The sequence below is a fragment of the Deltaproteobacteria bacterium genome, assembly GCA_016219225.1.
Lineage (GTDB): Bacteria > Desulfobacterota > RBG-13-43-22 > RBG-13-43-22 > RBG-13-43-22 > RBG-13-43-22.
This window is the reverse complement of the sequence record JACRBX010000099.1, coordinates 1-42052: the sequence shown is the minus strand read 5'-3', so window position 1 is coordinate 42052 and position 42052 is coordinate 1. Positions and strand designations below refer to the sequence as shown.

Below are 42052 nucleotides of genomic sequence, written 5' to 3'. Positions count from 1 at the left end.
CCCCGCCTCTTGCCCTCTGAAGAGGGTTGCTTTTTCTTTTCATTCCTGAAGAATGTAAACCCAACAGGACAAGAGGGACCTCATAAAAAAGGCCCATCCTGTTTAAGCAATGGGCCTTTTTATTTTCTGGCTTCCCGGGACGGACTCCCTTCACTATCGTTCAGGGCAAGCTCACCTTTTTATCAATTCCAATTTTTTTTGCCTTGTCCATCCTTTAATCTGCCGTTCCCTTAAAGCAGCCGAGTATTTATCTCCAAATACTTCACTATGTAAAAGTATGGCTTTGTGTTGTTTCATCCTATGGCTTAAATCGGTTGTTATCCCGGTATAGATCTGCCCATTTCTATCACAAAGATAGACAAACCAATTACTTAGCATCTTGCCTCATAATAAAAAAGGCCCGAATTTTTCAGGCCTCTTTAATGTCTGGCTCCCCGGGACGGACTCGAACCGCCGACCAAGTGGTTAACAGCCACCCGCTCTACCGACTGAGCTACCGGGGAATGATTACCAATGCGGATTTCGGATTTCGGATTGTGGAATTAATAAAAAAATAATCCCCAACCCATAATACAAAATATACCTTAAAATCTCTTCTTTTTCAACCTCTTCTTATTTTACTTCCGCTTTGATCTCCGGCTCCTGGGTACAGGCCTCTAATTTAAGCAGTTTTTCATATTCCGCGTCGACCCGCTTCTGGATGATCTGGATCAAATCCGGGGTCAGGTGGCTGAAGCGCCGCTGCGTTTTCAGATATTCTTCCACCGGTTTGGGCTTGGTGTTTTTACGAACGACATATCTTCCTTCCATGACTTCAAACAAGGGCATGATGTTGGTTTCGACCACCAGGCGGCTGACCACTATGGCCAGATCCGTTCCGTGGCGCCAGCCCGTAGGACAGGGCGAATAGATGTGGAGATAGGCCGGGCCTTTGATCAGGGCCGCTTTTTTGGCCTTGTTCATCAGGTCCAGTTGATAAGCCGGTGAGGCCGTGGCCACATAGGGAATATTATGGGCGGCCATAATGGCCGGGAGGTTCTTCTTCCAGGTCGTTTGCCCGGCCGTAATTTTCCCGGCCGGGGAAGTCGTGGTCATGGCCCCGAAGGGGGTGGAACTGGAACGCTGAATACCAGTATTCATGTAGGCTTCGTTATCCAGACAGACATAGACAAAATCATGGCCCCGTTCCAAGGCCCCGGAAAGGGACTGAAGACCGATATCGGCCGTCCCGCCGTCTCCGGCAAAGGCCACCACGGTAATCTTTTTCTCAGGGATCCGGCCTTTGGACATCAGGGTTTTCAACCCCGCCTCTACTCCGGAAGCTACGGCTGCGGCATTTTCAAAGGCCACATGGATCCAGGGCACGGCCCAGGCGGTTTGGGGATAGGGGGAGGAGATGATCTCCATACACCCGGTGGCGCTGACCACAACCATCGGACTGCCGATGGCTTTGGCCACCATACGCAAGGCTAAAACCTCTCCGCATCCCTGACAGGCCCGGTGTCCGGAAACCAATGGTTCTTCCTGGGGCAGGGTCTTGGGCATAAATTTTTTGAAATCCTTCAAGTCTTCGGCAATCATTTCTCTCTCACCCCGATCATTTCGTAAGGCATTTCTTTTTGCATTTGGGCATATCGGCCGGCCTTTTCCACCATTTCGGCAAAGACTTCGACGGTCAAATCCCGGCCTCCCAGACCGGCGACAAATCCGGCCACATAGGGCCGTTCCTTTTTCCCGAAAAGGGCGGACTTGATTTCCAGGCCTACCGGGCCGCCTGCCCCGCCGGGGACCAGGGCCCGGTCCACTATAGCCAACACTTTGGCCTCACGGATGGCTTGAAAAAATTCTTTAAAGGGAAAGGGCCTCCAGAGGCGGATATGAATCAGCCCGACCTTTTGTCCTTTTTCGCGCAGGCTGTCGACGGCCGTCATGGCCGTTTCGGTGATGCTGCCCATGGTCACCAGCAGGGTTTCAGCCCCTTTGACCTTATAGGATTCAATCGGTTTATAGGTCCGTCCGAAGAGGGTCCCGAAATCCTTCCAAACCTCGGTCGCTACTTTCCGGGAGCCGATCAAGGCTTCCTCGACCTGTTTTTTGACCTCCGTAAAGACGTCCGGACTTCCAAAGGCCCCGATGGAGATGGGCTCGTCCGGATGGAGTCGCAAGGTTGGTTTAAAGACCGGTAAAAAGCGGTCCACGGTTTCCTGATCGGGCATTTCCACCGGTTCAATGACATGGCTCAAAATAAAGCCGTCCAGGTTGACCGCCACCGGCAGCAAGACCCGGGGGTCTTCGGCAATCTTGAAGGCCTGAAGGGTCAGGTCCACAGCCTCCTGGCCGTTGATGGCAAACAGTTGGACCCAGCCGCAATCCCGTTCAGCCATAATATCGCTCAAGTCGTTCCAGATATTGATGGGAGCCGAGATGGCCCGGTTGACCACGGTCATGACCAGCGGTATCCGGATGCTGGAAGCAATGAACATGATCTCGTGCATCAGGGCCAGCCCCTGGGAACTGGTGGCCGTATAGGCCCGGGAACCGACGGCTGCGGCCCCTATGGCCGCACTCAAGGCCGAATGTTCCGATTCAACGGGGACAAAGGCCGCCTGGAGTTCTCCGTCGGCCACCAACTCGGAGAGATGCTCCACAATATGGGTCTGAGGGGTGATGGGATAGGCCGAGATGACATCCACATTGGCCAACTTAACCGCTTCACTGACGGCAATGGAAACTTCCATGCCTTTTCGATTGGCCATAGTTATTTTTCCTCCGCAATCATCTGGATGGCTTCTTTGGGACATTCCCGGGCGCATATTCCACAGCCCTTGCAGTAATCGCTGTTCCAGTCATAATAACCGTCTGCTCTCAGGCTATAAGCTATATCCGGGCAATAGATCCAACATTCCCCGCATTTAATACATTTTTCCCGATCGGTCACCGGCCGTTCCTTAGAACGCCAGTCTCCGGTCTTAAACCGCCGGGCATTGCCGGCTTCCTTTATAACGCACCCCAAGGGGACTTCTTTCCAGGGGTGAAGGGCATCGACTTTAGCCACGATAATTACTCCTTGATCTTTGTTTCGTCAAAGGCCCGTTGCATGGCCTTCTTGTTTCGTTCGGCGATCTTCCCAAAGCGGGCGGCCAGGGGATTGGTCATGGATTCCAATCGGGTGATTCCGGCTGCCCGGATCAAAGCCCCCAACATCGTCGTATTGGTAATCGGGACCTTCATCTCTTCCATGGCGATCTTACCGGCATCCACAATCGCCAACCGGCCTTTGAACCCATAATCTTTTTTGACCTGTTCCAAGGTCTTGGCCGTATTGATGACCAGGATCCCTTTGGGTTTCAGCCCGGCGGAAACATCCACGATATCCAAAAGGGTTGGATCGAGTACTACTACAATATCCGGGTGATAGACCTTGGATCGGATGCGGATAGGCTCTTGGCTGACCCGGAGAAAGGCCACTACTGGAGCCCCTCGGCGTTCCGGTCCAAAACTGGGAAAGGCCTGGGCATACTGCCCTTCATCGATAGCCGCCAGGGCTATTAATTCGGCTGAGGTTACGGCTCCCTGCCCGCCCCGACCATGAAATCTAACTTCAATCATCTTTTTTTCCTTAACTTCTACCGGTGATTAGAAACAAAATACATTTTTTGACATAATTCACAGATCTTTGTCAAGTATTTTTAATAAGGAGACGTCAAAAAATAGAAAAGATAATGAAAAATCTAACCGGCTTACCGTACAAAGGCTTTCCTGCCGGCATAGACGGCGGCTTCCCCCAATTCTTCCTCGATGCGCAAGAGTTGATTGTATTTTTCCACCCGTTCTCCCCGGCAGGGGGCCCCGGTCTTGAGATGTCCGGTGCCCATAGCCACGGTAAAATCAGCAATAAAGCTGTCGATGGTCTCGCCGCTGCGGTGGGAAACCATGGCCCCCCAGCCGGCCTTCCGGGCCATTTCAATGGCTGAGACGGTCTCGCTTAAGGTGCCTATTTGATTGAGTTTGATAAGAACGGCATTGGCCGCCTTTTCGGCAATACCCCGTTCGATCCGCTTAACATTGGTCACAAACAGGTCGTCCCCGATCAATTCGATTTGCTGTCCCAGGGTTTGGTTGAGCAGTTTCCAACCTTCCCAATCATCCTCGGCCAGGCCGTCTTCTATGGAAACGATAGGATATTTTTTAACCCAATCGGCATAGAGCTCAACCATCTGGGCCGCCGGGACCTTGCGTTTTTCGGTGCGCAGATTGTAAAATCCGTCTTCATAAATACTGCTGGAGGCCGGGTCGAGGGAAAGACCGATCTGCTCTCCGGGCCGGTAGCCGGCCTTTTCAACGGCCTGTAAAATGACCTCGATGGCTTCGGCATTGGTTTTCAAGGCCGGAGCAAAACCGCCTTCATCCCCGACGCCGGTGGAATAGCCCTTGTTCTTGAGTACCCCTTTCAGGGCCTGATAAATCTCGCTTCCCCAGCGCAGGGCCTCCCGGAAATTGGGCGCCCCCACGGGGGCGATCATAAATTCCTGAAGATCGGTCCCCTGCCAATTGGCGTGGGCGCCGCCATTTAAAATATTAAAGCAGGGGACCGGCAACGTCCTGGCCGAAACGCCCCCCAGGTAGCGATAGAGAGGAAGACCGACGGCCTCGGCAGCCGCCCGGGCCGCCGCCAGACTGACGCCTAACAGGGCATTGGCCCCCAACTTGCTCTTGTTCGGCGTGCCGTCCAGATCGAGCATCCTTTGATCCAGGCCGGATTGATCCAGGACATCCCAACCCATGAGGCGTTCGGCAATCTCCTGATTGACGTGATCAACAGCCCGAAGAACCCCTTTGGCACCATAACGCGATTTATCGCCATCCCGCAGTTCGATGGCCTCATGGATACCGGTAGAAGCCCCGGAGGGCACCGCAGCCCGGCCCCAGGCACCACATTCTAAAAAAATATCCACTTCCACGGTAGGATTGCCTCTGGAATCTAAAATCTCCCGGGCCCAAATTTTTACAATGGATGTTTCCATGTCTTGACCTCCTCAATTTTTCCGCTTTTGGTTTTTTCAGTTTTTATCATAAACAACAACGGGGTCAAAGGCAATAGGCATACACTCAATAATCCTTAAGCCCTAAGCCCTGAGCCTTGAGCCTTTTTATATGGCCACCAATTCCATTTCCCCCCAAACCCCGATCTGCTTACCGACAATGATTAAAACCCCTTGCACCTCCGGAATCTTTTGCACCCATTCCAGGGCCGGTTGAATATCGTCTTTGGTCCGGACCCGGTTACCCACCGCCGTAGCCAAGGCATCGGCCAGGATTGCCGATGGGGAGAAGATGGTAACGGCATCGGCCCGACCGAAACTTAAGGAATGCCCTACCGTCCCCGACGAAGTACAGAGTCCCACCGGGTTTGGGGAAGGAGCCAAACGGATCCCGAGGCGTTGGCTCATAGGAGAATCCCCGGCATAGATCCCGATCGTCAAGGGTTCGGTGCTGGCGATAAATAAATCCCCCCCGTTTTCAATGATAAGATCAGGAGAAAAGGCCAACAGATCCTGCCCGACAAACGCCGCCATGGCCCCGGCCACGGAAGCCATAGGGCCGACCCCGGCCGCCCGCCCGGCTTGGAGCATGGCCTGGACAATGGGCGGGGCTAAGGGATCCAGGGCCAGGGGCTGGAGGGTCTCTTTGAATTCAGGGTGCTGGCGGATATAGGTTTCCAGCACATGGCGGTATCGATAGACCCGGTCATATCCTTCGGTGGAAAGGTCTTTCCTGGCCCGTATCCAGAGATCGGTTTCCTTGACCTGAACGGTGAAAGAGACCCAATCCGGAGTATGAATTTTGCTGCGGTAAAACCGTTCCTGATATGGAATCATAAAGAAAGGTCCAAGGTCCAAGGAAAACATAAAGGTCCAAAGAAAACCGTATAATCTTACACCTTGGACCTTTCTTTATCCATACACCACTTCCAAGACCGGGTGGCAGGAGAGTCCTTTTATTTCTCTTCTTAGTCTGGCCGAGGGCCGGATATTTTCGGTTTCCGGAAGATTCAGCAGGACCTGGCTGTTATCGGGAAGACAGGCCCAAATCTGGACCGGGCAGGTGCCGGCATGCCCTTTTAAAAAATCACGCAACTCCAGGATTTGATCCCGGGTCAGACCGTCTACCGGAATCTTGAGAAGGGCTTGCTGGGCCATTTTTTCTTCGGCCTCGGCCAGGGGGAGTATGTCATTGCCAATGATTTTAATCCCTTTTTCATCCCTGGTCGTGATACCGGTGACCCATAAAGGCCCTTCTTCTTTTAACACCTGGGAACATTTTCGAAAAATATCCGAGAAAATGATGACTTCACAAGAGCCGGTCAGGTCCTCAATCGTGGCAAAGGCCATCCGCTCCCCTTTTTTACTGTTGATCTCTTTTAAAGCCGCTACCATGCCGGCCAGTCGCACGGTTTCTTTATCTTCTAATTCGGACAGGGATTGAATGTCCACGGTTTTCAGGTCCTGGAGGCTTTCCGTATAGCGGGTCAAAGGATGACCGGTAATATAGAAACCCAAAATTTCCTTTTCAAAAGAGAGTTTTTGGCTCTCCCGCCATTCCTCGACTAAAGGGGGATCGATATCGGGCCGGGTTAATCCCGAATTTCCTCCCATGGAAAAAAGACTGAACTGGTTTTCAGACTCTTCTTTTTGTCGTTGTTGTCCGATGTCCAGGGCTTCGGGCAAAAAGGCCATCAGACGGGAACGGGCCACCCCCAGGGAATCAAAGGCCCCGCACTTAATCAGACTCTCGGCCACCCTTCGGTTCACCCGGCGCAGATCCACCCGACGGCAAAAATCGATCAGAGAGGTAAATTCCCCCCCTTTGTTCCTGGCCTCCAGGATGGACTCGATGGCCCCGGCCCCGACATTTTTTACCGCCGCCAGCCCGAAACGGATTTTGTCTTCCACCACCGTAAAATCCAGGTGACTCTTGTTCACATCCGGCGGCAGGACGACGATCCCCTTTTCCCGGCATTCAGCGATACACTTGGTTACTTCCGCCGAATTACCCATTTTGCTGGTCATCAGGGCGACCATAAAATCCAGTGGATAATGGGCCTTCAGATAAGCGGTCTGGTAGGTGATCAGGGCATAGGCGGCACTGTGAGACTTATTGAACCCGTAACCGCCGAAGGTTTCCATTTTGTCGAAAATGTCATCGGCCTTTTTCTGATCGATCCGTTTCTTTTTGGTCCCTTCCAGAAAGCGGGACCGTTGCTGGGCCATGACCTCGGGATTTTTTTTGCCCATGGCCTTGCGTAAGGTATCGGCCTCTCCCATGGAATAGTCGGCCAGTAAAGCACCGATCTGCATGACCTGTTCCTGGTAAACGATGATCCCCATGGTTTCTTTCAAGACCCCTTCCAATAGGGGATGGGGATACTCCACCGGCACTTCCCCGTGTTTTCTCCTGACATAATCATCGACCATGCCGCTTTTCAAAGGCCCTGGCCGGTAAAGGGCATTGAGGGCAATGAGGTCCTCAAAATTTCGGGGCTTCATCCTGACCAACAGGTCTTTCATGCCCGAGCTTTCCAACTGAAAGACACCGGTGGTATCCCCCCGGGCCAGAAGTTCATAAGTAGCCTGATCATCGAGAGGGATCCGGGTCAGATCAATCAATTGGCCATGGGTCCGTTCGATGGTTTTTAAGGCATACTGGATGATGGTCAGGTTGTTCAGGCCCAGGAGGTCAAACTTGATTAATCCCATTTCCTGGACCGATTTCATTTCATACTGGGTCAGGGTTTCTCCCTTGGGCCCTTTATATAAGGGTACGGATTCGGTTATCGGATGAGGGGAAATAATCACCCCGGCGGCATGGGTGGAGGCATGACGGGGCAGGCCTTCCAGAGCTTCGGCGATAGTCAGTAATTCTTTGATGGTCGGATCGGACTCTTTAAGTTCCTTGAGCCGGGGTTCCATTTCCAGGGCCTCGCTCAAGGTAATGTTCAATACGGTCGGGATCAGTTTGGCGATCTTATCCACTTCGCCGTAAGGGATATTCAAGGCCCGGCCCACGTCCCGGATGACGGCCCGGGCCTGCATCTTCCCAAAGGTGATGATCTGGGCCACATATTCCTGGCCGTATTTTTCGGCGATATATTTTAGAACCTCGTCCCGGCGTTCCACACAAAAATCAACATCGATATCGGGCAGTTCTTTCCGTTCCACGTTCAGGAACCGCTCAAAGATCAACCCATAATCCAGAGGATCGATATCCGTAATCTTTAAGGCGTAGGCCACCAGACTCCCGGCCCCGGAACCCCGGCCCGGCCCGACCGGGATCCCTTTTTCTTTGGCAAAACGCACATAATCGGAAACGACCAGGAAATAGCCGGAAAACCCGGTCGAGGTGATGACCGTCAGTTCTTTTTCCAGGCGGTCCCGGTAGTCTTTATAACGGGAAGGCGGGAAGGAAGGATCCAGTTGTTCCCTGACGGCCAGCCGCTCTTCGAGACCGGCCCGCGCCTCATTTTTGAGACGGCTGTCCATAGTCTCTTCCGGCGGCAGGGCATAACGGGGGAGATGGGAATGGCCGAAGGTCAATTCGAGATTGCACCGATCGGCGATGTGCAAGGTATTTTCTAAGGCCTCCGGCAGATCGGCAAAGAGCCCGGCCATCTCTTCCGGGGACTTGAAATAAAGTTGATTCGTGGAAAAGCGCAACCGGTTGGGATCGTCTACCGTCTTTCCGGTCTGGATACAAAGCAAAACATCGTGGGCCTTGGCCTCTTCCTGAGTCAGATAATGGCAATCATTAGTGGCTACGATAGGGATGCCCAATTGACGGTGGATTTCCAACAAACCCTTGTTGACGACCTCCTGTTCCGGGATGTCGTTTTTTTGCAGTTCCAGAAAAAAACGGTCCTGATCAAAGATTTCGGCCATTTCACGGGTGATCTTCAGAGCCCGGTCATAGTCCTTGTTGAGTAAAGCGTAGGGGATCTCTCCATGCAGACAGGCCGACAGGGCGATTAACCCCTTATGATGCTCCTTCAGAAGCTCCCGGTCGATCCTGGGTTTATAATAAAAACCCTCAAAATAGGCCTGGGTGACCAGTTTGACCAGGTTGCGATAGCCTTTTTCGTTCTTGCAAAGCAGGACCAGGTGGAAGGCATTTTCCTTATGGAGTTGGGGGTCCTTATCCCAACGGCTCCCCGGGGCGATATAGACCTCGCAGCCGATGATGGGTTTTAGCCCATGTTTTTGGGCCTGTTTATAAAACTCCACCATACCGAAGAGGTTGCCATGATCGGTCATGGTAATGGCCGGCAGTTTGAAGGCCTGGGCCTTTTCAAATAAGGCCTTGAGCCGGATCTCCCCGTCCAGCAGGCTGTACTGGGTATGGAGATGAAGGTGTACAAAAGGGGCGTGGGGCATAAGAACCGTTAAAAGTTACAAGTTAAAAGTCCAAGTTAAGCAAGTCTGCTCTTAAGTGTTCGACTATTTTAGTTCGGAGTTTAGAGTTCGGAGCACTGGGTTTTACTCCGAACTAAATACTCCGAACTCCGAACTATGGCTATCATTCCCACTCAATCGTACTGGGGGGCTTGGAAGAGATATCAAAGACGACCCGGTTGACCCCCTTGACCTCATTGATGATCCGGTTGGATATATGGCCTAATAGGGCGTAGGGGACCCGGCTCCAGTCCGCCGTCATGGCATCCAGACTGTCGACGATCCTGAGGGCGATGACATGTTCATAGGTCCGCTCGTCCCCCATAACGCCGACGGTTTTGATCGGCAGCAGAACGGCGAAAGACTGCCAGACCCTGGTATACAAATCCGCCTTCCTCATCTCTTCCCAGACAATGGTATCGGCCTGGCGGAGGATAGCCAAACGATCCTCGGACACCTCCCCTAAGATACGGATGGCCAGCCCCGGACCGGGGAAAGGTTGCCGGCTGACAATCTCCTCGGGCAGCCCCAGGTTACGGCCCACTTCACGGACTTCATCCTTAAATAATTCCCGCAGGGGTTCGATCAATTTTAATTTCATGCGGGCTGGAAGGCCGCCTACATTATGGTGGGTCTTGATCGTAGCTGAAGGGCCTTTAAAAGAAACCGACTCAATCACATCCGGATAGAGAGTACCCTGGGCCAGGAAGCGTACCGGCCCGATCTTTTTGGCTTCGGCCTCGAAGATGCGAATAAAAGCATGGCCGATAATGGTTCGTTTCTTCTCCGGGTCGATGATCCCTTTTAAGCGGTTCAGAAAATGGGCTGAGGCATCTACATAAACCAGAGGGATATGATAATGACCCCGGAAAATTTTTACCACTTTTTCGGCTTCCTGGCTGCGCAACACCCCGTTATTAACAAAGATACAGGTCAATTGCTTTCCAATGGCCTGATGCAACAGGATGGCCACGACCGAGGAATCCACCCCGCCGGACAGGGCACAGAGGACCTTCTCTTTTCCCACCTGTTCTTGTATGGCCGCCAGGGTATGTCTGATAAAAGAACTGGGGGTCCACAGGGGTTTCAGACGGCAGATTTTAAAAAGGAAGTTCTCTATAATACGATGCCCGGCCGGGGTATGAACCACTTCAGGGTGGAACTGGACCCCGAAGACGGTCCGGTCCTGGTTACCCATGGCCGCTACCGGAGCATTTGTGCTTTGGGCCAGGGAGGTAAAATTTTTGGGCAGCCGCTCAATCCGGTCTCCATGACTCATCCAGACGATCTGCTCTTCTTTGTTTCCTTCCTTGTCGAGTCCATGGAAGAGGTCCTGAAAATCCAGAAAGGTAAGTTCCACCCGGCCGTATTCTCTTTTGGCCGATCGGCCCACCCGGCCTTTCAGTTGATGGGTGAGCCATTGCATACCATAACAGATCCCTAATACCGGGATGCCTAAATCCAGAATTTTCGGGTCTGCCAAGGGTGCCTGGGGATCATAAACGCTGGCCGGGCTTCCTGAAAGGATAATTCCCTTGGGGGCAAAAGCCTTGATTTCTTTAAGGGGCCAGTTAAAGGGATGGATCTCGCAATAGACCTTGGCTTCCCGAACCCGGCGGGCAATGAGCTGGGTCGTCTGGGAGCCAAAATCCAGGATCAGAACTTTTTGACTGTGAATGTCCATGGGTACCTCATTGAACGTTCGTCGTTAAGCGTTCGGCGTTCGGCGAATTCAGTTTTGAGTTCGGAGTTCGGAGCAATCTTTCCGCCTTCGGACGGATTTAGTTCAGAGTAAAACCCTTTTCGAAAATAATTCTTGTTCGGAGTTTTTATTTGATGGATTTTATCAACCCATTTAACATCTTTGAAAGTTCCAAGCAATATTTTCTGGATCTATTTTTTTCTTCCTGAGTAATATATTGTTGCCGAAAGGAAACTTCCGTGATGGCAATGCATTCTCTTGCTGACCTTCTGGCAATCTTGAGAAAATGTTTAAATTCCAATTTGCTTCCACCACTACCTTCAGCGATATTGAAACATATGGAAGATGAGGCTCGGCGGAATTGATCCGTTAAAGAAAAAATTTCTATTTTAGGAAATCGTTTCGTGATCGCATAAATAAAATCATAATATTCCAATGATTTCTGGTAAACGATCAAGCTCTCAAAATCAAACTTCTCCTCGTCCATCTCTCAATTCCTCGCTCCGAACTCCGAACTAATCACTCCGAACTATTTCCTGATCCATCTCTCCACTTCCTGCTCCGAACACCGAACGCTGAACGACGAACGCCTTTTTTATTCCAGCCGGTAATTCGGCGCCTCCTTGGTAATGATGACATCATGGACATGGGATTCCCTGAGTCCGGCCGGGGTGATGCGGATAAAACGGGCCTTGGTTTTGAGTTCCTTGAGGGTCCGACAGCCGGCATAACCCATCCCTGATTTCAAGCCGCCCACCAATTGATAAATCGTGTCCGCCAGGGGGCCCCGATAAGGGACCCGGCCCACAATGCCCTCGGGGACCAGTTTGGAATCGGTTTCATAATCGTCCTGGCCATAACGATCGCTGCTCCCCTGTTTCATGGCCTCGATGGAGCCCATTCCACGATAAACTTTATAGGTCCGGCCCTGATACAGGATGGTTTCTCCGGGGCTTTCTTCCGTACCGGCAAAGAGACCGCCGATCATGACCGAATCGGCTCCGGCTGCCAGGGCCTTGGTGATATCCCCGGAGAACTTGATCCCGCCATCGGCAATAAGGGGGATCTTGTATTTCCTGGCCACCCGGGCACAGTCTGTAATGGCCGTAATCTGTGGGACCCCTACGCCGGCCACAATCCGGGTGGTGCAGATGGAACCCGGCCCTATGCCGATTTTAATCCCGTCAGCTCCGGCCTTGATCAGGGCCTCGGCCCCTTCAGCCGTACCCACATTGCCGGCGATGACCTGAAGTTCCGGATACTTCTTTTTGGTTTCCTGAACGGCTTCGATCACGTTTTTGGAGTGGCCATGGGCCACATCAAAAACAATAACGTCCACTTCCGCCCGCAGTAAGGCCTCGATCTGCTCCCAGCGATTCGGCCCGACTCCGACCGCGGCTCCGACCCTCAAACGGCCCAGATTGTCCTTGGAAGCCAGAGGAAATTTTTTAATTTTTTCAATATCTTTGATGGTGATCAGTCCTTTCAGATTGCCCTGATGATCGACTACCAATAATTTCTCAATCCTGTTTTTATGCAGCAGGGCTTTGGATTCTTCCAGGGTAATACCCACCTTGGCCGTAACCAGGTTGTCCTTGGTCATGACTTCGGAAACCTTTTTTTTGAGGTTGGTTTCAAAACGCAAGTCCCGGTTGGTGACGATCCCGATCAATTTTTGGCCTTCTACGATGGGTACCCCGGAGATGCGGTATTTTTCCATGACCGTCAGTACATCGTGGACCCTTTTGTCCGGTCCCATAGTCACCGGATCGACAATCATCCCGCTTTCCGATTTTTTGACCTTTTCAACTTCCGTGGCCTGGTTTTTGATCCCCATATTTTTATGGATAATGCCGATCCCACCCTCGCGGGCCATACTGATGGCGGTCTGGGATTCGGTGACCGTGTCCATAGCTGCACTGACAATGGGCATATTCAACTGAATGGACTGGGTCAGTCTGGTCTGGACGCTGACCTCCCTGGGCAGTACCATGGAATAAGCCGGTTCAAGCAAAAGATCATCGAAAGTCAACCCGTCCCGGATGGGATTTGCCGCTGTGGTCATTTGTACTCCTTTCAAAGAAAATCAGAGGCTAAGGGGCCGGTTTGGGGTTCGGAGTAATTAGTTCGGAGTGAAAACCTGTTTTCCCGGCCCCGAACTCCGAACTCTTAACTCCGAACTGTATTTTAAAGGATCAGCCCTTCCAACAACCCCGCATCGCTGACCAGAAGGGCTTCCCTTGAAAAATGATCCATGATTTCCAGGACTAATAAAAGCCCGGCGATAATGATATCAGCCCTTCCCGGTTCCAAACCGATCCATTTAACTCTTTGGTCAATAGACAGGGGCGCAATATCTTCGGATAAGGACTTAAGACCCTGCCTGGTCAGTACCGTCCCGTTGATCCGATCCGGATCATACGTCTCGAGTTTGGTCATCATGGCGGTCAGCGTGGTCACCGTTCCCGCCGTTCCGATTAAAGTGTTTATGTTATCATTTTTTTTTAGATTTTTCTTTAAAATATTTCGACAGTGGCCTTTCAGGGATTGTATTTCTTGTTGGCCTGGGGGATCAGACCGGAGGAATTGTTCCGTCAAGAGCACCACCCCCAAAGGCAGACTGATCCTTTCGGTCAATTGTCCATCGTCCATAAAGACAAATTCGGTACTTCCTCCGCCGGAATCGAAAATTATGGTTTTCCCGGGCCGTGATGGAAAAACGGAAAGGACCCCCCGGGCCATAATGCGGGCCTCTTCGATCCCGGAGATAATCCGCAGCGGCAGCCCGGTTTCCTCTTCAATCCTTTTTAAAAAAAAGGAAATATTTTCCGCTTCCCGCAATACCCCTGTACCGACGGCCAGGATTTCGGTTACACCTTCCGCATCGACCTTATTCTTAAAACGTTTTAAAACAGTTACGGCATCTTCCATGGCCTGGGAAGAAAGAAGCCGGTGCTGATAAAAATGCCTTCCCAACCGGACAATCTCCCGCTCCCGGTACAGGGGACGAAATCCCACCCCGCTTTCCCATGCGATCAAAAGGCGTAAGGTATTGGAACCAATGTCAATGGAGGCAATTTTTTTCAAGGGGCTGTCTGATACGGATGATAAGTTTTCGGTTGATGAATCTTTATCAGAACCCTTTCCCGACTTCAAGGCCTAAATTTTTTTCTGACAGGATTAACAAGTCTAAAAAGTTTTTAAATTTTACTCCTTCTTCATCCGTTCGACAATCATTTCAGCGGCTTTTTTTCCGGAAAGGAGCATGCCCCCGAAGATGGGGCCCATACGCGGTCCGCCGTAAGCATTATTGGCCGCCATACCGGTGACAAATAATCCGGGATAAACCTCATTGGTATTGGCCACGGTGAAGGACTCGCCTTCCTGGGCCCAAAGCGGAAGCTCTCCGATGACCTGGCCGGTGCTGTTATTCAGGCGGACCCCCATTTTTCTGGTAATCAGCGAAGTAATTTCTGCCGGATGGCCTGTCCCGTCTACCACATAAGAGGCCTGAATGCTCAGGGGATCAACATGCAGATCAAGACTTTTTACCGGTGACCAGTTGATCACCAGACCGCAAATGCGTTTGATTCCGTTCACCTCCTTGAAACTGACATCTTCAACCTTTACACAATTCATGATCACGCTGCCGGCCTGAATGCACCGGTAACTCAGGCAGGAAGCCGCCTCCACGCTGTCAAAGGTGAAGTAGCCGTTCCCTCGGGCCTTCAGTCTGATCCCCATTTCCTGGGCTATGGGAAGGGCGTCATCCTGGAGTACGGCTTCATTGAACATCATGCCCCCGCCCCACATACCGCCGCCAGGTGCCAGTTTGGATTCAAATAGAACTGCTTTATACCCGGCTTTGCCGAGATAATACCCGGCAGTCATATTAGCCGGTCCTGCTCCGACCATGGCCACATCCACCTCTAACAGCGAAAGCAATTTCTCATGATAGGATTGAACAATAAGCCGGGAAATAGTCACTTCATCGAGTTTCATATCAAAAACCTCCTTTTATTATGGGATTTAACAATCCCGAGTCAACCACTGCCACAATTAAAAAAGCCGCTATCCCGGGCAGAGATAGCGGCTTAAATTTGGAGACCTTATCTTGAGCCACATCCCTCCGCCGGTATTGTCCGGATCAGGTTTTAAGGGTCTTTCTTCTCAGCCGATCTCCCGGCACCCCTTGCAGCCTTAACTCTAATTTTTCATAACCTTAGTAAAAAGCCGTTTAAAAGTCAAGCCCCATGGCTTCCTCCTTTTTATACGCTCTCTCCAATGGATTCAATTTTGCCTCCCAGCGGGTCCCAGCGGGTTCAATTTTGCAAATTGAACCCGTATTTTTAGACAGATTTGAAACCTGCTTCCTCCAAGGTTGATGAACATGTAAAAAGTCGCCAAACACGCATTACGTCATTCCCGCGCAGGCGGGAATCCAGTGTTTATAACCTGTTACGTCTGACATGGGTTTCCACCTGCGCGGGAATGACGACTTTTTGTGAGTTTGTCAAGGTTCCAACCTGCTCCTGCCAAAAAATTGGAAGAAGAGCAGGGATAATAAATGTTGACAATTGCCTTTGGATATGATTTTTTTCTTATATTTTACATCGTTAAGTTCTTGCATCCAATTTTCTTATTGAGCCCGCTCCTGCAGATTCAATTTTGCCCTGCGGGTTCAATTTTGCAAATTGAACCCATTGAACCCATTCCTTTGGGTCTTGAACCCGTAATTTTGGACAGGTCCGAACCCTGTCCGGCAATATTGGGAGCAGGTTGCAAACCTGCTCCGGCAGAAAGGCAAATAATACAAGCAATAGTGGAAATAGCGGAAGCAAGTTCAGGAGGCGGGAGCAGGTTTGAAACCTGCTCCTGCTCCCACTTCCCCACAGGCAGTAAACTTATCTCCCATGGAGAAACCATTTTTTATGCCCTCTCCTGAAACTTTTATAGCCTTCTGCAGTCTTATCCTTGGGACCGTCAAATTTTCAGAGGAAAGCTGGGAGGAGGATGCCCGGCTGGTAAGCCTGCTGAAAAAAGGAGAGCGGGAAGCATTCGCCCAATTAGTCACAAAATATCAACAAGATATTTACAAGCTGGCCTACTTCAAATTATGGAATCAGGCCGAGGCCGAAGACGCCGCCCAGGAGGCCTTTGTCCGGTCCCTTGCGGCAATTAGAAGTTTGCGGGACGGTAAAAAATATTTCGGATTCCTTAAAACCATTGCCCTCAATTGTTGTAATGACATGATTACACACAAGATCAGAGAAGGAGATCCGCTCCCGGAGTACGAATCGAACGAGACCACCCCAATCAACATATTTAATCCCGGTTCCCCGGAAGAGATCGCAGGGCAAAAAGAAATCATTGATCAGGTAAAAAAAGCCTTGGACAAACTCGATGAAGCCGAAAAAGAAATCGTGATTCTAAAACATTACCAGGAATTAACCTTTCAGCAAATTGCCGTCAGGTTGGGAATTCCTGAAAACACAGCCAAGACCAATTTTTACCGGACCCTGGAAAAATTAGCCCGGACCTTACAATCCTTAAGGGGGGAACACTGAGATGGATTGTAACGAGGTAAAAAATCTGCTTTATGATTTGGTTACCGGTAAGGTGAAAGGGGACACTATGACTTCTGTCGAAAGGCACCTTCAGGAATGTCAAAACTGCCGGCAGGCCAGGGAAAGAATAGTGCACACCATAATGGCTTTGAATGCTGTCCAGCCCCCTCCCCTTTCTCCCGGTTTCCAAACAGAGGTGCTTAAGAGAGCCCAACGTATCCCTTTACCGTCAAAACCTTTATGGCCGCGTCTTAGGGAATGGTTTCAGGTTCCCTATATCAAATAGCCTCTCGAAGGATTAGCGGCTACAGCCGTCATTCTCATCGCCCTAACCGTATATAAAGACATAACCTTGACAAAACCTTCAAAAACAGAAATGACTCCTAAAAGTTTTCAAATGGAATTTTCTGAGACTACAGCCAAACACCCGATCATTATCCCGACCAGGGATTTAGATAAGACGCTGTCAACCCTTGAAAATCTCATAAAAAAATACGATGGCCGAATAATCCGAAGCCTCTCCCAAGACCGGGAAATCCAGGTAACTTTGACCTTGAAAAAGGAAAACGAGGCGGCCTTTTTGACCCAACTTAAAAAATCAAGGGTACAGATGGAACGAGATGGGTTTCGGGATGACGATGGGAATATGGTTGTGATATTAAAGGAAATAAAATAAACTAAATTCCGTAAGGGATCAATTGTATGAAGATATACTTAGACCTCAGTGTTTTAAATCGCCCTTTTGATGATCAAATTCAACCCAGAATTTGGCTGGAAACTATGGCCTTCACAATCATATTGCAGTTGATTGAGACCAAAAAAATCTCTCTTGTCACTTCTTCTGTCGTTGCATTTGAAAATAGTAAGAATCCTTTTCCAGAGCGTCGAGATTGGGTTACAGGTTGTATGGCCTTATCCCGTAAAAATATTTTTCTAAATTCGGATATAAGGAAGAAGGCTCAAGAATTAGAGAACCAGGGATTTAAACCTATTGATTCTTTACACTTGGCTTGTGCTGAATCAGGCATGGTAAATTTCTTCTTGACGTGTGATGATCTGATCCTGAAACGATACAAAGCGGAAAAAATGGTGGTAATTAATCCGATTGAATTTATTTTCAAGATAACAAGGGGGTAGTAAGATGAATATAGGGATTACCAGTGAGCAAAAAATATTACAAGAAGGCGAAGCGGTATTAAGGAAACACCTGGGCACTTCGAAGACTGCTCGTTTTCTAAGTGCCTGGCGCCAAGGGGCAGGTGATTATCTAAAGATTAAGGAAGAATTATTTGAATCAGAAACAGTGGATTCCTTATATAAAAAAATAAAAAGATTCGAAAAGCCCGGCAGATAAACCTGCCACGGTTCAAACTGGACCGTCAAAATCAAAATCGTCTCATGTGTTTTTGGTGGGTTTCTTTGGGTTTCACATACCCACCATGCTGTACCTATTTATTTTATTGGTGGGTTACACTTCGTTCCACTACTTGCTACTAAAAACCAAATTGACGGGATTTTTATACCACTCCCGTTATATTATTAGCCCCGTTCGGGCCAGCCGTATAACAATGTCACATTTGGCAAAAATGGACCATCGTGAAAATGAAAAATAAATTTTGTTATTGCAAAAACCATGCTATGCGAAATAAAATAAATTATCTTATTATTTTATATGGTTAGGTATGATGAAGCGAGAAGGAAGAATGAATATTTGCACAAAAGCTTGTGACCTTTGCACAAATATTTGGTTATGGATGGAATGGTGGGTTGCGTTTCACTCCACCCACCCTACAAAGCTACAAAGCCTTAAATAAAACAAAGTGTTTTTAAACTGGGGGGCCTTCTTTCTCTTTTACCCCGCCTTCGGGATTGGGATGGAGAAATGCTAAGGGTTCTTTAAAACTTCATCATGATTTCCAATAACTCTTAGAGTTATGACGTCCCTCTTGATGGTTAAGGAAAACCGGTAGCGATAATCAACCCTGGCTTCCCAGATGTCCTTAACCCCTCCAATCTTTTTCAAATGCAATGAGGGATGAAACATATTCTGCATCAATAGCGTTATCGCCTTTTCAGTCTTTTTCTGTATGTGTGCTGGAAGTTTTAAAAATAGGGCATCAAATGTCTTGGCTCGGTTTATTTTTTTCATCTATTGGACTTTTTTCTTTGCCTTTTTGAGATCCGAAAAAAAATCATCCATCTCACTTGCCGAATAGGTTTTAGAAACTCTTCCCGCACATAGGTCTGCTTCAGCTTCTTTCTCCAGCCTTTGCCATTTGGGGGTAAAAAAGTAGAGTTGAGTGGGGTCTATCCGGTCTAATGCTTCTTTATGTTTAATAAAGCAAAGAAATTCCAATACCTGCTTAGCCTTTTCGGCGGAAATGTCGCTTAATTCTTTAAGGATCTCATCTTTATAATTGATTTTTATTTGGGGCATAATACCTCCCGACTAAAGACAAAAAGGATTTGTTTTTACTTTCTTAATTGCCAAGGCTATTTATAAAAATTCTTCAAATGGCCAATCGTTATTTTTATTTTGCCCATGCTATTAAAATTCTTTAATGAAGTCAATAGCTTTATTATACAGCCACCTGACTCTCTTTTCTACATTGCTGTACCTGTTTATTTTATTGGTGGGTTGCACTGCGTTCCACCCACCCTACACGCTTTTAAGTTTGATTGCATTTATGATTTCTTCAAATACGGGTACGGGCTAACTGCTCGTCGGTCCTTTTCTGAGCTTCTCTAAGTTCTTTGAGGCCCTCAAAGAATTGTTCTATCCTCTTATCAATACTATCTATTTTGGTTTCTTCTTTTTTCATCCTCTAATTTTCTTCCAACAAGAAACGTCTGTCAAGTTTTTTATGCGGCAAACCACTTCATGCCGTCCTTGGACATTCCAGAAGTAAAGCCTGGCTTCCGAGTCACCCGGCCAACAGTATCCCCTGGAGACTTTGGGCCACGTAGGTTTCAAAAAAGGCCCCTTTAAGGGATCTGATTTAAGGTGTTCAATGCCGCCAAAAAAACAGGCCAATCCCGAATCAGAACAAGCCCCGGCCCGGGGACGTTTATTCTTTCATTAATTCTTCCAGATCGTTCCGGGTCTTTTCCAGGAAGGTCTTAATCCCCTCGACTTTTTCTTTTTTCAGGACACCCGTTTCCTTCAAATAGCCCTTAAGCCCTTGCCAGCGGCCCTCCGTTGCGGCCAACAGGGATAGGATTTCTTCGGCCTCCGGGATCAACTCCAAAGCCTTCTTCCTGGGCGCGAGGAGGGTGATGGTTTCCAGCCAGTGGGGGACCTGCACTTGAAAAGGAAAAGTCTTCTCAATGTTCTGGGCCAGGGCCAGGCTGGTCGATTCCTCACCATGGATAATAAAGACCATCAGATTCGGATTTTTAAAATGACCGATCCAAGCCATTAACTCCTTTTGATCGGCATGGGCCGAAAAGCCGTTGATGGTGTGTATCTCGGCCCGGACGGCCACATCTTCCTGGAAGATACGAACCTTTTTGGCCCCTTCTACAATGGCCCGCCCCAAGGTCCCTTCGGCCTGGAAGCCGGTGATGACGATCTGGGCCCCGGACCGCCATAAATTATGTTTCAGGTGATGTTTAATCCTCCCGGCATTACACATGCCGCTGGCGGCGATGATAATAGCCGTCCCGGGCTGCCGGTTGATGGCCATAGACTCTTCGGCCGTCCGGGTATACTTCAACTCCGGCAATTCGAGAGGGTTTTCTCCCTGGGCAATCAGTTGGGTCATCTCCTCATCAAAATATTCCGGATTATTTTTAAAAATTTCCGTAGCCGATATGGCCAGGGGACTGTCCACGAAGACCGGGATAGAGGGTATCTTCCCCTGTCTTCGAAATTCATGGAGTACATAGAGAATCTCCTGGGTCCGCTCAATGGCAAAGGCCGGGATGATTATCTTTTCCCCGGATCGGATCCCCTTCTGGATGGCGGCCAGGAGTTCGGACTTGCTTTCTTCCAAAGACTTGTGGGGACGATTGCCGTAAGTGGATTCCACAAATAGAAAATCGGCCTCTTCCACAATATCCGGATCAGGGACGATCATGGCCTCCTGGCGCCCGATATCCCCGGAAAAGATCACCCTGCCCTTCTGGCTGCCTTCCTGGAAACGGATCTCCAGGAAAGAGGCTCCCAGGATATGACCGGCCCGGTGAAAACAGATTTCGATTTCCGAACTGAGAGGAAAACACTCCCCCGGATCAATGGGTTGGAAAAAGGCCAGACTGCGTTCCGCCTCTTCCATATTATACAAGGGTTCCACCGGTTTCTGGCCGGACCGGATATTCTTCCGGTTCTGCCATTCCGCTTCCATTTCCTGAATATGGGCGCTGTCCCGCAGCATGATCCGGCAGAGTTCGAAGGTGGCCTTGGTACAGAGGATCTTGCCCTTAAATCCCTCCTTGACAGCCTTCGGAATCAGCCCGGAGTGATCCATGTGGGCATGGGTCAGGAGGATGTATTTTATCCCCTGGGGCCGGTACTTTGTGATAGAACGGTTCCTTTTTTCGATCTCTTTCCCCCCTTGAAACATCCCGCAATCCACCAGGAATCGGATGTGGGCGTTTTCCAGAAGGAAGCAGGAGCCGGTTACGGTCCTGGTAGCACCTAAGCAGGTTACACGCATGGGTAAAATCCTTTCTTGTAGCTTGACAGTCCGGGCTAAATCATATAAGCAGATGATTGGGAATTCAATGAAAAAGTTGGACCTTTTGTTAATCGAGGCTTAAGAATATGAATATGGAATTCAAGTCCGAGCATCACGATCATCAATATGTCATTGATGATTTGACGATTAAAGACTCCTGGCGGATGTTCCGCATTTTGGCCGAGTTTGTGGACGGTTTTGAAACCCTGTCTCAAATCCATCCGGCGGTCTCTATGTTCGGTTCGGCCCGGGTGAAACCGGGAAATCCGGCCTACGACCAGGCGGTGGAAATCGCCCGTCTATTAGTCAAAAGTGGATTTAATGTCATCTCCGGAGGCGGTCCGGGGGTCATGGAAGCGGCCAACAAAGGGGCGGCCGAGGCCGGGGGCAAGTCGATCGGTCTGAATATTCAACTGCCTTATGAACAAAAGCCCAACCCTTTTGCCAATGTCCGGCTGGATTTTCGTTATTTTTTTATCCGCAAGGTCATGTTTGTCAAGTATGCTGTCGCTTATGTCATCCTTCCCGGCGGGTTCGGGACCCTCGACGAATTCACCGAGGCCATTACCCTGATTCAAACCCGACGTATTAAACCCTTTCCGGTTATTTTAGTGAACCGGAATTACTGGAAGGGGCTATTGGACTGGATGCGCAAGGTGGTTTGCCCGGAATGCCTGATCTCTCCGGAGGATATGGATATCATTCAGGTGATTGATGAACCGGAAGAGGTCGTCCGGGCCATCAGGAAGATTATTATTCTTTAGAGGAGGCTATGATGACCTTCAAAGAAAAAATCTCTTCGATCCTTAAGGGATTGGATAAGGCCTATCCCCAGTCCCACACGGCCCTCCATTTTAGAACGCCCCTGGAGATCTTGGTGGCTACCATCCTGTCGGCCCAGTGTACGGACAAACGGGTTAACGAGGTCACCAGGACCCTGTTCCAGAAATATAAAACCCCAGGGGATTATGCCCAGGCCCCTGTCACTGAGATTGAAGAGGATATCCGGTCCACCGGATTCTTTCATAACAAAGCCAAAAATATCCGGGAATGCTGCCGGGAATTGATCAAAAGACACCAGGGGGAGGTCCCCAGGACTATGGAGGAGCTGGTGGCCTTGCCGGGGATTGGTCGTAAAACCGCCAATGTCGTCCTGGGTAACGTCTTCGGGATTCCGGGTATCGTAGTCGATACCCATGTCAGCCGGGTCTCCCAGCGTCTCGGATTGACCAAAGAAAAAGACCCGGTCAAAATAGAATTCGCCTTGATGCCCTTGATCCCCAAAGAGAGATGGATTATTTTTTCCCATCAACTGATCGATCATGGGCGCAGTCTTTGCACGGCCCGGGCGCCCAAATGCCCGGTCTGTTTCCTGCTGCCCTATTGTGATTTCGGGAGCCAGGGGGTCCGGAAGTAGGAATTTGCATTTTGGACGCGGATGAACTCGGATCGGCAGAGGGCCGATCGTGCAGATGGACCAGGTTTTCAATATAAAGGGCTTAAGATGGTTATCTGCGGGTATCGGCGAAAATCTGCGTCCCAATTTAATTTGTTTAGGATAGTCGGGTAACCAAAACATGACTGAGCCGCTCACCGATTCCCCTGCCCTGGTCGAAATAAAAAACCTCTTCAAGTCTTACTATCGGGGCAGTCAGCAAATATCGGTACTGCAGGATATTACCCTGAGCATTCCGGAAGGGGAATTTATGGCCCTTATGGGGCCATCCGGATCAGGGAAAACCACCCTGCTGAATCTGATCGCCGGAATTGATCAGGCTGACCAAGGGATGATCCGAATCGCCGGGACCGATATTACGGCCTTGAGCGAAATGGATCTGGCCCGTTGGCGCTCCCGGCACATTGGCTTTATCTTTCAGTTCTATAACCTGCTGCCGGTCCTGACGGCCTATGAAAATGTGGAACTGCCTTTACTTTTGGTCCCTCTGTCCCGACAGGAACGCCGTCACCACGTAGAAACAGCCCTTCGGGTAGTTGGCCTTTCGGACCGAATGGATCACTATCCCAAAGAACTCTCCGGGGGCCAGCAGCAGCGGGTGGCTATAGCCCGGGCGGTAATTACCGACCCGACGATTATTGTGGCCGATGAACCGACCGGGGATCTGGATAAAAACTCGGCCAAAGAAATCCTGAACCTCATGGAAGGCCTTAATCACGATTTTGGAAAGACCATTATTATGGTTACCCACGACCCCCGGGCCGCCCAAACCGCCCACAAAAGGCTCTTTTTGGACAAGGGGGTTTTGAATAAAGAGGACTTGTCATAACATTACAGCGACACTTTTTAGGAATGGATCCGATCATGGTTGTTTCCTGTGCCGAATATAGAGAGACACAACAATTGTTGGCTTTAAAGAAAAGGCTGGCCGAGGGGAAATTAGACCCGGAAGAACAAAAAGAGTTGGAAGAGCTGGTTTTGAAATTGGAGAAGGACCTGGGATTATAAAAAACCATGTTCCTCTTGAAAAAAGTGGTTTCCCGCCTGTTTTTCCCCCTGTCGCTGATCATCGAACTTTTGATTATCGGCTTATTGTGGCCTAAAAAAGGGAAAAGGTTTCTCTTAGCCGGTGTCATCCTTTTGTATCTCTTCTCTTTCGACCCTTTTGCCGATTTATTGCTCTGGCCTTTAGAAAGACCCTATACTCCCGTACAAGAAGCCTCGATGATCCGGAAAATTAAATGGGTGGTGGTTTTAGGAGGCGGCTCCAGGGAAAAGGCCTCATTGACCCCGGAAGACCGTTTAGACGATCCCTCCTTAAAACGGTTATTGGAAGGCCTGCGGCTTTGCCGTCACCTGCCCATGGCCAAGCTCATCGTCTCCGGTGGCAATAGTCGCGGAAAAACCCCCGTGGCCCAGATTATGAGGGAAGTCGCCCTTCAATTCGGCCTGCCTCCTTCCCGTCTGGTCTTGGAGGAATCCTCCTGGGATACCTTGGATGAAGCCCGAATCCTTAAAAAGCAACTCGGGCCGGATCCCTTTTATCTGGTTACCTCGGCCGGCCATATGACAAGGTCTATGGCCCTGTTTAGAAAAGAGGGGGCCCATCCCATCGCCGCCCCGACGGATTTCCGGGCTGTCTGGGACCCCCTGACGGTTACCGACTTTTTACCCCAGGCCAATAGCCTCATGAAGACGGAGCGGGCCTTTTATGAATATCTCGGGCTTTTATGGGGCTGGGCCAGGGGATATCTGTAACAAAACCAACCAAAGATATTTGAAATTTTAGAATTCAGAAGTCAGAAGTCAGAATGATTAACAACCCCAATAAAAGATATACCATTATTCTGGATTCCGACTCCTGGATTCTTTGCATCGCAATATATCAAGACCCGTTTATAAAATTCTGCGAGATAAATTGGCAGATATGGAAGTGCCTAAAAGGCCTCCCCTGGAATCTCCAGGACCTCCCGACCTTCGCGTAAACAGGTCTCCAAACGCACCAAAGTTTCCGGCAAGGTAACCCCGGTCCAATAGGTGGCCTGCATCACCTTGCCCAAATAGTAATTATTGCCTGGATCCTTTTCCAAATAGCCCTGGGCCTTAAGGGCCAGATCCAATAAGCGCCAGGCGACCGTGGCTTCGCCGAAACAAAGAAGGGCCGGATAGGTTGTCGAGGCCCAATGGAGCGGATCGGATTGGGACATTCGAGAGAGTTCTTCGGCTACTTCCCCTAATCGTTTAACCACCCTGGAAAGGTCCCGGATGGCCGGCCCCAAAACCGGGTGTTCCTGGTTTTTTCGACAAAAATCGGTTAATTCCCCCATAAAAGCCTTAAATGGAGCGCCCTGGCTGATCCGCATCTTGCGTCCCATCAGGTCCATGGCCTGGATGCCGTTGGTGCCTTCATACAAGGACATGATCTTGGCATCCCTTAAATACTGTTCCAGGGGGTATTCCTTGCAAAAACCGTATCCACCCAGACACTGAATGGCCGTTTCACAGACCCGAAATCCCATATCCGAGCAATAGGCCTTTATAATGGGGGTGATGAAATCGAGCAGGGCATTGTAGTGCTTCTTTTCCTCTCCCTCCGGCAGCTCCAGGGCCAGATCCGACCAAAAGGCCCCGGTGTAAATCAAAGACCGCATCCCATCGACCATGGCCTTCATCCACAGGAGCATACGCCGCACATCCGGGTGGTCGATGATCGGCACATAGCCGGTTTTGCGGCCGGCCAGATCCGAACCTTGAATACGGTTCCTGGCATAGTCCAGGGCATTCTGATAAGCCGTGCTGGCCAGGGCCATACCGCTGACGCCGGTATTGATCCGGGCCTGATTCATCATCTGGAACATATGGGCCAATCCCTGGTTGGCCTGGCCGCACAGATAACCGACACATTGATCGTTATCACCGAAATTGAGCACACAGGTGGGCGAGGCGTGCAGACCCAGTTTCCTTTCCACCCCGGCGCAGAGGACATCATTAGGCTCCCCCAGGGAGCCATCCGGATTCACCCGGACCTTCGGGACCACAAAAAGAGAAATCCCTTTGACCCCTTCGGGAGCCCCATCGATGCGGGCCAGGACCAGATGGATGATGTTTTCCGTCAGATCATGATCCCCCCAGGAGATAAATATCTTGGTGCCCTTGATCTTATAATGATCTCCTTCCGGATAAGCTACGGTTCGGAGGGCCGCCAGATTGGAGCCGGCATTGGGCTCGGTCAGGCACATGGTACCGCCCCACCGGCCTCCATACATAGGGGGGACATAACGTTCCTTGAGCTCTGCATCGGCAAAACTCTCTATTAAATGACCGGCCCCATGGGACAAACTGGGGGCCATGTTAAAGGACTGGGCGGCTCCGTACATAAAATCATTGACGATGATCCGCATCATATGGGGAAATCCCTGACCGCCGTACCGGGGGCTGCGGACGGCCGCAGTCCAGCCGTTTTCTCCATAGAGCCGAAAGGCTTCCCGGAACTCAGGGGCACAATGGACCTGGCCCTCTTCCAGCCGGACCCCCCATCGTTCGCCGATTTCCTGAAGGGGTTCCACCACCCCTCGGGCGAATTTCAAGGCTTCGCTGACCAGCATATCCAGCGTCTCCTCATCCAAATCCTTATAACGCTCCAGCCGGCAGAGGCTGCCGTAGTTCAACTGGTCTTTGAGGATAAAAAGAGGGTCTTTTTCATTAATTTTAAAATGTCCCATAATAAGGTATTCTTCTCCTTAAATTTAATCATAAATTTAATTAACTATATTTCGCCGGACCTGTCAAGGGAAATTGGCTCTTGCCTTAAGCGATACTGGATACTGGATCTTTATTAATAATACCTCCCCTTAAAATTCTGGAGGACCGAATCCAAGAAATCTAATTTCAAATAGTTTTTATTAGTCTTTTCCCTGCAGGAGGATAAGGCAGGATAGAGGGGGCAGGGTTAGCAAGAGGGATTGGGAATACGAATGGAATGGCCGGGGTTCGGTATGAATCAGGCCGCAATTGCCCAGATTGCTCCCACCGTACCACTCGGAATCGCTGTTGATTGCTTCCCGGTAATAAGGGGCGAAAGGAACCCCGATGCGGTATCCAAAACGGGGGACCGGCGTCAGGTTGACGACGACCACCACCCAGCTTTCCTTAGATCTCCGGATATAGGAAACCACGGATTGCTGCCAGTCCTGGCAATCGATCCAGCGAAATCCTTCGGGTTGGTGATCTTTTTCCCAGAGGGCCGGTTCCTCAATGTAAAGCTTCCCCAGATCGGTCATGAACCTTTTTAATCCCTGTCTCAGGGGATCTTGTTCCAGATGCCAATCCAGGCTTTGGTCATGATCCCATTCCCGCTCCATGGCCAGCTCGGTTCCCATGAATAACAGTTTTTTACCGGGATGGGTATACATATAACCCAGCAGAGTCCTCAGATTGGCGAATTTTTGCCAGGTATCACCAGGCATCTTGGAAAATAAAGAACCCTTTCCATGCACCACTTCATCATGGGAAAGAGGCAGGATAAAATTTTCCGAATAGGCATAGAGCATGGAAAAGGTCAACTGGTTGTGATGAAAGCTGCGGTGGACCGGATCTTTGGAAAAATAGAGCAAGGTATCGTGCATCCAGCCCATATTCCATTTAAAGCCGAAACCCAGGCCGTTCAGATAGACCGGGGCGGTTATCCCGCTCCAATCCGTGGACTCCTCGGCCATGGTGAAGCTTCCGGGGAAGAGACCGTAAACCTTTTCGTTTAAGGTTTTTAAAAAAGAGATGGCCTCCAAATTCTCCCGGCCTCCAAATGGATTGGGGACCCATTCCCCTTCTTTGCGGCTGTAGTCGAGGTAAATCATGGAGGCCACGGCATCCACCCTCAAACCATCTATATGATATTGGTCCAGCCAGAAAAGGGCGTTGGCCAGGAGAAAATTCCGGACCTCATTCCTTCCGAAATTAAAAATCAGGGTGCCCCAGTCCTGATGTTCCCCTTTTCGGGGATCGGCGTGTTCGTAAAGGGCCGTGCCGTCAAACCAGCGCAGGCCGTAATCGTCCTTGGGAAAATGGGCCGGCACCCAGTCCAGGATAACCCCCAGGCCGGCCTGATGACAGGCATCCACTAAGTACCGAAAATCATCCGGGGTCCCATAGCGGCTGGTCGGGGCAAAATAGCCGGTAACCTGATACCCCCAGGAGCCGTTAAAGGGGTGCTCGGCTATGGGCAATAGTTCCAGATGGGTAAATCCATATTGCTTCATCTCTTTAATCAAATATGGAGCGACCTCCCGGTAGGTCAGAGGTCGATTTTTTTCTTCCAGGACCTGGCGAAACGAACCCAAATGGCATTCATAGATGGCTACCGGTGCGGTGCGGAGATTGACGCCGGCCCGCTTCTCCATCCACAGGTCATCCCCCCATTGGTACTCTGAAAGGTCCCAGATCCGGGCACACATGGCCGGAGGAATCTCCATGGAAAAGGCCAGGGGATCGGTCTTAATTCGGAGGTGGCCTTCCCGGGTCTTGATCTCGAATTTGTAGAGAAGTCCGGGCCTGAGCCCCGGCACAAAGAGTTCCCAAATCCCGGAACTGCCCATGACTCGCATGGGGAAAAGGCGGCCATCCCATTGGTTGAACTCTCCCAGGAGACTTACCCTCAGGGCATTGGGGGCCCAGACGGCAAAGGAAACTCCGGAGACCTCGTCCATGGTCCGCAGATGGGCACCCAGGATTTCATAGAGTTTCAAGTGATTGCCTTCGTTAAAAAGGTGGAGGTCCATGTCTCCCAGGGTGGGAAGAAAACGGTAAGGGTCTTCGGTTTCCCAAAAACGGCCATCTTGAAAGGAGAAACGGAAACGATAGGGAACGGGCCAGGGGATATCATCCAGGTCGGCTTCGAAGATCCCTCCTGGGTGAATCCGGGCCATGGCTACTGATTGGTCTTCCAGGAAAAGGGTGGTTTCCAGGGCATCGGGGTGAAAAGCCCGGATGATTACCCCCGCCTTTTCCCCCTGATGATAGGGATGCCCCCCCAGGACCCGGTGGGGCTCGGAGTGTTCTCCTTTTGCCAGGGAATCGAGCTGTTTTTTCATTCCGCCCCCCAGCCGATGACATCTGAGGGGATATCGATTTCCCGGGCAAAGGCCTTATACCGTTCCCGATACTCAGGACGGTTCCGGGGAAGGTCATTACAGGCATCTAAAAAACTGTTTTGAATCTTCCAAAGATTGAGAGGGAGTTCAAAGAGATGACAGGTCTGAATCACCTTTTGGATAGCCGTAAAAAGTCGATCCGGCTCTGGATATTCCCTTAATTGTTTTATGGCCTTTTCGATCCTTCTTTGGATCCGTTGCTGTATCAGTTCTTTGGTCAGGGGATACCCCAGCTCTTGGGAGCGATGGAAAAATTCCTGTAACCCTTCCAGTCGTTTTGAACCGGCAAAGGCTTCATCGATCCCTTTTTGTAAGGTCCGGTCCAGAATCAAGGTCAAGGCCACCTCAATGGGTTTAGGGAGACTCACCCCCATATCCACTAATTTAATCAGGGTCCCGGTATCTTCCTTGACCCATTCTTCCAATAAAAGGATATGATTTTCCATGCGTTCCCGGAGGAGGAGGTTAATCAGTTTTTGCCTTTCTTCTGAAAACAGATCCTTTAAATAGAATCGGTTGGGGTCGAAGATTCCCTTAAGCCGGTCGTAGACGTCACCCAGAGAAGTCTTCTTATAAAGGGTCAGGATCTCTTTTTTCAGGGCCTCATATCCCTGGTCGGTTTCAAAGGGTTTTAAAAGACATTGAAAATCCACCCCCCCAAAATGGAGGACCGAAAAAATGACCTCTTTTTCTTCCAAGGTGATGGTTGAAGAAATCTTAACATGGCCAATCGCCAGGTGGGACCCGTTCTGGGGGAGAATCATCTGATCCTGATGGCCCAATCGATAACAATAGACCCGATCCTTTTGTTCCCGTTGATAAATGGATCCGATGGCATAGTGGGCCAGGACTTGAGACAGGTCGATCACCGAAGGTCTGACCTTTATTTCCCAGACTTTTTCGCCGTTCCCGAATTCCTTTAAGTTACTGGGGGCCTTTTTCAGGGTGGCCAATAAAGGGGGTTCTAAATCTCTTCCGAAATCTTTGGCCAGTTGAATGGATCGGCCGGCATATTTCAGGATCTGGGTGGTTTCCAAGCCGCTGATCTCATCAAAAAACCAGCCGCAACTGGTAAACATCAGAAGTCCGTGGCGCTGCATTTCCAGAAGCTTCAGGGCTTGAACCCGGTCTCCAGGGGAAAGGGATTTTTTCTTACCTTGATCGGCAAAAAAACGATCCAGAGTTTCCGGAGAACGGTCCAAAAGGACCTCGATATAGGCATCCCTGGCCTGCCAGGGGTCTTTCAAAAAGGAGGCCCCCCGACTTTCAAACAGAAGGTCCAATTCGTTTTTTAAGCGGTCCAGGCCTTCCCGAAGGGGGGCCCGCCAGGCTTGTTGTTGATCCGGACCGCCCAGACGGCAGCCACAATCGGCCCGCCACCGTTCGACACCATGGGCACAACTCCAGGAAGTGTTTTCATTGATTTCCACTTCGTATTGGGGAGGGTAGTGGGCCAGAAACCAACCATAATTGATGACCTGAAGAGTTGGATCCTTTTCCAGTAAATGGAGGGTATAGGCCAGAGCCATATCTCCGAAAAGACGGTGATGACCATAGGATTCCCCGTCCGTTGCTACCTGGACCAACTGGGGACCGGGGTATTGGGGATCAAAGCCGTTAAGCAGTCGCTGAAAAAGGACTTCACCGTTCTGTAGAAAATCCTGAAAAGCGATTCCGTGTGAAAGGCCTCCGTCATAGAAAAAAAGGGCTATCTTTTGTCCCCCTGGGAGATGGCACCAATAGGGCTGCCGGGGATTGATGTTCCCTTGAGCCTCAATCCATGGTTTCTGACCCAGAGGGCGGAAACGCTTGGCCTGATGAGGGGCCAGGATGGTAAATTGGATCCCTTCCCTTGAAAGGGCCTTGAGGGTTCTTAGGTCGACGGCGGTCTCGGGCAGCCACATCCCCTCAGGGGACCGGCCGAAACGTTTATAAAAGTCGGCCTTCCCCCAACGGATCTGGGTCAGTTTATCCCTTTCCTTAGCCAGGGGCAGGATCAGGTGATTATAGGCTTGGGCCAGGGCATTACCATGACCCTCATAGCGCTCTTGAGCAAGGCGATCGGCTTGCTGGATCCCTTTCAGGGTGATAGGGGCCTTTTCTTCCATCCAGGACAAGAGGGTTGGACCGAAGTTAAAACTGATCTTTTCGTAATTATTGCTGATCCGGATAATTTTGCCCTTTTTGTCCTGGATCCGGGACCGGGCGTTGGGGGCATAGCATTCGTCAGTAATGCGTTCGTTCCAGTCATGGTAGGGGGAAGCACTTTCCTCTTTTTCAATAGCCTCCAACCAGGGATTCTCCCTGGGAGGCTGGTAAAAATGGCCGTGGATACAGATGTAATGGGAAATTTGAGAGTCAGTGGACATGGGAGGGACGGGGACGAATGATAAAAAGCAAAGGATGAAGGACGAGAGACGAGTTAAAACGTATCGAACTGGTTTTGTTTGAATGCGTCACTCGTCACTCGTCACTTTTTTATTATTTTGTTTCCGAGGTCCCGCTGGCGGGAGAACTGGTACTGGTTTCGGTACTTTTTTCCGGGGTCTTGGGGCTGGTCTCGGCAGGTTTGTCTTTTTTCCCTGATGTTGCCGAATCCCCCTTGCGGGCGTAATCCGTTACATACCAGCCGCTGCCTTTCAGATGAAAACTGCTTTGGGAAATCATTTTCCGTAAGCTTCCGGAACATCGGGGGCATTTGGTTAAAGGGGCATCCGAGAACTTCTGCATGGCTTCGGTAACCTGGTTACATTGTTGGCATTCATACTCATAAATCGGCATGGTTTAAACCTCCTGTACTGCTAATATAATTCAGTCTGGCAACGATGGCCCAGATAGGAATCAAAAATAGGATTTAATTTTATTCCCTTCAACGGTTTCAGGATCTGATAGGTCGCCTGATGAACCTTGCCCTCTTCAACCGCCTTTTCTTCCTGATCTACATCAAAGCGTTGCATGAACTTCCTGAAACGAATGACATGGACCAGTTCGTGGGTCAAGACATAGACCATCAGAGGAAACAACTCGATACCGTCATTCCGGTCTACGACCCGGAGGATATTGTGATCCTGAAGACAGATCCGGTAATAATCCCTCGGATAATAGGTCGGGATACGAAAAGGAAAAGGATGCACATAACGGGCTATCTGGGCCAATCCGTAAGGGGTGATTTCCTCCTCTTGCAATTGGACCAAATTCGAAACCTCAAAACCATATTTTTTCCAATTACCGGCGGAAATATGGTAATGATTACAGGTAACGTCTTCTGATATCTCCAGGGCTTTATCGAGTAATGAAATTTCTCCTGGAGTAAAATGTTGATAACCGTTCATCTACCCTTACCCTTGTACCCAGCTAAGGTTTGTTTTTTATATTAATTATTATTATAAGGATGTCAAGCTTTTAAAGCAAGAATGGAACCTTTAAAACTAAAAAATCAAATCATTAAAAGCCCTTATATGAAAAGGGTCCAACGGCTGCTTGAGCGGTTGAACGATAGATCTCTTTCTGGAATCTTCATCTCTCAACCCGAAAACCGGCGGTATCTGAGCGGCTTTAAGCCAGCCGACCCTCAGCTCAACGAATCTTCCGGGTTTCTGATTATCGGAAGTGGATTGGCCATCTTGGGGACCGATCCGCGTTTTGAAGGGGAGGCACAGACCCAAGCTAAAGGATTTTATCTGTTTATTTACCGAAAAGGTCTTGAAACCTCCTGGCCGGAGATCCATGGACAACTCAAAACCATCAGAAGCCTGGCCTTTGAAGACCAATCCCTGAGTTTCCACACCTACCAGAGGTTAAAGAAGTTGATGCGCTCTAAAGGGAACTTGATTTCATTCCGGCCCACCTACCAGGTGGTGGAGGAACTGAGGGCACAGAAAGACCGCCAGGAAATAGGGGCCATAAACCGAGCCTTAAGGATAACCGAAGAGGCCTTTCAAGCGGTCCTGAAAATTCTCAGGCCTGGAAAAACCGAAAAAGAAATCGCCTGGCAGGTTAAACAATGGATCCATCTGAAAGGCGGGGACGCCCTGGCCTTTGAACCGATCGTGGCTGCCGGTCCCAACGCCGCTTTGCCTCATGCTGAGCCTTCCGACCGGGAGATCCGAAAGGGAGAACCGATTTTATTCGACTTTGGCAGTAAATGGAAGGGATATTGTTCGGACCTTTCCCGGACCGTTTTTCTGGGACGGCCCACGGACCGTTTTAAGGAAGTGTATTCTTTGGTCCGCCAGGCCCAACTCCAGGCCGAAAAAGGTATACGGGCCGGACTGACTACTGCCGAGGCCGACGTCCTGGCCCGTTCGGTTATTGAAAAGGGAGGGTATGGGAAATATTTTAAACATTCCCTGGGCCATGGAGTCGGACTGGCTACTCACGAATTGCCCAGCCTCAGCCCGATTAAGGCCACCCCCCTGCTGCCTGGAATGGTGGTTACGATAGAGCCGGGGATTTATTTGCCCGGCTGGGGAGGGGTCCGGCTGGAAAATATGGCCGTGATTCAAAAAAAAGGGGCGAGATTACTCAATCAGGATCAGACCTTTTACACCTTTAATTGAGCTGAACCTCGCCCGCCTGATTCGGTTACCGACGAAACAAGAAAATATCAGAACGAGGCTATAGCCATTTTGAGGTTTTTCATTCTTGAAACTTGCATCTTGTAACTTGTAACTCTAAAAAGGAGTTTTCCCATGCTGTTTGAAGATGGCGCCGGGGAAGAGGCCCTGGCTTATCGTAAAAAATATCGGGGAGTGATCGGGATCACCTCCAAGATCCCCATCAAGGATGCCAATGTCCTGAGTCTGGTTTATACCCCCGGAGTAGCCGAACCCTGTCTGGAGATCGCCCGGGACCCGCTCCAGTCTTTTTCGCTTTCTTGCCGCGGCAATACCGTGGGCATATTGACCGACGGGTCAGGTCTGTTCCGTTTAGGTCATGCCGGTCCGGAAGCCGCCCTGCCGGTCATGGAGGGCAAGGCGGTTATTTTCAAAACTTTCGCCGGGGTGGATGCCATACCCATCTGCCTTCGAACCAGGGATGCCTATGAGTTTATAGATACCGCCCTGGCCTTGACACCGACTTTTGGCGCCTTTTGCCTGGAGGATATAGCCAGCCCTCAGAGCTTTACGATTACCGATCATCTTGAACGGGGCGCCAATATTCCGGTTTTTAACAATCACGGCCTGGGTGTTGCCATACCGGTTCTGTCGGCTTTAATTAATTCCATGAAGATCGTTGGCAAAGACCTCTCCCAGGCCAGGGTAGTGATCAATGGAGCGGGTATGGCCGGACTGGTCAGTGCCGATTTGCTGGTCAAGGCCGGGATCAAACAGGTTATTGTCTGCGATCGGGATGGGGCTTTGTACAAGTTCCGGCTCAGGGGCATGAGCTGGGCCAAGTGGGAGATCGTAAAAAAAACCAACCCGGAAAACTTTACCGGGACTCTGGAAGAAGCCTTAAAAGGGGCCGATGTCTTTATCGGGCTTTCCGTGGGGGGGGCTTTGAAACCCGTAATGGTCCGCTCCATGGCCAAGGACCCGGTCATCCTGGCCTTATCCACCCCCAAACCGGAGATCATGCCCGAAGAAGCCCGACAGGCCGGGGCCAGGGTCATGGTCTTTAACCGGGCCGATTTCCCTAATCAATCCGATGTGGCTATGGTTTTCCCTGGATTTTTCCGAGGGATCCTGGAAAGCCGGACCAGCGATATCAACGACGCCATGGCCCTGGCTGCGGCCCAGGCCCTGGCCGATTGCGTTCCCTCGGAGGAGTTATCCCCTTATCACGTCATGCCCAAAATCTTTGATTTTCGAACAGCCCCCCGGATTGCCGAGGCTGTGGCCAGGGCGGCTGTTGAAAGCGGTCAAGCCAGGGGCGACACCGACCCGGCCCAGATCGCCGAGAAGACCCGCCGCTATGTCTATGAAGGACAATGGCCGGTTCCGCCCCCTTCGGGTAAAAAACAAACTTTAAGGGAAGAGTCTTTGGAACTGCATCGCAGGTACCAGGGCGTTCTCCAGATAAAAAACAAGATCGCCATTCGAGATAATTATATTCTGGGACAATTTTATCTCCCCCCTCTGGCGGAAAAGCCGGCCCGTTTAATCCGGGAGAATCCCGAATTGGCCTATGATTTAACCGCCAAGGGGAATTTAGTGGCCATAGTAACCGACGGCAGTGCCGTCCTGGGGCTGGGAAATATCGGTCCCCGGGCGGCCATGCCGGTTATGGAAGGCAAGGCTGTTTTGTTTCAAACCTTCGGCGGGGTGGAAGCCTTTCCGATCTGTTTGGGAACTCAAGTGGCCGATGAGATTGTGGAGATCGTCAAACGCATGGAGGCCACTTTCGGCGGGATCAATCTGGAAGACATCTCGGCTCCCCGCTGTTTTTACATCGAACGGCGTCTTAAAGAAGAAATGAACATTCCGGTTTTTCATGACGACCAGCATGGGACCGCCATTGTGGTCAGCGCCGCTTTACTCAACGCCGCCAAGATTTCCAACCGAAAACTGGAAGACCTCCAGGTGGTGGTTAATGGAGCCGGGGCAGCGGCCATTGCCGTAACCAAACTTCTCCTGGAGATGGGGGTCCGTCAGATTACCCTCTGCGATACCCGGGGGGCCATTTATCCCGGACGACCGGAAGGGATGAACTGGATTAAGAATGAAATGGCCCAGCAGACCAACCCCGAAAAAAAGAAAGGGGACCTGGCTCAGGTCGTCCGAGGGGCCGACGTCTTTATCGGGCTTTCAGTAGCCGGGGCCTTGACCCAGGACATGGTCCGAGCCATGGCCAAAGACCCGGTCATCTTTGCCCTGGCCAACCCTACCCCGGAGATCCTTCCTGAGCCGGCCAAAGAAGCCGGGGCCATGATCGTGGCCACCGGCCGGTCTGATTTTCCCAACCAGGTCAATAATTCCCTGGTCTTTCCAGGTGTTTTTCGGGGGGCACTGGATGTACGGGCCAGGGTGATTAATGAGCCCATGAAAATAGCCGCTGCTCAGGCTATTGCCGGCATGATCCCGGAAAAGGAACTGGCGATGGATTACATTATTCCCAAGGGCATGGATTTCCGCGTCCCGCCGGTGGTAGCGGCAGCGGTTGCCCGGAGCGCCATCGAGACCAATGTGGCCAAAATCGAGATCGATCCGGAAATCATCGCCCAGCGGACCCGAACCATCATTTACGAAGGAGAGCTGGGCTATTTCAAGGGGGAGGATTTTATCCTGGAAAGTGCCCGATAAAGATGGATCTTCCTATCGTTTTTTTTCTTATTGATAATTTTTTTTAAATTTGTTATAAAAGATAAGAAGCCGGGGCTTGAACCTCGGCTTCTTGTTTTAATGAAGCACTATCAGAAGGAGTTAAAAAATGGCCAATAAATCAAAAGCCACTTTCAGGAAGATGGAAAAAGAAAAAGCCCGACAGCAAAAACAGAAGGATAAGGAATCCCGCCGAATTCAGGCTAAGTCTCTCGGCAGCAGTTCTGTCCCCCGGATCGGCGATGAAGACCCGGATATCGCCGGTATCAGACCCGGTCCTCAACCCCTGCCAGAACAATGGAACGATGCCAAGAAAGAATAAGGGGAAAACCCCCGACAAATTATCTGGTAATGGGTTTAAAGTCCTTCGGTTTGGGTTAGTTCCTCTTTTTCTTTGGTCATGGCTTCCTTCCCGGCATCGAAAGCCGAGGAAAGGATACCCCTTTTTTGTTCCACAAACTCTTTCCCTTTTTCTATAAAAGTAGCGGCCTTCTCTTTCCAGTCCTCAGAAAGATGACCTGATTTTTCTTTGACCTCTTCAGCTAAATCCTTTAGTTTTCCCCGGGTCCGGTCTCCTTCCCAAGGGGAATAGAGGATTGCCAGGGCGGCTCCAACCACCCCACCTAAGATAAAAGACAAAACCAAAGCGCTCCCTGAACACCCTTTTTCCTCTGCCATATCATTTCCCTCCTTTTCCCTTTCGTTTAAAAAAAGACTGTCCGGCGGTTTTAATTCCAACTGCCAGTCCTGCCATATTCACTAAAGTTGGAGTGACTCCACCGCGAAAGATCCGGTTAATCATAGAAAAGATTTGAGCCGATTCTTTTAAGGTCAGGAATAGACCTTCTAACTGATTTAATCTTTCCTGGGTTTGAACCAGAAGACCATTAATGTTTTCTGAGGTTTCCCTTAGATTCCGCACCAGGGGAGTGATCTCCGTCTCCAAGGAATTGACCAATGTTCCCAGATTGCGCACCGTCCGGGAAACCTGATTCAGTGCCCTGATTAGAAAGACGGCCACTGCTGCCGCCACCACCAGAAATCCCCATCCTATCCAGATCCAATCCAAAAGGAATCCCCTCCTTTCCTAACAGGAAATGTTTAAAACCATTTTATCAGGTATTAGGAAGAAAAGCAATTGATTTGAAAATATAATCAATTAGGACCAGAAAAGGATCAAGAAAACAACGGTAAAGAGCCCCCTCCCGGCCCGGTTTTTTGCATAGACTTTATTTTTAGAGGATGTTAGATTCTATTCCAGACAATAAGGAGCCCGTTACTTGTTACTGGTTGCTCGAAAAAGCGAGCAAAATGTAGTTAATGAGGTTTTTATCTCTACTTTGTTTTAATTATTGGTGGGTTTCGCTGTGCTGCACCCACCTACAGGAATTTAGCCACCTGATCGACAAAACTTTGTCGATGTTGAGTTACTAAGCGCCTATACTATCGATCCTTTTTGGGCAGGGGCCTGTCGCATTGAAAGTTGATTTCCTGATTATCGGGGGCGGGATTGTCGGGGTTGCCGTGGCCCAAAAACTTTCCGGCTACGCACTGGACGGCGTCCTCCTCGAAAAGGAGGCCGAACTATCCTTCGGGGTCTCCAAGTCCAACAGCGGGATCATTCATACCGGATTCCAGAGCCCTTCCCGGCAGCTCAAGACCCGGCTGGCCGTCAGGGGGAACGAACTCTACCGGGAGCTGGCTGGAAACCTGGATTTTCCTTTTATCCCTACCGGGGAATTGGTTGTAGCCTTCCCCGGGGAAAGAAAGGCCCTGGAAGCCATCCGGGAAAACGGGGAAAAACTAGGGGTCCCCGGTCTCCAAATGGTAGATAATCCCTGGCTTAAAGAAAATGAGCCTAACCTCACGGATGAGCTCGAGTGCGCCCTACTGGGACCCACGGCGGCGGTCATCAACCCTTATGAGACGGTTTATGCCCTGGCTGAGAACGCCCAGGCCAACGGACTGCGGGTATTCTGCAACCATGAAGTTCTGGCCATCGAACAAGGCCCGGACACCTGGAAGATAATCACAACGGAAGGCACCTTTGAATCGCGGTTGGTCATCAATGCCGCCGGTCTTTATGCGGACAAGATCGCCCGGATGGCCGGGATGGAAGTCCCGGCCATCGTCCCCCGAAAGGGCGAAGAATTTATTTTGGATAAACATGCCGACCGGCTCACCAAACGGGTCATCTTTCCGGTGCCTCAAAAGTACACCAAAGGGATCCTCATCATTCCCACGGTCGACGGCAATACCATGCTCGGTCCCACGGCCGAAGAAACCCCGGACCGGGAAGACCTGACCACGACCAAATCAGGCAAACAATTCGTCATTAGCCAAATCCAGCGGCTCGTCCCCTCGGTCCGGGAAGACCAGATCATCACCTCCTTTGCCGGGGTCAGACCGACCATCAAGGAAGATGATTTTTATATTCAGGAAGACCTGGAAGGGTTCATCAACCTGGTGGGCATTCAATCTCCGGGACTCACGGCCGCCCCGGCCATTGCCGAGTACGTGGTCAACCTGCTCTCCGTCAAAAACCTCTTAAGACCTAAGAAGACGGTTATCTCCACAAGAACGGCCATTCCCCGTTTCCGTCGTCTCGGCGGAGAGGAACGCAATGCCCTGATTAAGGAAGATCCTGAGTTCGGCGAGGTGGTCTGCCGCTGTGAGCTGATCACCAGAAAAGAGATCAAAGAGGCCATCCGCAGGGGGGCCCGGACCATGGACGGGATCAAATTCCGCACTCGGAGCCAGATGGGGCGCTGTCACGGGGCTTTTTGCACCATGAAGATCATGGCCATCATGGCCGAAGAACTGGGCCTTCCCTATGAAGCCATCACTAAACGGGGGAAAGGGTCCGAGCTGATAAAACCGGTCTGATAGGTTTTTACAAAGATATATAAAATCCGTTACTTGTTTCTCGTTACTCGTTTCTCGTTATAACCAGCAACCAGAAACGAGTAAGTGCGGCAACAATGAAAATGTAAAAGGTGAATTATCTGATTCGACATGTTAGAATCTAACCATTACGACTTGATCGTCATCGGCGGGGGACCGGCGGGGATGGCCGTTTCTGTGGGTGCCTCCTCTGCCGGTCTCAAAAAAATCCTTCTCCTGGAGCGGCATCCCAGGCTCGGGGGCATTTTGAACCAGTGCATCCATTTGGGATTCGGGCTCAAATACTTCAAGGAAGAGCTGACCGGCACCGAATACGCCGCGCGCTATAAGAAAATCATTCTGGAACAAAATGTCGAAGTCAAGACCTCTTCCTTTGTTCACACCATCCATCCGCGCCATAAAGTGACCTTTGTCTGCCCCCAGGGGGAGAGGGTTGTTTCTGCAGAAAATATTGTTATTGCCACCGGCTGCCGGGAGAGGACCAGGGAGATGCTTACCGTCCCCGGCACCCGGCCGGCCGGGGTCTTTACTGCCGGTTTGGCCCAGGAGATGGTCAATATTTATGGGGTGTTGCCGGGGAAAGAAGTGGTCATCATCGGATCCGGCGATATCGGCCTGATCATGGCCAGACGGATGACCCTGGAAGGGGCCCGGGTCAGGGCCGTCTTTGAAATCCTGCCTCACCTTTCGGGACTCATCCGGAACAAGATCCAGTGCCTGGATGATTTCGGCATCCCGCTTTATCTGGAGCATGAGGTCCTGGAGATCATGGGCAAGAACCGGGTCGAGGCCGTAAGAGTTCGGGACAACCGCACCGGCGGGGAAAGGGAGCTTTCCTGCGATACGGTCCTTTTCTCCGTGGGTCTCATCCCGGAAAGGGACCTGCTGATAGACGCCGGGATTGAACCGGGGAACGGCTTGTACCTCGCCGGGAATGCCGACTATGTGCATGATACGGTGGACCGGGTGACTAAAGAAGGGGAAAAGCTGGGCAGGGCCCTGGCCGGTTAAAAAGAGATGGAAGAAAAGGTAAAAAAGAAAAAGAAGGACAAGGTCGTCTTTTCCGGACCGACAAAAAAATACGTCTGCATCACCTGTCCGAATTGCTGCGCCCTGGAAACGGACGGCATCCAGGCTGCCGGTGCCCGTTGTCCAAAGGGCGAGGACTTTGCCTGCCAGGAATGGATCGAACCGCGCCGGGTTCTCACCACCACGGTGCGCTGCCAGACGAAAGAAGGGACGCACATCCTGCCGGTGAAGACCGCATCCCCCGTCCCCCTTTCCAGCTTATCGGCAGTCATGAAGGCCATCAAGGCCCTTCGCCTCACCGACAAGCCGCCCCTGGGCACACGGATCGCCGTTCCCGGTCTGGCCGAGCCAATGGAAATCATCGTTACTGGTGAGTGAAAAAGGATGAGAGATGACACGAACGGAGATTTCTTCAGGTATTGAAAGCTTGAAACAAGACCTTTGACCAAATATGCCCCGGAAAAAATCATCCTTTTCGGATCTGCCGCAAAAGATACCGATGAAGTGAACGATGTTGACTTATTCATAATCAAGGACGACGTTCCTCATCTTGGTGCTGACCGGACACATCAACTTTTCAGATTAATAGAAACCGATCTTCCGGTTGATTATCTGGTCTATCGCCCATCTGAAGTGGCCGAGCGCCTTCTCGGAGATCCCTTTGTGAACGACATCTTCAAGGAAGAATCGCTGTCGTGGGATGAGGTCACGTCCCTGGTTGAAGCGCTTGAGAATACTCATTGAGGCTCCCATGAGAGAACGGCCAAATTAGTAGGTGAATTCAATGAGCCGCTAAACATAATTCGTTATAAGCCTCCGTTCCTGTTTTCCCTATTTTATTTTCCAGTTTCGGTAGGCCCGGAGGAGCAGGATAAGAACTTCCGGCTGTTGTCAATTGAAAAAAAATTGATATGCCGTCAAGTAGACATTTCCTAAATCCAAAAAATCGTTGACTTGATATTCCTTAGAGGTTATATTCCTTTTATGGCATGGATCGTTGAATATACCGACGAATTTGAAGCCTGGTGGGTTGGTCTGGACGAGGAAGAACAGATCGACCTTGACGCGGTTGTCGGTTTGTTGGAGGAAAAGGGGCCCCATTTACCGTTTCCCTTCAGCTCGGATATCAAAGGGGCCAGGTACCGCGCCATAAGAGAATTGAGAGTTCAGCATAAAGGAAAACCGTATAGAATCCTTTATGCTTTCGATCCCCGCCGGGCAGCTATCCTGCTTATCGGCGGCCGTAAGACCGGCGGGGGGCGTTGGTACGAACAATACCTGCCCTTAGCCGAAAGAATTTATGAAGACCATTTGAAATCCTTAGAAGAAGATCAAGGGGGCGGCTTATGAGCAAACCTTACTCTATCCTTAGAAACAAAATGAAACCCGCATCCAGGAAAAAAGCGGCGGAAAAGACCAGGGCGTTACTGGAAGCCATGCCTTTACAGGAGTTGCGTCATGCCAGGAATTTAAGTCAGGAACAGCTGGCGCAAACATTGTCTGTTAAGCAGGCAGCGGTATCGAAGCTTGAAAAGCGGACGGACATGTACATCAGCACCTTAAGAAATTTTATCAAGGCCATGGGAGGCGATCTGGAAATTATCGCCAAATTTCCTGACGGATCGATCCAAATCAGTCAGTTTGAAGACATTGACGCCAAGGTGGAAAGAAGAGGTTCCCCGAGTTCCGGTTAGAATCCTAATTTTTGTCTTGTGACATTGGGTCGGACCTAATGCCATTAACTTAAGAGAAAAACTCTGTCTTTACTATCCCTTATGGTTTCTGATTTAACGGTTTCCGGTTCGGGCACGGACATGGGCACTGATTTACGCTTTCGCCCTTTACGACGTGGTTCCACAAT

At 50.4% G+C, this 42052-nt stretch carries 43 protein-coding genes, 1 tRNA gene and 1 riboswitch; of the genes, 20 read left to right on the top strand and 24 right to left on the bottom strand.

Annotated elements, in window-relative coordinates; genetic code table 11:
* Nucleotides 1-171: 171 nt before the first annotated feature.
* The 14 genes from HY879_09085 to HY879_09020 all read right to left on the bottom strand — a co-directional run bounded on the left by HY879_09085 (nucleotide 172) and on the right by HY879_09020 (nucleotide 15150).
* Nucleotides 172-378, bottom strand: a complete 207-nt coding sequence (locus HY879_09085; GenBank protein ID MBI5603499.1) for a GIY-YIG nuclease family protein — start codon at nucleotides 376-378, stop codon at nucleotides 172-174.
* Nucleotides 379-427: 49 nt separating this feature from the next.
* Nucleotides 428-503 (bottom strand) — tRNA-Asn (locus tag HY879_09080).
* Between the two features lie 109 nt (nucleotides 504-612).
* A complete protein-coding gene (locus tag HY879_09075; GenBank protein MBI5603498.1) occupies nucleotides 613-1581 on the bottom strand; it encodes a pyruvate synthase subunit beta in 969 nt (322 codons plus the stop codon).
* A complete protein-coding gene (gene porA, locus HY879_09070) occupies nucleotides 1578-2756 on the bottom strand; it encodes a pyruvate ferredoxin oxidoreductase (GenBank protein ID MBI5603497.1) in 1179 nt (392 codons plus the stop codon). The genes HY879_09075 and porA overlap by 4 nt, the downstream gene beginning before the upstream one ends.
* Nucleotides 2757-2758: 2 nt before the next feature.
* Nucleotides 2759-3058, bottom strand: a complete 300-nt coding sequence (locus tag HY879_09065) for a 4Fe-4S binding protein (GenBank protein MBI5603496.1) — start codon at nucleotides 3056-3058, stop codon at nucleotides 2759-2761.
* Between the two features lie 2 nt (nucleotides 3059-3060).
* Nucleotides 3061-3609, bottom strand: coding sequence for a pyruvate ferredoxin oxidoreductase subunit gamma (locus tag HY879_09060; GenBank protein ID MBI5603495.1), 549 nt, complete (start codon nucleotides 3607-3609; stop codon nucleotides 3061-3063).
* 131 nt (nucleotides 3610-3740) lie between these two features.
* A complete protein-coding gene (gene eno, locus HY879_09055) occupies nucleotides 3741-5024 on the bottom strand; it encodes a phosphopyruvate hydratase (GenBank protein MBI5603494.1) in 1284 nt (427 codons plus the stop codon).
* 126 nt (nucleotides 5025-5150) lie between these two features.
* Complete coding sequence (locus tag HY879_09050) at nucleotides 5151-5879, bottom strand: UPF0280 family protein (protein MBI5603493.1); 729 nt, start codon at nucleotides 5877-5879, stop codon at nucleotides 5151-5153.
* Between the two features lie 75 nt (nucleotides 5880-5954).
* Complete coding sequence (gene dnaE / locus HY879_09045) at nucleotides 5955-9428, bottom strand: DNA polymerase III subunit alpha (protein MBI5603492.1); 3474 nt, start codon at nucleotides 9426-9428, stop codon at nucleotides 5955-5957.
* A 142-nt stretch (nucleotides 9429-9570) separates the two neighbouring features.
* Complete coding sequence (gene guaA, locus HY879_09040) at nucleotides 9571-11130, bottom strand: glutamine-hydrolyzing GMP synthase (protein MBI5603491.1); 1560 nt, start codon at nucleotides 11128-11130, stop codon at nucleotides 9571-9573.
* Nucleotides 11131-11275: 145 nt separating this feature from the next.
* Entirely contained in the window at nucleotides 11276-11635 is a 360-nt protein-coding gene (locus HY879_09035) for a four helix bundle protein (protein MBI5603490.1), read from the bottom strand.
* 108 nt (nucleotides 11636-11743) lie between these two features.
* Nucleotides 11744-13213 carry an IMP dehydrogenase gene (gene guaB / locus HY879_09030; protein MBI5603489.1) on the bottom strand — a complete coding sequence of 490 codons (1470 nt, stop codon included), beginning with the start codon at nucleotides 13211-13213 and terminating at the stop codon, nucleotides 11744-11746.
* 122 nt (nucleotides 13214-13335) lie between these two features.
* The gene (locus tag HY879_09025) at nucleotides 13336-14235 is read right to left on the bottom strand and encodes a Ppx/GppA family phosphatase (protein ID MBI5603488.1); all 900 of its coding nucleotides are present in this window, start codon (nucleotides 14233-14235) and stop codon (nucleotides 13336-13338) included.
* Nucleotides 14236-14355: 120 nt separating this feature from the next.
* Nucleotides 14356-15150 (bottom strand): thiazole biosynthesis protein, encoded by a 795-nt coding sequence (locus HY879_09020; GenBank protein ID MBI5603487.1) that lies wholly within the window; start codon nucleotides 15148-15150, stop codon nucleotides 14356-14358.
* A 105-nt stretch (nucleotides 15151-15255) separates the two neighbouring features.
* A riboswitch (TPP riboswitch) is annotated at nucleotides 15256-15351 on the bottom strand.
* A gap of 364 nt (nucleotides 15352-15715) precedes the next feature.
* On the opposite strand from HY879_09020, the gene HY879_09015 reads away from it, so the two are divergent.
* From HY879_09015 to HY879_08990, 6 genes are all read left to right on the top strand, one after another.
* Nucleotides 15716-16093, top strand: coding sequence for a hypothetical protein (locus HY879_09015; GenBank protein MBI5603486.1), 378 nt, complete (start codon nucleotides 15716-15718; stop codon nucleotides 16091-16093).
* Entirely contained in the window at nucleotides 16080-16715 is a 636-nt protein-coding gene (locus HY879_09010; GenBank protein MBI5603485.1) for a sigma-70 family RNA polymerase sigma factor, read from the top strand. The genes HY879_09015 and HY879_09010 overlap by 14 nt, the downstream gene beginning before the upstream one ends.
* A 1-nt stretch (nucleotide 16716) precedes the next feature.
* Nucleotides 16717-17001 (top strand): zf-HC2 domain-containing protein, encoded by a 285-nt coding sequence (locus tag HY879_09005; protein MBI5603484.1) that lies wholly within the window; start codon nucleotides 16717-16719, stop codon nucleotides 16999-17001.
* Between the two features lie 111 nt (nucleotides 17002-17112).
* On the top strand, nucleotides 17113-17391 hold the full coding sequence (locus HY879_09000) for a hypothetical protein (protein ID MBI5603483.1): 279 nt from the start codon (nucleotides 17113-17115) through the stop codon (nucleotides 17389-17391).
* A gap of 26 nt (nucleotides 17392-17417) precedes the next feature.
* Nucleotides 17418-17852: a PIN domain-containing protein gene (locus HY879_08995; GenBank protein MBI5603482.1), complete on the top strand. Its 435-nt coding sequence runs from the start codon at nucleotides 17418-17420 to the stop codon at nucleotides 17850-17852.
* A gap of 4 nt (nucleotides 17853-17856) precedes the next feature.
* Entirely contained in the window at nucleotides 17857-18069 is a 213-nt protein-coding gene (locus HY879_08990; GenBank protein ID MBI5603481.1) for a hypothetical protein, read from the top strand.
* 531 nt (nucleotides 18070-18600) lie between these two features.
* Here the strand turns inward: HY879_08990 and HY879_08985 are convergent.
* The 3 genes from HY879_08985 to HY879_08975 form a co-directional block, all read right to left on the bottom strand.
* Nucleotides 18601-18864 (bottom strand): hypothetical protein, encoded by a 264-nt coding sequence (locus tag HY879_08985; GenBank protein ID MBI5603480.1) that lies wholly within the window; start codon nucleotides 18862-18864, stop codon nucleotides 18601-18603.
* Nucleotides 18865-19152, bottom strand: a complete 288-nt coding sequence (locus tag HY879_08980) for a hypothetical protein (GenBank protein MBI5603479.1) — start codon at nucleotides 19150-19152, stop codon at nucleotides 18865-18867. It abuts the gene before it with no gap.
* Nucleotides 19153-19783: 631 nt separating this feature from the next.
* The gene (locus HY879_08975; GenBank protein ID MBI5603478.1) at nucleotides 19784-21373 is read right to left on the bottom strand and encodes an MBL fold metallo-hydrolase; all 1590 of its coding nucleotides are present in this window, start codon (nucleotides 21371-21373) and stop codon (nucleotides 19784-19786) included.
* A gap of 113 nt (nucleotides 21374-21486) precedes the next feature.
* On the opposite strand from HY879_08975, the gene HY879_08970 reads away from it, so the two are divergent.
* The 5 genes from HY879_08970 to HY879_08950 all read left to right on the top strand — a co-directional run bounded on the left by HY879_08970 (nucleotide 21487) and on the right by HY879_08950 (nucleotide 24608).
* Entirely contained in the window at nucleotides 21487-22158 is a 672-nt protein-coding gene (locus tag HY879_08970; protein ID MBI5603477.1) for a TIGR00730 family Rossman fold protein, read from the top strand.
* Nucleotides 22159-22166: 8 nt separating this feature from the next.
* Complete coding sequence (gene nth / locus HY879_08965) at nucleotides 22167-22811, top strand: endonuclease III (GenBank protein MBI5603476.1); 645 nt, start codon at nucleotides 22167-22169, stop codon at nucleotides 22809-22811.
* Between the two features lie 160 nt (nucleotides 22812-22971).
* On the top strand, nucleotides 22972-23679 hold the full coding sequence (locus HY879_08960) for an ABC transporter ATP-binding protein (protein ID MBI5603475.1): 708 nt from the start codon (nucleotides 22972-22974) through the stop codon (nucleotides 23677-23679).
* Nucleotides 23680-23714: 35 nt separating this feature from the next.
* The gene (locus HY879_08955; protein MBI5603474.1) at nucleotides 23715-23858 is read left to right on the top strand and encodes a hypothetical protein; all 144 of its coding nucleotides are present in this window, start codon (nucleotides 23715-23717) and stop codon (nucleotides 23856-23858) included.
* Between the two features lie 6 nt (nucleotides 23859-23864).
* Nucleotides 23865-24608 carry a YdcF family protein gene (locus tag HY879_08950; protein MBI5603473.1) on the top strand — a complete coding sequence of 248 codons (744 nt, stop codon included), beginning with the start codon at nucleotides 23865-23867 and terminating at the stop codon, nucleotides 24606-24608.
* Between the two features lie 179 nt (nucleotides 24609-24787).
* Here the strand turns inward: HY879_08950 and HY879_08945 are convergent, their stop codons facing one another.
* The 5 genes from HY879_08945 to HY879_08925 form a co-directional block, all read right to left on the bottom strand.
* Nucleotides 24788-26572: an acyl-CoA dehydrogenase gene (locus HY879_08945; protein MBI5603472.1), complete on the bottom strand. Its 1785-nt coding sequence runs from the start codon at nucleotides 26570-26572 to the stop codon at nucleotides 24788-24790.
* Nucleotides 26573-26752: 180 nt separating this feature from the next.
* Nucleotides 26753-28936 carry a 1,4-alpha-glucan branching protein GlgB gene (glgB, locus tag HY879_08940; GenBank protein ID MBI5603471.1) on the bottom strand — a complete coding sequence of 728 codons (2184 nt, stop codon included), beginning with the start codon at nucleotides 28934-28936 and terminating at the stop codon, nucleotides 26753-26755.
* Nucleotides 28933-31287 (bottom strand): DUF3536 domain-containing protein, encoded by a 2355-nt coding sequence (locus tag HY879_08935; protein ID MBI5603470.1) that lies wholly within the window; start codon nucleotides 31285-31287, stop codon nucleotides 28933-28935. The genes glgB and HY879_08935 overlap by 4 nt, the downstream gene beginning before the upstream one ends.
* 190 nt (nucleotides 31288-31477) lie before the next feature.
* Entirely contained in the window at nucleotides 31478-31777 is a 300-nt protein-coding gene (locus tag HY879_08930; GenBank protein MBI5603469.1) for a zinc ribbon domain-containing protein, read from the bottom strand.
* 20 nt (nucleotides 31778-31797) lie between these two features.
* Nucleotides 31798-32328 carry a hypothetical protein gene (locus HY879_08925; GenBank protein MBI5603468.1) on the bottom strand — a complete coding sequence of 177 codons (531 nt, stop codon included), beginning with the start codon at nucleotides 32326-32328 and terminating at the stop codon, nucleotides 31798-31800.
* Between the two features lie 126 nt (nucleotides 32329-32454).
* Here HY879_08925 and HY879_08920 point away from each other — a divergent pair, with 126 nt between their 5' ends.
* The 3 genes from HY879_08920 to HY879_08910 all read left to right on the top strand — a co-directional run bounded on the left by HY879_08920 (nucleotide 32455) and on the right by HY879_08910 (nucleotide 36580).
* Nucleotides 32455-33555 (top strand): aminopeptidase P family protein, encoded by a 1101-nt coding sequence (locus tag HY879_08920; protein MBI5603467.1) that lies wholly within the window; start codon nucleotides 32455-32457, stop codon nucleotides 33553-33555.
* A 132-nt stretch (nucleotides 33556-33687) separates the two neighbouring features.
* Nucleotides 33688-36240, top strand: coding sequence for an NADP-dependent malic enzyme (locus tag HY879_08915; GenBank protein MBI5603466.1), 2553 nt, complete (start codon nucleotides 33688-33690; stop codon nucleotides 36238-36240).
* A 127-nt stretch (nucleotides 36241-36367) separates the two neighbouring features.
* Nucleotides 36368-36580 (top strand): hypothetical protein, encoded by a 213-nt coding sequence (locus tag HY879_08910; GenBank protein MBI5603465.1) that lies wholly within the window; start codon nucleotides 36368-36370, stop codon nucleotides 36578-36580.
* A gap of 35 nt (nucleotides 36581-36615) precedes the next feature.
* On the opposite strand, the gene HY879_08905 is transcribed toward HY879_08910, so the two are convergent.
* The gene (locus HY879_08905; protein MBI5603464.1) at nucleotides 36616-36936 is read right to left on the bottom strand and encodes a YtxH domain-containing protein; all 321 of its coding nucleotides are present in this window, start codon (nucleotides 36934-36936) and stop codon (nucleotides 36616-36618) included.
* A 1-nt stretch (nucleotide 36937) separates the two neighbouring features.
* Complete coding sequence (locus tag HY879_08900) at nucleotides 36938-37327, bottom strand: DUF948 domain-containing protein (GenBank protein MBI5603463.1); 390 nt, start codon at nucleotides 37325-37327, stop codon at nucleotides 36938-36940.
* A gap of 407 nt (nucleotides 37328-37734) precedes the next feature.
* Between HY879_08900 and HY879_08895 the strand changes: the two genes are divergently transcribed.
* From HY879_08895 to HY879_08870, 6 genes are all read left to right on the top strand, one after another.
* On the top strand, nucleotides 37735-39144 hold the full coding sequence (locus HY879_08895; protein ID MBI5603462.1) for an NAD(P)/FAD-dependent oxidoreductase: 1410 nt from the start codon (nucleotides 37735-37737) through the stop codon (nucleotides 39142-39144).
* A gap of 129 nt (nucleotides 39145-39273) precedes the next feature.
* Nucleotides 39274-40173, top strand: coding sequence for an FAD-dependent oxidoreductase (locus HY879_08890; GenBank protein ID MBI5603461.1), 900 nt, complete (start codon nucleotides 39274-39276; stop codon nucleotides 40171-40173).
* Nucleotides 40174-40179: 6 nt separating this feature from the next.
* Complete coding sequence (locus HY879_08885) at nucleotides 40180-40569, top strand: DUF1667 domain-containing protein (GenBank protein ID MBI5603460.1); 390 nt, start codon at nucleotides 40180-40182, stop codon at nucleotides 40567-40569.
* 63 nt (nucleotides 40570-40632) lie between these two features.
* Nucleotides 40633-40935: a nucleotidyltransferase domain-containing protein gene (locus HY879_08880; protein ID MBI5603459.1), complete on the top strand. Its 303-nt coding sequence runs from the start codon at nucleotides 40633-40635 to the stop codon at nucleotides 40933-40935.
* Between the two features lie 240 nt (nucleotides 40936-41175).
* On the top strand, nucleotides 41176-41541 hold the full coding sequence (locus HY879_08875; protein MBI5603458.1) for a type II toxin-antitoxin system RelE/ParE family toxin: 366 nt from the start codon (nucleotides 41176-41178) through the stop codon (nucleotides 41539-41541).
* Nucleotides 41538-41885, top strand: coding sequence for an XRE family transcriptional regulator (locus HY879_08870; protein MBI5603457.1), 348 nt, complete (start codon nucleotides 41538-41540; stop codon nucleotides 41883-41885). The genes HY879_08875 and HY879_08870 overlap by 4 nt, the downstream gene beginning before the upstream one ends.
* Nucleotides 41886-42052: the final 167 nt, after the last annotated feature.

What these genes read in the sequence shown, in the direction of transcription:
- HY879_08910 (MBI5603465.1), top strand. Translation starts at nt 36,368, where the DNA reads ATGGCCAATAAATCAAAAGCCACTTTCAGGAAGATGGAAAAAGAAAAA.
- HY879_08980 (MBI5603479.1), bottom strand. Translation starts at nt 19,152, where the DNA reads ATGCCCCAAATAAAAATCAATTATAAAGATGAGATCCTTAAAGAATTA.
- dnaE (MBI5603492.1), bottom strand. Translation starts at nt 9,428, where the DNA reads ATGCCCCACGCCCCTTTTGTACACCTTCATCTCCATACCCAGTACAGC.
- HY879_09020 (MBI5603487.1), bottom strand. Translation starts at nt 15,150, where the DNA reads ATGAAACTCGATGAAGTGACTATTTCCCGGCTTATTGTTCAATCCTAT.
- guaB (MBI5603489.1), bottom strand. Translation starts at nt 13,213, where the DNA reads ATGACCACAGCGGCAAATCCCATCCGGGACGGGTTGACTTTCGATGAT.
- HY879_08975 (MBI5603478.1), bottom strand. Translation starts at nt 21,373, where the DNA reads ATGCGTGTAACCTGCTTAGGTGCTACCAGGACCGTAACCGGCTCCTGC.
- HY879_08995 (MBI5603482.1), top strand. Translation starts at nt 17,418, where the DNA reads ATGAAGATATACTTAGACCTCAGTGTTTTAAATCGCCCTTTTGATGAT.
- HY879_09010 (MBI5603485.1), top strand. Translation starts at nt 16,080, where the DNA reads ATGCCCTCTCCTGAAACTTTTATAGCCTTCTGCAGTCTTATCCTTGGG.
- HY879_08955 (MBI5603474.1), top strand. Translation starts at nt 23,715, where the DNA reads ATGGTTGTTTCCTGTGCCGAATATAGAGAGACACAACAATTGTTGGCT.
- HY879_08985 (MBI5603480.1), bottom strand. Translation starts at nt 18,864, where the DNA reads ATGAAAAAAATAAACCGAGCCAAGACATTTGATGCCCTATTTTTAAAA.
- HY879_08885 (MBI5603460.1), top strand. Translation starts at nt 40,180, where the DNA reads ATGGAAGAAAAGGTAAAAAAGAAAAAGAAGGACAAGGTCGTCTTTTCC.
- HY879_08960 (MBI5603475.1), top strand. Translation starts at nt 22,972, where the DNA reads ATGACTGAGCCGCTCACCGATTCCCCTGCCCTGGTCGAAATAAAAAAC.
- HY879_09000 (MBI5603483.1), top strand. Translation starts at nt 17,113, where the DNA reads ATGGAATTTTCTGAGACTACAGCCAAACACCCGATCATTATCCCGACC.
- eno (MBI5603494.1), bottom strand. Translation starts at nt 5,024, where the DNA reads ATGGAAACATCCATTGTAAAAATTTGGGCCCGGGAGATTTTAGATTCC.
- HY879_08915 (MBI5603466.1), top strand. Translation starts at nt 33,688, where the DNA reads ATGCTGTTTGAAGATGGCGCCGGGGAAGAGGCCCTGGCTTATCGTAAA.
- HY879_08890 (MBI5603461.1), top strand. Translation starts at nt 39,274, where the DNA reads ATGTTAGAATCTAACCATTACGACTTGATCGTCATCGGCGGGGGACCG.
- HY879_09005 (MBI5603484.1), top strand. Translation starts at nt 16,717, where the DNA reads ATGGATTGTAACGAGGTAAAAAATCTGCTTTATGATTTGGTTACCGGT.
- HY879_08970 (MBI5603477.1), top strand. Translation starts at nt 21,487, where the DNA reads ATGGAATTCAAGTCCGAGCATCACGATCATCAATATGTCATTGATGAT.
- HY879_09015 (MBI5603486.1), top strand. Translation starts at nt 15,716, where the DNA reads ATGTTGACAATTGCCTTTGGATATGATTTTTTTCTTATATTTTACATC.
- nth (MBI5603476.1), top strand. Translation starts at nt 22,167, where the DNA reads ATGATGACCTTCAAAGAAAAAATCTCTTCGATCCTTAAGGGATTGGAT.
- HY879_09035 (MBI5603490.1), bottom strand. Translation starts at nt 11,635, where the DNA reads ATGGACGAGGAGAAGTTTGATTTTGAGAGCTTGATCGTTTACCAGAAA.
- HY879_08925 (MBI5603468.1), bottom strand. Translation starts at nt 32,328, where the DNA reads ATGAACGGTTATCAACATTTTACTCCAGGAGAAATTTCATTACTCGAT.
- HY879_08870 (MBI5603457.1), top strand. Translation starts at nt 41,538, where the DNA reads ATGAGCAAACCTTACTCTATCCTTAGAAACAAAATGAAACCCGCATCC.
- HY879_08990 (MBI5603481.1), top strand. Translation starts at nt 17,857, where the DNA reads ATGAATATAGGGATTACCAGTGAGCAAAAAATATTACAAGAAGGCGAA.
- glgB (MBI5603471.1), bottom strand. Translation starts at nt 28,936, where the DNA reads ATGAAAAAACAGCTCGATTCCCTGGCAAAAGGAGAACACTCCGAGCCC.
- HY879_08930 (MBI5603469.1), bottom strand. Translation starts at nt 31,777, where the DNA reads ATGCCGATTTATGAGTATGAATGCCAACAATGTAACCAGGTTACCGAA.
- HY879_09075 (MBI5603498.1), bottom strand. Translation starts at nt 1,581, where the DNA reads ATGATTGCCGAAGACTTGAAGGATTTCAAAAAATTTATGCCCAAGACC.
- HY879_08905 (MBI5603464.1), bottom strand. Translation starts at nt 36,936, where the DNA reads ATGGCAGAGGAAAAAGGGTGTTCAGGGAGCGCTTTGGTTTTGTCTTTT.
- porA (MBI5603497.1), bottom strand. Translation starts at nt 2,756, where the DNA reads ATGGCCAATCGAAAAGGCATGGAAGTTTCCATTGCCGTCAGTGAAGCG.
- guaA (MBI5603491.1), bottom strand. Translation starts at nt 11,130, where the DNA reads ATGGACATTCACAGTCAAAAAGTTCTGATCCTGGATTTTGGCTCCCAG.
- HY879_09050 (MBI5603493.1), bottom strand. Translation starts at nt 5,879, where the DNA reads ATGATTCCATATCAGGAACGGTTTTACCGCAGCAAAATTCATACTCCG.
- HY879_09085 (MBI5603499.1), bottom strand. Translation starts at nt 378, where the DNA reads ATGCTAAGTAATTGGTTTGTCTATCTTTGTGATAGAAATGGGCAGATC.
- HY879_09060 (MBI5603495.1), bottom strand. Translation starts at nt 3,609, where the DNA reads ATGATTGAAGTTAGATTTCATGGTCGGGGCGGGCAGGGAGCCGTAACC.
- HY879_08945 (MBI5603472.1), bottom strand. Translation starts at nt 26,572, where the DNA reads ATGGGACATTTTAAAATTAATGAAAAAGACCCTCTTTTTATCCTCAAA.
- HY879_08875 (MBI5603458.1), top strand. Translation starts at nt 41,176, where the DNA reads ATGGCATGGATCGTTGAATATACCGACGAATTTGAAGCCTGGTGGGTT.
- HY879_08920 (MBI5603467.1), top strand. Translation starts at nt 32,455, where the DNA reads ATGAAAAGGGTCCAACGGCTGCTTGAGCGGTTGAACGATAGATCTCTT.
- HY879_08950 (MBI5603473.1), top strand. Translation starts at nt 23,865, where the DNA reads ATGTTCCTCTTGAAAAAAGTGGTTTCCCGCCTGTTTTTCCCCCTGTCG.